General features: G+C 64.8%; 45 protein-coding genes. 29 read left to right on the top strand and 16 right to left on the bottom strand.

Annotation, left to right across the window (positions count from 1 at the left end):
• Positions 1-49 precede the first annotated feature (49 nt).
• The 3 genes from M5G11_RS23960 to M5G11_RS23950 all read right to left on the bottom strand — a co-directional run bounded on the left by M5G11_RS23960 (position 50) and on the right by M5G11_RS23950 (position 3,368).
• The gene (locus tag M5G11_RS23960; RefSeq protein WP_273913859.1) at positions 50-1,720 is read right to left on the bottom strand and encodes a ShlB/FhaC/HecB family hemolysin secretion/activation protein; all 1,671 of its coding nucleotides are present in this window, start codon (positions 1,718-1,720) and stop codon (positions 50-52) included.
• Between the two features lie 104 nt (positions 1,721-1,824).
• Positions 1,825-3,012, bottom strand: a complete 1,188-nt coding sequence (locus tag M5G11_RS23955; protein WP_273913858.1) for a collagen-like triple helix repeat-containing protein — start codon at positions 3,010-3,012, stop codon at positions 1,825-1,827.
• The gene (locus M5G11_RS23950; RefSeq protein ID WP_273913857.1) at positions 2,898-3,368 is read right to left on the bottom strand and encodes a hypothetical protein; all 471 of its coding nucleotides are present in this window, start codon (positions 3,366-3,368) and stop codon (positions 2,898-2,900) included. The genes M5G11_RS23955 and M5G11_RS23950 overlap by 115 nt, the downstream gene beginning before the upstream one ends.
• A 410-nt stretch (positions 3,369-3,778) precedes the next feature.
• On the opposite strand from M5G11_RS23950, the gene M5G11_RS23945 reads away from it, so the two are divergent.
• Positions 3,779-4,228 carry a DMT family transporter gene (locus M5G11_RS23945; RefSeq protein WP_273913856.1) on the top strand — a complete coding sequence of 150 codons (450 nt, stop codon included), beginning with the start codon at positions 3,779-3,781 and terminating at the stop codon, positions 4,226-4,228.
• A gap of 9 nt (positions 4,229-4,237) precedes the next feature.
• On the opposite strand, the gene pbpC is transcribed toward M5G11_RS23945, so the two are convergent.
• A complete protein-coding gene (gene pbpC, locus M5G11_RS23940; RefSeq protein WP_273913855.1) occupies positions 4,238-6,568 on the bottom strand; it encodes a peptidoglycan glycosyltransferase PbpC in 2,331 nt (776 codons plus the stop codon).
• A gap of 89 nt (positions 6,569-6,657) precedes the next feature.
• Here pbpC and M5G11_RS23935 point away from each other — a divergent pair, with 89 nt between their 5' ends.
• A complete protein-coding gene (locus tag M5G11_RS23935) occupies positions 6,658-6,951 on the top strand; it encodes a hypothetical protein (RefSeq protein WP_273913854.1) in 294 nt (97 codons plus the stop codon).
• An 89-nt stretch (positions 6,952-7,040) separates the two neighbouring features.
• Here M5G11_RS23935 and M5G11_RS23930 read toward each other — a convergent pair whose 3' ends face one another.
• Positions 7,041-11,936 carry an alpha-2-macroglobulin family protein gene (locus M5G11_RS23930; RefSeq protein ID WP_273913853.1) on the bottom strand — a complete coding sequence of 1,632 codons (4,896 nt, stop codon included), beginning with the start codon at positions 11,934-11,936 and terminating at the stop codon, positions 7,041-7,043.
• A 147-nt stretch (positions 11,937-12,083) separates the two neighbouring features.
• Here M5G11_RS23930 and M5G11_RS23925 point away from each other — a divergent pair, with 147 nt between their 5' ends.
• The gene (locus M5G11_RS23925; protein ID WP_273913852.1) at positions 12,084-13,421 is read left to right on the top strand and encodes an MATE family efflux transporter; all 1,338 of its coding nucleotides are present in this window, start codon (positions 12,084-12,086) and stop codon (positions 13,419-13,421) included.
• A gap of 91 nt (positions 13,422-13,512) precedes the next feature.
• Here the strand turns inward: M5G11_RS23925 and speA are convergent, their stop codons facing one another.
• The 4 genes from speA to M5G11_RS23905 all read right to left on the bottom strand — a co-directional run bounded on the left by speA (position 13,513) and on the right by M5G11_RS23905 (position 17,750).
• A complete protein-coding gene (speA, locus tag M5G11_RS23920; RefSeq protein WP_273913851.1) occupies positions 13,513-15,426 on the bottom strand; it encodes an arginine decarboxylase in 1,914 nt (637 codons plus the stop codon).
• 151 nt (positions 15,427-15,577) lie between these two features.
• The gene (locus M5G11_RS23915; RefSeq protein WP_273913850.1) at positions 15,578-15,949 is read right to left on the bottom strand and encodes a translation initiation factor Sui1; all 372 of its coding nucleotides are present in this window, start codon (positions 15,947-15,949) and stop codon (positions 15,578-15,580) included.
• A 194-nt stretch (positions 15,950-16,143) separates the two neighbouring features.
• Positions 16,144-16,680, bottom strand: a complete 537-nt coding sequence (locus tag M5G11_RS23910; RefSeq protein ID WP_273913849.1) for an NUDIX hydrolase — start codon at positions 16,678-16,680, stop codon at positions 16,144-16,146.
• A complete protein-coding gene (locus M5G11_RS23905) occupies positions 16,680-17,750 on the bottom strand; it encodes a DUF2333 family protein (protein WP_273913848.1) in 1,071 nt (356 codons plus the stop codon). Before M5G11_RS23905 ends, M5G11_RS23910 begins: the two co-directional genes overlap by 1 nt.
• A 280-nt stretch (positions 17,751-18,030) precedes the next feature.
• On the opposite strand from M5G11_RS23905, the gene M5G11_RS23900 reads away from it, so the two are divergent.
• The 14 genes from M5G11_RS23900 (at position 18,031) to M5G11_RS23835 (ending at position 36,887) form a co-directional block, all read left to right on the top strand.
• On the top strand, positions 18,031-19,647 hold the full coding sequence (locus M5G11_RS23900) for a response regulator (RefSeq protein WP_273913847.1): 1,617 nt from the start codon (positions 18,031-18,033) through the stop codon (positions 19,645-19,647).
• Positions 19,648-19,761: 114 nt separating this feature from the next.
• Entirely contained in the window at positions 19,762-21,723 is a 1,962-nt protein-coding gene (locus M5G11_RS23895) for a methyl-accepting chemotaxis protein (RefSeq protein ID WP_273913846.1), read from the top strand.
• A gap of 173 nt (positions 21,724-21,896) precedes the next feature.
• The gene (locus M5G11_RS23890; protein WP_273913845.1) at positions 21,897-23,678 is read left to right on the top strand and encodes a protein-disulfide reductase DsbD; all 1,782 of its coding nucleotides are present in this window, start codon (positions 21,897-21,899) and stop codon (positions 23,676-23,678) included.
• A gap of 173 nt (positions 23,679-23,851) precedes the next feature.
• Complete coding sequence (aroQ, locus tag M5G11_RS23885) at positions 23,852-24,304, top strand: type II 3-dehydroquinate dehydratase (protein WP_273913844.1); 453 nt, start codon at positions 23,852-23,854, stop codon at positions 24,302-24,304.
• Between the two features lie 92 nt (positions 24,305-24,396).
• A complete protein-coding gene (accB, locus tag M5G11_RS23880) occupies positions 24,397-24,852 on the top strand; it encodes an acetyl-CoA carboxylase biotin carboxyl carrier protein (protein WP_273913843.1) in 456 nt (151 codons plus the stop codon).
• 17 nt (positions 24,853-24,869) lie between these two features.
• Entirely contained in the window at positions 24,870-26,225 is a 1,356-nt protein-coding gene (accC, locus tag M5G11_RS23875; protein WP_273913842.1) for an acetyl-CoA carboxylase biotin carboxylase subunit, read from the top strand.
• Between the two features lie 196 nt (positions 26,226-26,421).
• Entirely contained in the window at positions 26,422-27,300 is an 879-nt protein-coding gene (gene prmA / locus M5G11_RS23870; protein WP_273913841.1) for a 50S ribosomal protein L11 methyltransferase, read from the top strand.
• A gap of 40 nt (positions 27,301-27,340) precedes the next feature.
• Entirely contained in the window at positions 27,341-28,684 is a 1,344-nt protein-coding gene (locus M5G11_RS23865) for a DUF3426 domain-containing protein (protein WP_273913840.1), read from the top strand.
• A gap of 174 nt (positions 28,685-28,858) precedes the next feature.
• Positions 28,859-29,872, top strand: coding sequence for a tRNA dihydrouridine synthase DusB (gene dusB / locus M5G11_RS23860; RefSeq protein ID WP_273913839.1), 1,014 nt, complete (start codon positions 28,859-28,861; stop codon positions 29,870-29,872).
• Positions 29,869-30,189 carry a DNA-binding transcriptional regulator Fis gene (gene fis, locus M5G11_RS23855; protein WP_003186237.1) on the top strand — a complete coding sequence of 107 codons (321 nt, stop codon included), beginning with the start codon at positions 29,869-29,871 and terminating at the stop codon, positions 30,187-30,189. Before dusB ends, fis begins: the two co-directional genes overlap by 4 nt.
• Positions 30,190-30,271: 82 nt before the next feature.
• Positions 30,272-31,879 carry a bifunctional phosphoribosylaminoimidazolecarboxamide formyltransferase/IMP cyclohydrolase gene (purH, locus tag M5G11_RS23850; protein ID WP_273913838.1) on the top strand — a complete coding sequence of 536 codons (1,608 nt, stop codon included), beginning with the start codon at positions 30,272-30,274 and terminating at the stop codon, positions 31,877-31,879.
• A 159-nt stretch (positions 31,880-32,038) separates the two neighbouring features.
• Positions 32,039-33,334, top strand: coding sequence for a phosphoribosylamine--glycine ligase (gene purD, locus M5G11_RS23845; protein ID WP_273913837.1), 1,296 nt, complete (start codon positions 32,039-32,041; stop codon positions 33,332-33,334).
• 135 nt (positions 33,335-33,469) lie between these two features.
• Positions 33,470-36,250: a hybrid sensor histidine kinase/response regulator gene (locus M5G11_RS23840; protein WP_273913836.1), complete on the top strand. Its 2,781-nt coding sequence runs from the start codon at positions 33,470-33,472 to the stop codon at positions 36,248-36,250.
• Positions 36,251-36,290: 40 nt separating this feature from the next.
• The gene (locus M5G11_RS23835; RefSeq protein ID WP_273913835.1) at positions 36,291-36,887 is read left to right on the top strand and encodes a MarC family protein; all 597 of its coding nucleotides are present in this window, start codon (positions 36,291-36,293) and stop codon (positions 36,885-36,887) included.
• On the opposite strand, the gene M5G11_RS23830 is transcribed toward M5G11_RS23835, so the two are convergent.
• The 7 genes from M5G11_RS23830 to cobG form a co-directional block, all read right to left on the bottom strand.
• Positions 36,884-37,507 carry a hypothetical protein gene (locus M5G11_RS23830; RefSeq protein ID WP_273913834.1) on the bottom strand — a complete coding sequence of 208 codons (624 nt, stop codon included), beginning with the start codon at positions 37,505-37,507 and terminating at the stop codon, positions 36,884-36,886. The two genes, M5G11_RS23835 and M5G11_RS23830, sit on opposite strands and share 4 nt — an antisense overlap.
• Positions 37,500-38,192 (bottom strand): hypothetical protein, encoded by a 693-nt coding sequence (locus M5G11_RS23825; RefSeq protein ID WP_273913833.1) that lies wholly within the window; start codon positions 38,190-38,192, stop codon positions 37,500-37,502. Before M5G11_RS23825 ends, M5G11_RS23830 begins: the two co-directional genes overlap by 8 nt.
• A 61-nt stretch (positions 38,193-38,253) precedes the next feature.
• Complete coding sequence (locus M5G11_RS23820) at positions 38,254-38,943, bottom strand: hypothetical protein (RefSeq protein WP_273913832.1); 690 nt, start codon at positions 38,941-38,943, stop codon at positions 38,254-38,256.
• A 95-nt stretch (positions 38,944-39,038) separates the two neighbouring features.
• Positions 39,039-40,739: a precorrin-3B C(17)-methyltransferase gene (cobJ, locus tag M5G11_RS23815; protein ID WP_273913831.1), complete on the bottom strand. Its 1,701-nt coding sequence runs from the start codon at positions 40,737-40,739 to the stop codon at positions 39,039-39,041.
• Positions 40,739-41,473 (bottom strand): precorrin-2 C(20)-methyltransferase, encoded by a 735-nt coding sequence (locus M5G11_RS23810; RefSeq protein WP_273913830.1) that lies wholly within the window; start codon positions 41,471-41,473, stop codon positions 40,739-40,741. Before M5G11_RS23810 ends, cobJ begins: the two co-directional genes overlap by 1 nt.
• The gene (locus tag M5G11_RS23805) at positions 41,470-42,096 is read right to left on the bottom strand and encodes a precorrin-8X methylmutase (protein WP_273913829.1); all 627 of its coding nucleotides are present in this window, start codon (positions 42,094-42,096) and stop codon (positions 41,470-41,472) included. The genes M5G11_RS23810 and M5G11_RS23805 overlap by 4 nt, the downstream gene beginning before the upstream one ends.
• Positions 42,093-43,412 (bottom strand): precorrin-3B synthase, encoded by a 1,320-nt coding sequence (cobG, locus tag M5G11_RS23800; protein WP_273913828.1) that lies wholly within the window; start codon positions 43,410-43,412, stop codon positions 42,093-42,095. The genes M5G11_RS23805 and cobG overlap by 4 nt, the downstream gene beginning before the upstream one ends.
• 117 nt (positions 43,413-43,529) lie before the next feature.
• Between cobG and cbiE the strand changes: the two genes are divergently transcribed.
• The 12 genes from cbiE to M5G11_RS23740 all read left to right on the top strand — a co-directional run bounded on the left by cbiE (position 43,530) and on the right by M5G11_RS23740 (position 54,037).
• The gene (gene cbiE, locus M5G11_RS23795) at positions 43,530-44,741 is read left to right on the top strand and encodes a precorrin-6y C5,15-methyltransferase (decarboxylating) subunit CbiE (RefSeq protein WP_273913827.1); all 1,212 of its coding nucleotides are present in this window, start codon (positions 43,530-43,532) and stop codon (positions 44,739-44,741) included.
• Positions 44,734-45,831: a cobalt-precorrin-5B (C(1))-methyltransferase gene (locus M5G11_RS23790; RefSeq protein WP_273913826.1), complete on the top strand. Its 1,098-nt coding sequence runs from the start codon at positions 44,734-44,736 to the stop codon at positions 45,829-45,831. Before cbiE ends, M5G11_RS23790 begins: the two co-directional genes overlap by 8 nt.
• Positions 45,828-46,547: a cobalt-precorrin-6A reductase gene (locus M5G11_RS23785; protein ID WP_273913825.1), complete on the top strand. Its 720-nt coding sequence runs from the start codon at positions 45,828-45,830 to the stop codon at positions 46,545-46,547. Before M5G11_RS23790 ends, M5G11_RS23785 begins: the two co-directional genes overlap by 4 nt.
• 410 nt (positions 46,548-46,957) lie before the next feature.
• On the top strand, positions 46,958-47,188 hold the full coding sequence (gene vapB, locus M5G11_RS23780; RefSeq protein ID WP_273913824.1) for a type II toxin-antitoxin system VapB family antitoxin: 231 nt from the start codon (positions 46,958-46,960) through the stop codon (positions 47,186-47,188).
• On the top strand, positions 47,188-47,598 hold the full coding sequence (vapC, locus tag M5G11_RS23775) for a type II toxin-antitoxin system tRNA(fMet)-specific endonuclease VapC (protein ID WP_273913823.1): 411 nt from the start codon (positions 47,188-47,190) through the stop codon (positions 47,596-47,598). Before vapB ends, vapC begins: the two co-directional genes overlap by 1 nt.
• Before the next feature lie 52 nt (positions 47,599-47,650).
• Positions 47,651-48,088: an NfeD family protein gene (locus tag M5G11_RS23770; RefSeq protein WP_273913822.1), complete on the top strand. Its 438-nt coding sequence runs from the start codon at positions 47,651-47,653 to the stop codon at positions 48,086-48,088.
• 33 nt (positions 48,089-48,121) lie between these two features.
• Positions 48,122-48,976: an SPFH domain-containing protein gene (locus M5G11_RS23765; protein WP_273913821.1), complete on the top strand. Its 855-nt coding sequence runs from the start codon at positions 48,122-48,124 to the stop codon at positions 48,974-48,976.
• Positions 48,977-49,089: 113 nt separating this feature from the next.
• Positions 49,090-49,476, top strand: a complete 387-nt coding sequence (locus M5G11_RS23760) for a DUF2946 domain-containing protein (RefSeq protein ID WP_273913820.1) — start codon at positions 49,090-49,092, stop codon at positions 49,474-49,476.
• Between the two features lie 47 nt (positions 49,477-49,523).
• Positions 49,524-49,994, top strand: coding sequence for a copper chaperone PCu(A)C (locus tag M5G11_RS23755; protein WP_273913819.1), 471 nt, complete (start codon positions 49,524-49,526; stop codon positions 49,992-49,994).
• Positions 49,995-50,013: 19 nt separating this feature from the next.
• Complete coding sequence (locus M5G11_RS23750; protein ID WP_273913818.1) at positions 50,014-50,460, top strand: DUF2946 domain-containing protein; 447 nt, start codon at positions 50,014-50,016, stop codon at positions 50,458-50,460.
• Between the two features lie 80 nt (positions 50,461-50,540).
• On the top strand, positions 50,541-52,607 hold the full coding sequence (locus M5G11_RS23745; RefSeq protein WP_273913817.1) for a TonB-dependent copper receptor: 2,067 nt from the start codon (positions 50,541-50,543) through the stop codon (positions 52,605-52,607).
• Positions 52,608-52,666: 59 nt separating this feature from the next.
• Positions 52,667-54,037, top strand: a complete 1,371-nt coding sequence (locus M5G11_RS23740; RefSeq protein ID WP_273913816.1) for a PepSY-associated TM helix domain-containing protein — start codon at positions 52,667-52,669, stop codon at positions 54,035-54,037.
• The last annotated feature ends 24 nt before the right edge of the window (positions 54,038-54,061 follow it).

Genomic DNA, 54,061 nt, shown 5'->3' with positions numbered 1-54,061 from the left:
CGGTGCGCGACAGTTGCTCCCGCAGAGTCGGTGAATTCCCACGATGCTTTCAAAGTTGATAACTGAAACTCACGGTAAACCGCGGCCGCCGGTTGAAGCTGTCCAGGGCGATGTCCGACATCGGCTTGGCCGCCTCCAGCGAGATGTTGTAATACCGCGCATCACCAAAACGCAGCCCCAACGCCAACGACGACATGCGTGAGTCACGCACCTCCAGCTCATTGAACCAGGCCCGCGCCGCATCCAGCACCGCATAAGGTTGCAGCACCTTCAACCACTGGCCATCGCGTTTGAAGCTGTAGTTCAGCTCATACGCCGCGCCCCAGCCCTTGTCGCCAGAGGCCTGGTCATCCGGGTAACCGCGGCCGAAGTTCTGCCCGCCAAACACCGCGCGCTCGCTGTCGGGCAGGTTGTCGCCACTCCAGTACGCCGCCGCCGACACCACGCCCTGCCAGCTTTCCAGGTAACGGTCGCTCTGTACGCCAGACAAGCGCAGGCGCAGGAAATCGAGGTCATAACCAACATTGGTGTTGGCCCCAAAATGGTCCAGCCCCTGGTACACCCCGCCACTGATGATGCGCAGCTGGCGCTCGGTCGACTTGCGCCAGTCCCCCTCGAACGCCAACGCACGCACATCGGTATCAGTGCTGACTTTCAACGGGAAACCCACCACCCGGTACTCGGTGCTGTCGTTCACCGCGTAGAAGCGCGCCGCCACGGTCAGCGCCTCGGTTGGCGAGGCGATCAAGGCCTGGCTCAGGCCAATCGAGTAGCGGTCGTTTTCGCGGTGCTGCTTGAGGTTGATGTCGTTGGTCAGGCGCACCAGTGCACTCGGGTTGCTGCGGTATTTGGACGCCGACAGGTTCAGTTGCGTGCCTTCGGCATCAAGGTTCTGCGAGTAGTCAAGACGGTAGTAATGCTCATCGTCATCCCCCGGCGGCACCAGCGCACTGAAGCTCAACTGCTCGGCAAACGCGGTCTGCGCGTTGCTGTTCAAGCCGATCAGCGCCTGGGTCTGCTCGCGGCTGCCATCGACCAGGTTCAGGGTGCTGGTGAACGGCTTGCGCGACGCCTGGGCGATGAGTTTCGCCGCGCCATCGGTGGTCCCCGGTGGCGGCACCTGGGCCTGCAAGGTCAGGCCCGGCACACGGCTCATCAAGGTGGTGTAGCGCTCGAAGGTCTTGCGCGTAAGCGGGCGCTCGGCCTTGAGCTTGCTGACCAGCTTGTCCAGGTACGCCGAGACGCGCCCGACATCGCCCTGCAATTCGTAATCGCGAATATAGCCCTCGACCAACACCACCCGCAGGCGCCCTTCGGCAAAGTCCTGGGGGGGCAGGAAGGCGTAGGACAGCAGGTAACCGTCCTTCTGGTAGCGCTGGGTCAGGCGACGCGTCGCATCGATCAACTCGGCCAGGGTGACCTCACGCTCCAGCAGGCCCTGGTAGTTGTCGCGCAGGTCGCTCAGGGGGTACACCGTGCCACCCTCGATGCGCACTTTGCGGATCACCACCTTGGTGCCCATCAGCAGTTGCTGGCTGGGAGCGGCGGCCGGGGTGGGCAATTGCAACTGGGGGGTGCTGGGGCGAAAGGCGTCGGCCGGGAGGTTCGGCGCCGGCAAATTACGTTCGGTTTCGTTGCTGTTGAGGTAGCTCGGCAGAGGCTCGGCATGGAGCCCGCCCACGCAGGACAGACCCAATAACGCGACGGCCATCGATCGCATAGGACACTCCCTGATCCTGAAAAGTACGAGGGAACCAAGGCGGTTCCCTCGTCAGACTCAAGCGTAGGTGTTGCCCGTAAAATCGTCTAACCAATGATGGCTTTTTACTTCTTGTTGCCCAGCAAGCCGCCTTGCAGGCCACCTTGCAGCCCGTTGAGCAGACCGCCGTTGCCACCCGCCTGGCCACCACCGGTGAGCGCGCTGCCCACCTGGTTGACCACTCCGCCCACCGCCGTCACGGCGCCGCCGACCTGATCCACTACCGGGTTGCTGGTCGCTGCCGCCACCTGCGAGCCCAGGCCGCTGACCGCGCCACCAACATTGCTGACCAGGTTGTTGACCGGTGCCGCCAGGCCAGTGGACGTGGTGATGTTCTGGGTCAGGCTGGCCACGTTGTTCACCACAGGTGTCACCGCGGTGCTGATGTTGGTCGTCAGGGCTGCCGTGGGGGCTGCTGCTGTGGCACTGGCGACACCATTGCCACCGAGTACCGGCCCGAGCGAGGCAACGGTGGTACCGACTTTGCCCACGGCCGCACCCACCGTATCCACCAGCGCATTGTTGCTGCCGCCTGCCAGGCCACTGCCAACGCCGACCACGGCGCCGCCGACGTTCTCCAACAAGCCGGCCGTTGGCTTCGTCGGCGTACCGGTGCTGGTACTGGCCAAGCCACCCGCCGTGTTGACCGCAGTGCCCACATCGCTGACCACACTGCCCACGGCAGTAGTCAGCGGGTTGCCGTTACCGGCCGCGGTGACTTTGTCACCCAGGCTCGTCACCGTGCCGCCAACCTTGTCCAGCAGCCCGTTGACCGGGCCACTCAGGCCGGTAGAGCTGCCCGCTTTGCCGGTGGTGCTTTCGACCATCGACACGATGTTCACCACCTGATTGCTCAGCTGTTGATTGAGGTTGCCCAGCGGGCCGCTGGTGCTGTTGGTGCTCAGGGTGTCACCGAGCATGGTCACGGTTTCGCCGACCTTGCCCAGCACACCGCCGACCACCGGGATCTGCTCGATGGTCGAGCTGCCGGCAAGGCCCTGCACGCCACCACCGATACTCGATACGCCCTTGCCTACACCCGCCAGCGTGGTGCCGATGGCATTGCCACCGGTGCCTATCTGGCCGACCCCGCCACTGATGCCGCCGCCGATATCGCTGACAGCGGTGCCGACCGATGTCACCAGGCCGCCTGCGCCGGTGCCGCCAATGACCGGCAGGCTGCCGACCACGGTACCGATACTGCCGACGCCAGTGCCCAGGCTGCTGACTGCATCACCGACCTGGTTAACCACTTGCCCAACGACCAGGGGCGTCGGGGTCGGGTTGGTCGTGCCGCCACCGGTGCCACCGCCGCCGGTGCCGCCGCCGGTACCTCCAGTTCCACCCGTGCCGCCTGTGCCGCCTGTTCCGCCGCCCGTACCACCTGTGCCACCCGTGCCACCGCCCGTGCCACCAGTACCACCGGTTCCGCCTGTACCACCACCGGCCAGGCCACCATCACCGCCACCCGTGCCACCGGTGCCGCCTGTTCCTCCGCCTGTTCCTCCACCAGTCCCACCTGTGCCGCCGGCAGTACCGCCATCAGTACCGCCTGTGCCACCACCGGCAGTACCACCATCAGTGCCCGCTGCCGGTGCTGCCGACTCATCGACACTGCTGTGGTGCCCGCCGCCACCGCTGCTGCACCCTGCCAGCCCCATTGCCACTACCAGGGCCAGTACCGAACTTGCTTTACACCACGCTTGAGTTTTCATTATTGGCGACTCCTTGTTGCTACCACTGCCGCTGCTCGTAGTAGGCGCAAGGCATCGGCATCGCCGGCACCTCCACGTCCGTTGCAGCCATCTCAGCGCGCGGGTGCACAGCCAACAATTCTGAGCTTGGTATTAACCCCTTCTATACTTTGGAAGCTGTCGATTTAGTGGCGTCGTTTCAATGACTTGCTCTCAACGACAAGGCGCAATGATGGCCACTGCGCCTAGGTATTAATGCCATTTGAGAGGCCATTGCCGCCCACTGCCGGTATACTCCGCGCCCCTTTTTTCCCTGGAGATGCTCATGCCTGCCCCTGCCTGGTGGCTGCTCTGCCTGCCCTTCGTCGCTGGCGCCTTCCTGCCCTTGCAGGCCGGTATCAACGGCCAGTTGGCCAAACAGGTATCCAGCGTGCTGGCCGCCGCGCTGATTTCCTTCGCGGTGGGCACCCTGGCCTTGCTGATCCTGATGTTGGTGCAGCGCGAAGTGCCGAGCCTCAACGCCCTCAAGGGCCTGACCTGGTGGCACTGGTGCGGCGGCCTGCTCGGTGCGTTTTTCATCACCGTGGCGGCCTTTGCCGGCCCGCGCATCGGCGCGCTACTGTTCATGGCGCTGGTGCTGGCCGGGCAACTGGCGATGGCCCTGACCCTCGACCATTTCGGCTGGGCAGGCTTTCGCGAAGTGCCGGCGAGCCTGGGCAAGATCGCCGGGCTGGTGCTGATTCTGGGTGGAGTGTGGATGATCCGGCGCTACTGAAGCGCCGGTTCACTCGTTGACCTGAAACTCGACCCGCGCCGTCTGCCCGCTGGCGTCCAGCACGCTGAGCTCATAGTGCCCGACCGACTCGAAACGGGTCGCCAGGCTGCCTTGGCCCTGGGTCTCGCCCACGGGCGCACCGTTGAGGAACCACCAACGCTGGCCACTCCCGCCCAGCGCCGAGACGTCCAGGCGCAGCGGCTCGTGGCTGGTGGTCGGGCGGCGCAGCTGGTCACCGCCACGGATGCCGACAATCGATAGCGGCGGCGCCGTTGCCGGCACCTGTGGCGGGCAGCTTGGCTCGATGGCCGGCAAGCGTGCCTCGCGGCGCTCGACGCGGGGTAGCCAGGGCTCCAGCGGCGCCGGCCACAAGGCGATGTCCCGGGCCTGCGCGCCCGCGCAACTGGCGTCTACCCGCCGCCCTTCACCATTCACCCAGACCTTTTCCAGCAAGCCCATGCCCAGCGGTTGATCCTGCGCAAGCAGGGTCGGCGGCGTGGTGTTGTCCAGGGTCCAGGCGAAGCGCTGGCGCCGGCAGTTCGGGTCTTGGCGGCTCATGGGCTGGCCCAGCGGCCAGCAGATCGCCGCCACCCCGACATTGGCCGGCACCGCCGGGATCGGCGTGGTGATCCCGCGCTGGCTGTCACGGTTGCTCAGCACATCGTGCACTTGCAGCATCAACGGCGCCGCCGAGGCCAGGCCGAACTGGCCGGGCACCGGGGTGCCATCGGGGCGGCCGATCCAGATGCCGATCAGGTAGCGCGGCCCCACGCCAATCGACCAGGCATCACGAAAGCCGTAGCTGGTGCCGGTCTTCCAGGCCAGTTGCGGGCGTTGCACCAGTTCGGCGTGCGGGTCACGGTCCGGGCGCGCTTGCCCGCTGAGAATGCGCCGGATGATCCACGCCGAACCCGGCGACAGCAGGCGACGCTCGAGCAACGGTGCATCGGGTTGCAGGCGGATGGTCGCGCTCATGCCTTCGCGGGCGAACGCACTGTAGCCGCTGACCAGGTCTTCCAGGCGACTGCCACCGCCACCCAGGATCAGCGACAGGTTCGGCTCGGCCAGCGCCGGCAGGCTCAAGGGCACCCCGCCGCTGCGCATCTGCGCGGCGAAACGTTTTGGCCCGTAGGCTTCCAGCAGTTGAACGGCCGGCAGGTTCAGCGACAGCGCCAGCGCTGAACTCGCCGCGACCGGCCCGCTGAAACCCTGGGAGAAATTGCCGGGGCGATAATCGCCGTAGCGCCGGGGCACGTCCTGCAACAACGACTCGGAATGGATCAGCCCTTCGTCCATCGCCATGGCATAGAGAAACGGCTTGAGTGTCGAGCCGGGCGAACGCAGCGCGCTGACCATGTCGACATGGCCGAAGCGGCGCTCATCGTTCAGGTCCACAGAACCGAGGTAGGCGCGTACCGCCATGCTCTGCGACTCGACCACCAGAATCGCTGCCGAGGTGCGTTCCGGCAGGCGCGCGCGCCAGCCCATCAACAGGTCTTCGAGGCGCCGCTGCAAGGCGGCATCGAGGGTGGTGCGAATCAGCGGCGGGCTGTCTGCCCGGTTCAGCCGGCGCGCCAGCAAGGGTGCCAGCGCTGGCTCCTGACGCGGCGCAAGCAACAGCGGCTCCTCCTGCGCTTCAGCGATCCGTTGTAACGGCCACACGGCGTATTCGCCCAGGCGTTGCAACACCTTGTCGCGCGCGGCCCGCGCACGTTGCGGGTGACGATCCGGACGCAGCCGGCTGGGAGCTTGCGGCAGCACGGCGAGCAACGCGGCTTCCGACGGCGTGAGTTGCAGGGGCGACTTGCCCAGGTACGCCCAACTGGCAGCTGCCACCCCTTGCAGGGTGCCGCCAAAGGGCGCGCGGTTGAGGTAAAGCTCGAGGATCTCGCGCTTGGACAGGTGCCATTCCAGCTGCGCCGTGCGCCACAGCTGGCGCAGCTTGCCGGGCAAGGTACGCGCGTGCGGATCGAGCAGTCGCGCCACCTGCATCGACAAGGTGCTGCCGCCGGAGAGCACGCGCCCACCGCTGAGGTTCTGCCAAGTTGCGCGCAGCAATGCCAGCGGGTTCACCCCGGGGTGCTGGTAGAACCAGCGGTCTTCATAGGTGAGCAAAGCTTCGAGGTAGTACGGCGAGACTTGCTCGACGCTGATCGGGTAGCGCCACACGCCTTCGGCATCGGCGAAGCGCCACAGTGGCGTGCCGTCTTCGGCGAGCACCACGCGGGCGAGGTCGTCGGCGGGCATCGGCAATGGCCACAGGCGGTCGGCCAGCCAGAGGATGGCGCACAGCGCCACGACGCCGAGCAACACCTTGCGCCAGCGGGCTAAGCTGAGCATCAGGCGCGGCCCGGGGAACTGAGCGGGCCCGATAATGGCCAAAGGCTGGAGTGCGGTGGGTTCACCGTGTTGATCATCAGGAAGCGACTATGCATGTAGAAGGTTTTTTCGAGTGGCTGGGCCAGGCGCTGGGCGCACTGATTCGCTTTGTGGTCGATGGCCTGAGCGGGCTGTTCAACGGGCTGACCCATGCCGGCGGCAATTTCATCGATGGCCTGGCGCGCACGTTGGGCATGGATACGTCGTTGATCAGCATCCTGATCCTGGTGATTGGCCTGATGCTGCTGTATTCGGCGATCCGCGCGTTCATGCGGGCTTCGGTGGTGCTTGGGGTCATCTGGCTGCTGCTGGGGTTGTGGGTGCTGAGTCTGGTGGTGCACTGAAGAGCATCGCGGGACCAGCCCGCTCCCACAGAACAGCATCACACTGACCTGTGGGAGCGGGCTCGCCCCGCGATGAGGCCTGAAGCCAATCAACGTCCCTTGATCACCATCTCCCCCGGTGAATCCCCCAACGCCTGCCAGTTCGGCCGGTACATCGACTCCACTTGCGGCGGCGGCACGCGGTAGGTGCCCGGTGTCACCGCCCGCGCCAGGTACAGCAGGTGCGTGGTGCCATAGCCATCCAGGTTCAACGCTGCCACATAGCGGTCATCCCTGAACTCCTGATGCACCACGTTGGCGTTCTGCATCGCCTCGCGCCATTGCTTCACAGCGCTGCTGGCGTTGTCCAGGCTGGCCGCGCTCTGCGCCAGGTTCTGGTTCTCCAGCTCCAGCCCCGCCGGCAACAGGTCAACCACCAGGGCATCCGGCACCCGCTCCTTGGCGCTCACGGCCAGGTGCACCAGCACCAGGTCACCACTGTTCAAGGCCTTCAGGTCCAGCGCCTGGCCATTCATGCCGAGGAAGTCCCGGCGAATGGTCATGTTGTTGCCCGCCGCCAGCGGCGCCTCGCGCGGGTACCCGGACAAGGTCAGTTGCTGATACAACACCTGCTCCCCGGCGTTTTGCACGGTCAGCGGCGACGCCAGCAACGGCCCCTCCAGCTTGAGCCCGGATTCGCTCGGGTTCAGCTCGCGCACTTCACCGGCACTGTCCAAACGCGCCGTCCACTGCCCTTCCTGCTGCTTGAGCAAACCGCGACCAGCGAGGAACAGCGCGTTGCGCTCCTGGGTCGACAGCCACTGGCTCGCCGCCATGCGGTCGGACAGTTCGAACAGACGGTCCTGCACCTGGTTCGCCGCCAGGTTGTTCTCTTCCAGCAAGGCCAGGATCAACGCCTGATCTCGCACCGGGCTGCCGTAGTCGGCCAGCCAGTCGTTGCTGGTGCGGGTCACCGCCAAGCCGGCCTGCAACGCCTGCTCGGAGCGCGGCTTGTCGCCCATCTTGTCCAGCGCGATGGCCAGTTGCACCAGCGGCAAGCCGGAACGTGCATCGGCACGTCGCTCGAACAGGCTGCGCAATGCACCCAACGGCGCCTGCTGACTGCGCGCCAGCACCAGCGCGGCATAAGCCTGCACGGCAAAGCGGCTGTGTTCGGCGTTCTGGCTGTAGTTCACCTCGATCAGGTTGCGCTCCTGCAGGTAGCGCAGCAGCCGCTCGCTGGCTTTCTTCAGCGCCTCGGGCGGCACCGCGTAACCTTGATCGCGGGCACGCAGCAGGAAGTCGGTGACGTAGGCGGTCAGCCAGTACTCTTCCTCGCCATCTGAACTCCACAGGCCAAAGCTGCCGTTGTAGCGCTGCATGCCCAGCAGGTGCTCGATGCCCATCTCGATCTTGCGCTGACGCACCTGGCTCGGTTCACCCTTGATGCCCAGGCGCTTGAGCGTGGCCTCGTCGGCATACAACGACGGATAGAGGCCGCTGGTGGTCTGCTCCAGGCAACCATAGGGGTAGGCTTCCAGCGCGCGGATCTGCTCGGCCAGGTTCAGTGGCGGACGGCTGGACACCGACAGCATGGCCTCAAGCCCCGCCGGTTCGAACGCCGCCAGGTCCTGCGCCGGCAGGGTCCATGGCTGGTCACGCAATGCCACGCGGTAATGCTTGAGTTGCGCCGGGTACGCCGGGCGGATGCCCAGGGTCCAGTCCCGCGCAAAGGCCATGGCCGGCTCACCGGGCAAGTCCAGCCCTTGCACCTTGACCAGCACCTTGCCCTGGCCAAAGCCGCCTTCGGCCTGCACCGGAATGCGCAAGGTCACGCGCTGGCCTTCCTTCAGGCTCACGCTTTGCTCGCTCGCGCCGGTCAGGCTCAGTTGGCCTTCGGTGCTCAGGCTGACAGCAAGTTTCTGCGCCTTGCCTGACAAGTTCGCCAGGTCCAGCGCCAGGGTCGTGCGGTCGCCACCGGCCAGGAAGCGTGGCGCCGACAGCTCGGCAATCAGCGGCGCCGCCACCACCGTCTTGCCTTCGGCGACGCCGAAGTGGTCCGCGGTCCAGGCCTGGGCCATCAGGCGCAGTTCGCCATTGAAGTCGGGGATCTCGACCGTCGCCTGGCCTTCGCCCTGCTCATCCAGGGTTACCGGTGCGCTTTGCAGGGCAACGATGGTCACGCTGGTATCCGGGCGCTTGCCGCCCTTGGCCATGCCCGCGTCACCACCAAAGGCCAGGCTGGCCAGGCGACCCTGGCCGGCTTCGATCAGTTGTCCATAGATATCCAGCTGGTCGGCGCCGTAGGCCTTGCGGCCGAACATGCCGGTGAACGGGTCCGGGGTGAGGTATTCGGTAATGTTGAGGATGCCCACATCGACCGCTGCCAGCAGCACCTGCACCTGCTTGGGCACGCTGCCGTCGGCATTGCGCGCCGAGACCTTGACCGTCAACGGCTGTTTGGGGCGCATCTTCTCCGGGGCATTCAGGGTGACCGCCAGCTTGCGCTGGGCGCGGTCCAGCGGCAGGTGCAGCACACCCACCGCGCGTTTTGGCGTGACATTGGCCTTGCGCTCACCGGGGCGAATCACCAGGGCGCTGACGTACAGGTCATGCCGCGCCCATTTCGGGTCGAGCTTGATGTCGAAGGCCTTGCCTTCGACCGGCACGTCGATTTCCTGCCACCACAGCGGGCCGTCGCCGCCCTCGATCATCAGGTAGCCCTTGCCGGCGGCCGGCGGGGTGACGGTGATGGTCGCGGTATCGCCATCGGCATAGGCCGGCTTGTTCAGCGCCAGCTTCACCTGGTCGGGACGCACGGCGCCGCCGTCGGCGTTGTCCTGGGCGCGATAGCCGGCCCAGAAACGCAGGCTGCTGATCACCCCGGTCTGCGGGTCTTCGACCTCGACGCGGTACGGGCCCCACTCCACCGGGAAGCTGAGCTTGGCAGTGCTGCCGGCCTTGACGCTGAGGGTCTGCTCGCTCTGGGTCAGGAACTTCTCGTTGAAGTTGTAGCTCCAGCCGTCGCTGGCCGAGTAGTTCCAGTAGTAGTCGCGGCGCTCCTGTACCAGGCGCACCTTGAGGTCGTCGGCCGCGAGCTTGTTGCCGTCGCGGTCGGCGACCAGGAACTCGATTTCCACCGGCCCATCGCCGTCGGTTTCTTCACCGTCGAACAGACCGCGCAGGCCCGGCAGGCGCTCGGCCGGCCAGATCGGTTGTTCCAGGCGCCGGGTGATCGGCCGCCCGCCGGACTCCTGCAAGCTTGCCTGCACAGTCAGCTCCAGCGGCGAGCGCGCTTCGGCCCATTTGCTTTCGATACTCAGGGTGGCATCGCCCTCGGCATCGAGGGTGGTTTCATCCAGTTCGAAGTCCTGGGTCAGTTCCTGCTCGGTCACCGAGCCGAACTGATACCCCGGCAAAGCCGGCACCGCTTCGCGCAGCGGACGCAGGTAAACCTGCCCGCTCAAGCGATTGCCCGCTGCCGGTGCGCCATATAAGTAGCGGCCGTTGACGCTGATTTCAGCCGTTTCATCCGGGCTCAGCGGGGCGTCGCTGCCCTTGAGTTCCAGGGCCATGCGCTCGGGCAGGAAGTCTTCGACGAGGAACTCGTGGATCTGCCGCTTGCCGCCGCCCAGGTCGAGAATCAGCTGCCAGCGTCCGGTCGGTGCTTCGCTGGCGAGTTGCAGTTGGTATTGATAGAGGCCATTGGCGTCGGCCTCCCAGACAAACTTGCGGCTGACCTGCTCGTCCGGCCGGCGCACTTCCACGGTGACCGGCTGGGCGTTCACCGGCTTGCCGTCCTGATCGCGCAGCAGGCCATTGAGCAGCACGGTTTCCCCCGGGCGATACAAGTCGCGCGGGCCGAACACGAAGAACTGCAACGGGTTGGCCTGGGGGCCGGTAATGCTGAATTCGGAGAGGTCCAGCGCCGCCGTGTTCAAGCGCAGCAAGGTGGTGTGCGGGCCTTGATGAGCGAGCAGCACATCGGCCTTGGGTGGCAGCGGCAATTGGGCGTGGCCGGCGCTGTCGGTCTTGCCCTGGGCAAGCAGCTTGCCGTTGCCGTCGAGCAGTTCTAGGTTCACCGCATCCAGGGCCTTGCCGCCTTCCAGTGCCTGGGTGAAGACATCCAGGCGGTCGCTGTAGCGGTGCGCGGAAATGCCGATGTCGCTGAGGGTGAACAGCGTCGCCGGCTGGGAATAGTTGTAGGTGCCCGAGGCACGCATCACCGCCAGGTACACCCCCGGCTCTTGCAGCGGCTTGATCCCGGCAATCGGCAGCAGCAGGGTTTCGCGGGTATTGCGCGCCGGGTTCAGGTCGAAGCGCCCGGCATACACCAGGTCAGCCATCGGCAGCAGATCGTGGGACTCGTAGTACTGCAAGGCAGTGGTACGCCCCCAATGGCCGAGGAAGGCCGGCAGCGACTCGGACTTGATCCGGAAGAATTCGACATCGACCTTGTCGACGTTCAGCGCAATCACCGGCAGGCCTTCGGCCAGGCGCGTGGGCAGCAGCGAACCGCGGCTGGCAAAGCCGATGCTCGGCTCCATGTCGCGGGTTTCCAGGCGGCTGACGTACTCGGCAGCCAGGCGCTTGCCGTTGACGCTGGTGAGGCCGGCATCCACCGTCAACACCAGTTTGCGCTGCGGCTCGAGGTGGCGCAGGCGCAGCTCCATCTGGTTGTCGGAGAGCTCCCAGGCGCCGTCCACCTTGCCCTTGGTGGTGTCAACCAGGTGCAGGCGGTCGGCAAACGGCTGCTGCGCATCGAGCGGCGCCGAGAAGCTCACCGACAGCGCGCTGGCGCCATCCACCTGGACTTCGGAAACATCCACCACGCTCAGCTCACGCCCGGCGTAACGCTGCGCCAGGGTGGCGGCATCTACCTTGGCCTTGGGCGGCGCGACGGCGGCCGTCTCGCTCGGCGCCGGGGCCGGTTTGTCCACGGACGACGAGTCGCAGGCGCTGAGCAGCGCCAGCGCGCAGGCCAGCCACAATCCTTTGTTGAGCATGGGGGTAACTCTTTTGGCAGCAGGGTCTAGGGGAAGAACTATATATCAAGCGCGGCACCTTCACCGGCCGGCGCGCCAGCGGTGAGACCCCGTTCACCGGATTTGTTGCCGCAACGGGTTACACTGCCGGCCCTCAAGGAGCCCTGCATGTCCCGACTGCTAGCCGACTGGCGTGACCGCCCGACCCACTACAAGGTCTGGGGTTTGGCCGCGCCGATGATTCTTTCCAATGTCTCCGTGCCGATGGTGGCGCTGGTCGACAGCGCAGTGATCGGCCATCTGCCGCATGCCCACCAGCTCGGCGCGGTGGCGGTGGGCGGCAGCCTGTACACCTTGCTGGTGGCGGTGCTGGGCTTCCTGCGCATGGGCTCCACCGGGTTTGCCGCACAGGCCGCCGGGCGCAGCGATGGCGCGGCGTTGCGCCAGGTGCTGGTGCAGGGCTTGCTGCTGGCGCTGCTGTTTGCCTTGTTGCTGGGCGTGCTGGCCCTGCCCTTCAGCCATCTGGCGCTGGGCCTGATGAACCCGAGCGCGGCGCTGGAGCAGAGCACCCGGGACTTCTTCCAGATCCGCCTGCTCGGTTTGCCGGCGGCGCTGGCCACCTATGCACTGGTCGGCTGGTTCCTGGGCACGCAGAACGCGCGGGCGCCGTTGATGATCCTGCTGGCCACCAATGTGCTGAACATCATCCTCAACCTGTGGTTCGTGCTGGGCCTGGACTGGGGAGTGATGGGCTCGGCACGGGCATCGGTGATTGCCGAGTGGTCAGCAGCGCTACTGGGGCTGGCGATGACCCGACCGTCATTGCGGGCGTACCCGGGCAAGATCGCCTGGGCCTTACTGGCCCAGTGGCAGAGCTGGCGGCCGTTGTTGAGCGTGAACCGCGACATCTTCATTCGCAGCCTGGCGTTGCAGGGGGTGTTCTTCCTGATCACCGTGCAGGGTGCGCGGATGGGTGAGGCGACGGTGGCGGCCAATGCACTGCTGCTCAATGGCTTGCTGCTGACCGCGTATGCGCTGGATGGCTTGGCGCATGCGGTGGAGGCGCTGTGCGGGCATGCGATTGGTGCGGGGGATCGGCAGGCGTTGCGGCGTTCGTTGACGGTGGCCTGTGGCTGGTCGTTGCTCGCCAGTGTCGGCTTTGCGTTGCTGTTCCTGCTGGGCGGGCACTGGTTTATCCAGTTGCAGACGGATATCCCGAGCGTGCGTGAGACGGCGTTCGTGTACTTGCCGTACCTGGCGCTGCTGCCGTTGATTGCGGTGTGGAGTTATCTGCTCGATGGGTTGTTCATCGGTGCGACGCGGGCGCGGGAGATGCGCAACGGGATGCTGGTGAGCGTGGCGATTGCCTTGCCGTTCGCCTGGTTGGCCAGCGGGTTGGGCAACCATGGATTGTGGTTGGCATTCCTGCTGTTCATGGCGCTGCGGGGGGTGACGCTGGGGGTGATGGGCTGGCGTTTGCAGCGGAGTGATGGGTGGTTTGCGTAGGCCTCCAGGGCCTCATCGCGGGACCAGCCCGCTCCCACAATGGAACTGTGTAGGCAGTACCTGTGGGAGCGGGCTGGCCCCGCGATAGCAATTACGAGGACAAGTACGAAGAGCGCGTCAGCCCCAGGCGCAAGGCATCCAGGTACTGCGTGCGCTCACGCGCGGTGATCTTCGCGCTGGCTACCTTGTCACGGTAGTGCGTCATCAGCTCTTCGGGCGACAAGTGCACATAACGCAGCATGTCCTCGATGGTGTCGTGGGTCTCGATCCCGGCGTGATACACCGAACCATTCGGGTTCTGGTAGATGTTCACCGAGTCGGTATCACCGAACAGGTTGTGCATGTCACCCAGGATTTCCTGGTAAGCGCCCACCAGGAAGATCCCCAGCAAGTAGTCCTCACCCTCGTTGATGCCATGCACCGGCAAGCTGGTCTCGATGCTCTGCTCGTCCACATACTGGTTGATCTTGCCGTCGGAGTCGCAGGTCAGATCCTGCAGCACCGCACGACGCATCGGCTCTTCGTCCAGGCGATGCAACGGCAGAATCGGCAGCACCTGGCCAATCGCCCAGGTGTCCGGCAGGCTCTGGAACACCGAGAAATTGCAGATGTACTTGTCGGCCAGCTTGTCGTTCAGTTCATCAAGCACCTGGCGGTGCGAACGCTGACGCGCCTTCAGCGAGTTGTGCAGGCGACGGCATACGGCAAAGTAGCACTGCTCGGCCAGGGCTTTTTCGGCCAGGGTGATCTTGCCATCGGCATACTGCGCCGCCACATCGCTCATGTAGTGCGTGGCACGCCAGTAGGTCTCGGTGACCATCTCGATATCGGTCGGGCCCAACAGGTCGGCCAGCCACTGCACGGTCTCGGGCAGGCTTTCCTTGTTCTCGATTGCCGGCACTTCGTCGTTGTGCTTCTCGACGTCAGTCACCTGCACCACCAGCATGGCGTGGTGGGCCGTCAGCGCACGACCGCTCTCGGAGAAGATGTGCGGATGCGGCAGGCCCTGCGCGTCGCAGAACTCCTTGAGCATGCCGACCACGACACCGGCGTAATCGTCCATGTCGTAGTTGATCGAGCTGGCGTTGCGCGAGTGGGTACCGTCGTAGTCCACACCCAGGCCGCCACCGACGTCGATATGGTCAACCGGCAGGCCCAGGGCGCGCAGCTCGCCGTAGTAACGGATGGCTTCCTTGAAGCCGTGCTGGTAGTCAGCCAGGTTGGCGATCTGCGAACCCATGTGGAAGTGCAGCAGGCGAATGCCCTGGTCCAGGCCGGCCGCGCGGAAGCGCTCGACCACCGAGATCAGTTGCGCCGCCGACAAGCCGAACTTGGACTTCTCGCCACCGGTGTCGGCCCACTTGCTCGATGCCAGCGACGACAGGCGCACGCGCAGGCCGATCTGAGGCTTGACCTTGAGCTCGGCGGCCTCTTCGATCACCAGCGCCACTTCCGACTCTTTCTCGATGACGATGAACACGTTGTGGCCAAGCTTCTGGCCCATCAGCGCCAGGCGGATGAACTCGCGGTCCTTGTAGCCGTTGCAGACGATGGTGCCGCCCTTCGGCGCCAACGCCAGCACCGCCAGCAGCTCGGGCTTGGAGCCGGCTTCCAGGCCGATGGAAACGTTCTGGGTGGCGATGATGTTCTCGACCACCGCTTCCTGCTGGTTGACCTTGATCGGGTACAGCGCGGTGTACACGTTCTGGTATTCCAGGCGTGCGATGTTGGCGTCGAACGCACCGGTCAGCTGACGCACGCGGTCTTGCAGGATGTCCGGGAAGCGAACCAGCAGCGGCAGCGACAGGCCGCTCTTGCGCAGCTCGTCAACCTGTTCGAACAGGTCGATCGGTGCACTGGCCGGGCCGTTCGGGCGCACTTCGACGCGCCCGGCTTCATTGATCGCGAAATAGCCCGCGCCCCAATGGCGAATCCCATAAACACTGCGGCTGTCCGCCACGGTCCATTGGCTGCCATCGTCTTTGCGTGTGCGTCGTACGGACATCTAAGTCCCCTATAAAGAATTCAAGAACACCCGGCCAAGCGGATTGGCCCAGTGTAAAAAATGAAAGTGACGATTTCCCCTTGTGAAGGCATAGACCTTTTTCTCGGGAACGAGTTTAGAAAGCACCGGGCGAAAATGCGCGGGCAGGCCATCAGCCGCCGGATTTTTTCGCCTTGAAACCCTGTTTGGTCAGTTCGCCGATCAGCAACTCGACGTGATCGCCCTGGATCTCGATGACCCCGTCTTTCAACGCGCCACCCGTACCGCAACGCTTCTTCAGCGTGGCAGCCAGATCCTTGAGCTGTTCCAGGGCCAGCGGGACACCGCTGACAGTGGTCACCGTCTTGCCGCCACGGCCTTTGCTTTCACGGCGCACACGGGCGATGCCATCCCCTTCAGGGATGAGCGTTTGCTTGCAGATGCAGGCATCGATGGGTTTGCTGCAATCCGGGCAATGCCGGCCTGCATCGGTGGAGAACACCAAGCCGCCGAGGGCGGCAAAAGATGCGGCTTTTTTGGCCACTTTTGATCCTCTACGTTGAGGACAAAAACTGGTCGACGCCCCTGGCAGGGTACCGACCGCGAAGCCCCACTCTGGCAGGGGCAGCGCACCTGCCGCAAACAAGCTGTGGCAGGGTAAAAAGGTCGCGCAGTGTAACGACAAATGCGCCGGATGCTAAGTACAAAACTGCGCCATTTTGCACAGTTTTAGCGACGTCAGGCCCGACGGTCGACGAAGCGGTTCAGCGCAGCCAGCGAGTCCGGGCAATAGGCGATGCGCAGGCTCTCCTCCAGGGCCGTTGCCAGGGGCACGAACCGGGCCTGGCTGACCTCTTCGGGTTGCAGGCGCAAAGGCCCGTCCCAGACGGCCGAGAACACCGCGCACCAGAGGCGGTTGCCGGGCTGGTCGAAGAAAAACCGCTCGTGAAAACTCAGCGGCACGCCGCTCACGCCCAGCTCTTCCTCCAGCTCGCGCGCGGCAGACTGTTCATAGCTTTCCTGCGCCGCGACCATGCCCCCGGCGGCGACATCCCAGTAACCGGGGTAGATCGCCTTGCTCAGGGTACGTTGGTGTACGCACAGCTCGCCGGCACTGTTGAACAGCAGGATGTAGGTGCCGCGCCCGATCAGGCCCTGCTCGCGCAGCTCGATCCGGGGCTTGGCCCCGAGCAGGGTGTCCTGCTCATCGACCCAGGCGATCAGTTCGGCGTCAGAGGCCGCGCGGTGCGCGACCTCGGCTTGGCTGATGAGCATCAGCCTTGCGACAGCAGCTGGCGCAGGTCGATCACTGCGGCGTTGGCGCGGGAAATATAGTTGGCCATGACCAGCGAGTGGTTGGCCCAGATGCCGAAGCCGCTGCCGTTGAGCACCATCGGGCTCCACAGGGGCTCTTGCGAGGCCTCCAGCTCACGGATGATCTGGCGCACGCTGACCGTGGCGTTCTTCTTCGCCAGCACGTCGGCAAAGTCGACCTCGATGGCGCGCAGCAGGTGCGACAGCGCCCAGGCCTGGCCACGGGCTTCGTAGAACACGTTGTCGATCTGCAGCCACGGGGTTTCGACCACTTCCTCGTCAACCTGCGGGGCCTGGCCCGGCACCACGCTTTCGGTCTTCAGGTTGCTGTTGAGCTTGACCCGGCCGACGCTCGCCGACAGGCGCTGCGACAGCGAGCCCAGGCGGGTGGCAACGTCACCCAGCCAGTTGTTGAGGTTGTCGGCCCGGGTATAGAACAGCGCACCCTGCTGTTCCGGGGAGGCCAGGCGCTTCTGGTAGCGGGTCAGCGAGTTGATGCCTTCCTGGTACTCGGACTCGCTCGACGGCAGGATCCAGCTCTTGTTGTCGAAGTTGAAACGCGGCTCGGCCTTGGCCAGATCGGCGTCTTCGGCAGACTGCGACTGCGAACGGGCAAAGTCTTTACGCAGGGCACGGCTCAGGTCACGCACCTGTACCAGCACGCCGTATTCCCAGCTGGGCATGTTGTCCATCCACAAGCCAGGCGGGAAGCGGTCGTTGGAGATATAGCCACCGGGCTTGTTGAGCAGGGTGCCGACCACGGTCTTGAGGGTTTCGACGGTGGTGTAGCCCACCACCATCTGCTGGCCATTGCGCTCGGCGGCAGCCTGGGCGTTCTGCTGGACCGGGAACAACGCCGGCTCTTCGCTCCAGTACCAACCCAGGCCGATGGTCACCACCAGGTACAGGCCGATCAGGGCACCCAGCGAACGGCTCAGCAAGCCGCCGAAGTAGCTGCGCGTGGCAGCACCACGGGTGTCGACCCGTTCGCGCGTTTCGGCTTTGCCTGTACGGTTTTTCCAGTCCAGCATGGCGTTGTCCTTTCTGTCAGGTCGTGTCCAGGGTTCGACCGCAAGCCCCGGTCATGGTGCCGGCCGATCACCCGGCATTCATGGCAGACGCGCCACGCCGGGGACGGCATGAGTGCCTGCACTATAAATCAAGCGCACAGATTCGCATAAACGACTGGCAGGTCACGAACTGAATTCGGTAGCAAAGCACTTAATTGATGCAAGACACTCGATTGCCAGGAAAGTGGTGCTAGCATAGAGCCATCACTCGAATGCCTCACCCCTAATAAGTAGTCAGGACATGACCGAGCTAGAAGACCCGAATCGTGAGCGCCTCAAGCAACACTTTGCCCAGCGGGTCATCCACCAGGCTCGGCAAATCCTCGAAATTTGGCAACGTTTGCAGCGTAGCGAGTGGTCCAACGGCGACCTCGGCGAGCTGTGCGAAGCCAATTTGCGCCTGCAACGCTATGCCGAGCGCTTCGATCAGCCTGAACACAGCCAGTTGGCCAAGGCCATCGGCCAGACCCTGGAAGCGGTCGAGGCCAACAGTGCGCGCCTGAGCAGCCAACTGATCAGCGAACTCAACCGCCTGATGCAGCGCCTGTCACGCACCGGCCTGCGCCAGGGCGACCAGCTTGAGCAGGTGCCACTGCCGCCGCTGCGCAAACCCATCTATGTCATGTTGCAGGACCACGAGCGCGCCGAGCGCCTGGCCAAGCAACTGGAGTTCTTCGGCCTGGGCGTCGAGCCGCTCTACAGCGCCGCCGAATTCGAAGCCTCGATGAGCGAGCGGTTGCCTTCGACGATTGTCATGGACGTCGACTTTGGCGGCCCGGGCCTGGGCCTGAAACTCGCCGAGCAGGCCCAGCAGGGGCTGGAGCAGCGCTTGCCGCTGCTGTTCTTCAGCCTCCACGAAACCGACACGCCAACCCGCCTTGCCGCCGTGCGCGCGGGTGGCCAGGAGTTCCTCACCGGCACCCTGGAGGCCTCGAGCCTTCTGGAGAAGGTCGAGCTGCTGACCAGCGTCACCCAGTACGAACCGTTCAAGGTGCTGATCATCGACGACTCGCGGGCCCAGGCCCTGCACACCGAGCGCCTGCTGAACAATGCCGGGATCGTCACCCGCACCCTGATCGACCCGATCCAGACCATGGCGGAGCTGGCCGACTTCCAGCCCGACCTGATCATCCTCGACATGTACATGCCGGCTTGCACCGGCACCGAGCTGGCCAAGGTGATCCGCCACAACGATCGCTATGTCAGCGTGCCGATCATCTATCTCTCGGCCGAAGACGACCTGGACAAGCAGCTCGACGCCATGAGCGAGGGCGGCGACGACTTCCTGACCAAGCCGATCCGTTCGCGGCACCTGATCACCACCGTGCGCAACCGGGCGGCGCGCGCGCGCAACCTCAAGGCGCGGATGGTCCGCGACAGCCTGACCGGGCTGTACAACCACACGCACATCCTGCAATTGCTTGAAGACTGCAGCTTCCGCGCGCGCCGCGAGGAGCGCCCGCTGAGCTTTGCCATGCTCGACATCGACCACTTCAAGAAGGTCAACGACAGCCACGGCCACCCCATGGGTGACCGGGTGATCAAGAGCCTGGCGCTGTTCCTCAAGCAGCGCCTGCGCAAGACCGACTACATTGGCCGCTATGGCGGTGAAGAGTTCGCCATTGTCATGCCGAACACCGACGTGCAATCAGCGCACAAGGTGCTCGACGAGATTCGCCGGCGCTTTGCCGAGATCCACTACCCGGCCCAGCCGCGCGACCTGTCGTGCACCTTCAGCGCCGGCGTGGTGGAGCTGAGCGACGGCCTCGACGCCCTGAGCATGGCCACCGCCGCCGACGAAGCGCTGTACCTGGCCAAGGGCGCCGGGCGCAACCGCGTGCAGCGGGTTGAGGCGTAAAAATACCGGCCATGTGCCACTTTTTTCTCCGAACGCTCGGCTCCGTCATCACCTCGTCATAAAAACGCAATAACTTCAGGCGCTTACCAAATTAGATGTCGGTAGAGCCTGCCCATGCGCCTGAAGTTGCTGACCAATCTGAACACCCTGCTACTGGTGACCGTGTGCCTCGCACTGGGGGCGACCCTGTGGTGGTCGCAGCGTGCGCTGGAACAGCCCTATCTGCTGATGGAGCGCTACCTGGCGCTGTCGCAGCAGTTTCAGAACCAGGTGGCGCGCAATATTCAGGACTACCTGAACAGCGGCGACGCCCTGCGTCATGCCACGGCGGTGCAGGCGACCGACGAGTTGCAGGGCGAGCTCAAGCAACTGCCGGAAGATTTCGCCGCGCGCCTGCGCCCGAGCCTGGACAGCCTGCAAGCCTTCACCCGCAACGAACTGCTCGCGGCCGGCAAGCTGGCCGGCGACCCGCAGGCCCTGCTGTTGCAGGCCGAGCGTGAGCTGGGGGCGAACCTGGAGCAACTGTCGCGCTACGCCAGGGACAGCGGCAATAGCGAGGCCGGGCGCTACAGCGCGATCCTGCTGGATGCTGCCGTGCACCTGGGCCGGCTGTCGCTGGCGCGCGACAAGCTGGTCAGCAGCGGGCGCAGCGAGCTGGCCGCCGAGGTCGAGCGCGAGCTGCAAGTGATCGTCGAACAGGCCAAGGCGCTGGAGGCCTTGCCGTTGCTGGGGGTGACCGCCACGGTCGAGTCCGGCGCCGACGATTTTGCCTCGCTGATGGGCCTGGAAAGCGATACCCAGGCGACTGCCGAAGACACCGGCGTGGCCCTCAAACGCGAACTGAACAGCCTGCTCAATCGCTACCCCGGCGAGTTGCAGCGCACCCGCGAGCAGATCCAGCGCCGCACCGAACTGGCCGACAGCACCCAGGCGCGCATGGCCGCCGTGCAGCAGGCGATCGCCGAACTGGAGCCCAGCGTGCGCAGCCAGCATGGCGAGATCCAGGGCGAGGTGCGGATCATCCAGGGCTTGATGATCGGCCTGATCCTGCTGATCGCCTTGTTGATCGACACCTTGCAGCGGCGCCTGGCGCGGGTGCTGACCAACCTGGCACCGGCCTTGTCGCACTGGGCTGGCGGCGACTTCAGCCAGGCCATTGCGCTGGGCCGCAGCAACCGAGAGATGCATGACATTCAGGATTCGCTGAACCGCCTGCGGGCGTACCTGGTGGAACTGGTCGGGACCATTCGCAGCAATGCCGAACAGGTGGCTGGCAGCAGCCATGCCCTGGCCGGGATGAGCAGTGCATTGCACGATGGCGCCGAGCGTCAAGCTGGTGATACCGCGCAGATTCGCGATGCCCTGGGTGAACTTGAGGCGACCATTGTTCAGGTCGCCGGTGATGCCAGCCAGGCCGCCGACGCCAGCCGCGATGCCGGGCGGGCGGTTGAGCAGGGCCAGGCGGTGATCGGCCAGAGCTTGGCCGGGTTGCGCACGCTGGTGGACGAGGTGCAGGGCAACGCGCAGATGATCGAGGGGCTGGCGCAGGAGTCGGCGACCATTGGCGGGGTGCTGACGGTGATTCGCTCGATTGCCGAGCAGACCAACTTGTTGGCGTTGAACGCGGCGATTGAAGCGGCGCGGGCCGGCGAGATGGGCCGTGGCTTTGCCGTGGTGGCGGAGGAAGTGCGCTCGCTGGCGCAGCGCACCACCGGGGCGACGGCGGAGATTCAGGCGTTGATCGAGCGCTTGCAGCTGGCGGCCCGGGAGTCGGTCGAGGGTATGCGGGCGCAGTTGGAGCATGCCGAGGCGACCGCGGATCAGGCGCAGAAGGCTGATGGTGCGCTGGATGAAATCGTCGCGGCAATCCAGACGATTGCCGACACGGCGGTGCGCATTGCCGATGTGACGGCGCAGCAGAGTGGCGCGGTGAGCGAGATTCGCGACCACAGCGAGCGGATTCATGGCCTGGGTGAAGACAACCTGCAGCGGATTGGTGAAGGTCGTGAGCAGGGTGAGCAGTTGCTGCGCCTGGGTGGTGAGTTGAATACGGCGGTGCGCGCGTTTCGGGTGTGATATCGCCTGGCAGGGCCCTATCGCCGGCAAGGCCGGCTCCCACACGTTTGTGTATCACGCCGTCCATTGTGGGAGCCGGCCTTGCCGGCGATTGGCTGCGGCGGGACCGGCGTACACGCCCCAAAGCGTCATATCCGCTATCATGCAGCCACGTTCACCCAGCGAGACTGCTCATGCGTCGCCTGCTCTGCCTCCTGCTTTTGGTCCTGGCCTGGCCCGCCGTCGGTGCCGGCCTGCTCGACAGCCGCCCCAGCGCCACCTTCGGTGCCCCCACGCTGAACAACAGCGCCGACTTCCTGCCGGTACGCGAAGCCTTCAAGCTCAACCTGATCCAGGGCAACGCCGACGGCATCAAGCTGCGCTTCGTGCCCACCGAAGGCTATTACCTCTACCGCCACCGCTTCCAGTTCCGTACCGAGCCGGCCGACATCGCCCTCGGCACCGCGCAACTGCCCGCTGGCGAAGCCAAGCACGACGAGTTCTTCGGCGATGTCCAGGTCTACCACAACATCGTCGACATAGACCTGCCACGCACCGCCGACAAGCGCCCGTTCACCCTGGTGGTCACCTACCAGGGCTGCGCCGACAAGGGCCTGTGCTACCCGCCAGAAACCGAACGCCTGAGCATCGACGGGATCGGTGCAGCGCCCGCTGACCTGCCCGCCACGCCCAGCAAGGCCTGGACCTGGAAAGAGCTGGCGCTGTTCTTCCTCGCCGGTATCGGCCTGACCTTCACCCCGTGCGTGCTGCCAATGCTGCCGATTCTTTCCGGCGTGGTCTTGCGCGGCCAGGTCGGCGGCTGGCGCGGTTTCAGCCTGTCGCTGGCCTACGTGCTGCCGATGGCCGCCTGCTTCGCCCTGCTCGGTGCGCTGATGGGCCTGTTCGGCGCCAGCCTCAACTTGCAGGCCCGCCTGCAATCGGCCTGGGTGCTGGTGCCCTTCGCGCTGTTCTTCGTGGTGTTCGCCCTGGCCATGTTCGGCCTGTTCGAGTTGAAACTGCCCCACGCCGTGAGCAACCGCCTGGACCGCATCGCCGGGCAGACCAAGGGCGGCTCGCTGCTCGGCGCCGCCGTACTGGGCGTGGTCTCAAGCCTGCTGGTCTCACCCTGCGTCTCGGCGCCACTGGCCGGTGCGCTGCTTTATATAAGCGCCAGCGGCGACGCCTTGGGCGGTGGCCTGAAACTGTTTGCCCTGGGCCTGGGCATGGGCGCCCCGCTGCTGCTGGTGGCCACCGGCGGCGCGGCCTGGCTGCCGAAAAGCGGGGCCTGGCTGAACACCGTGAAAAATGCCATCGGCGTGCTGCTGCTGGGCCTGGCCATCGGCCTGCTCAGCCGCGTGCTGCCCGGCCAGGTGACCCTGCTGCTGGTCGGCCTGCTGGCCGCTGGCGTCGCGGTGTTCCTTGGCGCATTGGAGTTCGGCGTGAAGACCAGCCGCCAGCGCCTGGCCCAGGTGCTCGGCCTGTTCCTGCTGTTCTACGCACTGACCTGCTGGTACGGCGCCTACAGCGGGCAAACCGACCCGTTCCGGCCCCTGGCTGGCACGGCTGCACCGGCTGTTAGCGGACCCGGCGCACCAAGCGCCGATCAATGGCAGACCGTCGACACCCCGGCCGCCCTCGACAGCCTGCTGGCCGAGGCCAAGGCCGCCGGCCAGCCGGTGGTTCTGGACTGGTATGCCGACTGGTGCATCAGCTGCAAGGTGATCGAGCACGAAGTGCTCAACGCCGCCCCCGTGGTCGAACAACTGCAAGCTTATCGCCTGGTACGTTTCGACATCACCCAGAGCAGCGCCGAACAACGCGCCCTGCTCGACCGCTACCAACTGTTCGGGCCCCCGGCGCTGCTGTTCTTTGCAGCGAACGGCAGCGAAAAAACCGACGCACGGGTGGTAGGCGAGACAAACGCCGGCGAATTTGCCGCGCATCTGACGCGCATTCGCCGCGAAGTCGGTCTATAACTGCTGGGGCCGCCTGAAAAGCGGCCCCGATGACCGAACTTAACAAAATAGTCATATATTTTGCGTGAATCTCGGTCATCGTGCTGGCTATTGCAGGTAACTGGACAGGGCTCGGCGCTTTGCGGCATAGTCGCCGCGCTACGTATATTGCCCGACAATCAAAGGAACCGCAGATGGCTACCCTACTGGTGCTGCATGGCCCCAACCTGAACCTGCTCGGCACCCGCGAGCCTGGTGTGTATGGCGCGGTGACCCTGGCCCAGATCAACCAGGACCTGGAGCAGCGTGCCCGTGCCGCTGGCCACCATCTGCAGTACCTGCAAAGCAATGCCGAGTACGAGCTGATCGACCGCATTCACGCCGCACGCAACGAAGGCGTGGACTTCATCCTGATCAATCCGGCGGCTTTCACGCACACAAGTGTCGCATTACGTGACGCGTTGCTGGCGGTGAGCATCCCATTCATCGAAGTGCATTTGTCCAACGTGCACAAGCGCGAGTCTTTTCGCCACCACTCCTACTTCTCCGACGTTGCAGTAGGGGTGATCTGCGGCCTGGGCGCCAGCGGTTACCGCTTGGCCCTGGAGTCTGCCCTGGAACAGCTGGCTGTGAACAGCAAGCCCTAATAACGAAGGCCTGGCCCCTTTGGCCTGGCTTGTAGAAACGTTTGAATACACGTTTATACGCCCCCTGTCCGAACCTTGGGAGTTGATGATTAATGGATATCCGTAAAGTCAAGAAACTGATCGAACTGCTGGAAGAGTCTGGCATCGACGAGCTGGAGATCAAGGAAGGCGAAGAGTCCGTACGTATCAGCCGCCACAGCAAGACCCCAGCCCAGCAATACTACGCACCAGCCCCGATGGCTGCTGCTCCGGTCGCCGCGCCTGTGGCTGCTGCCCCGGCTGCCGCAGAAGCGCCTGCTGCCCCTAAGCTGAACGGCACCGTTGCCCGTTCGCCAATGGTCGGCACCTTCTACCGCAAAGCCTCGCCAACCTCGCCAGCCTTCGCTGAAGTCGGCCAGACCGTGAAGAAAGGCGACACCCTGTGCATCGTCGAAGCCATGAAGATGATGAACCACATCGAAGCTGAAACCAGCGGTGTGATCGAGTCCATCCTGGTAGAAGACGGCCAGCCGGTTGAGTTCGACCAGCCGCTGTTCACCATCGTTTGAACCGCGGAGAGCCAACGATGTCTGCAAAGTTGGAAAAAGTCCTGATCGCCAACCGTGGCGAAATTGCCCTGCGGATCCTGCGTGCCTGTAAAGAGCTGGGCATCAAGACCGTGGCCGTGCACTCCACGGCTGACCGCGAACTGATGCACCTGGGCCTGGCCGACGAGTCGGTGTGCATTGGCCCGGCTTCGGCGAGCCAATCCTACCTGCACATCCCGGCGATCATCGCTGCGGCCGAAGTGACTGGCGCCACCGCCATTCACCCAGGCTATGGCTTCCTCGCAGAGAACGCTGATTTCGCCGAACAGGTAGAGAACTCCGGCTTCGCCTTCATTGGCCCGAAAGCCGACACCATTCGCCTGATGGGCGACAAGGTATCGGCCAAGGACGCGATGATCAAAGCCGGCGTGCCGACTGTTCCAGGTTCCGACGGCCCGCTGCCGGAAGACGAGACAGAAGCCCTGCGCATCGGCCGTGAAGTCGGCTACCCGGTGATCATCAAGGCCGCTGGCGGCGGCGGTGGTCGCGGCATGCGCGTGGTGCACAAGGAAGAAGACCTGATCGCTTCCGCGATCCTGACCCGTAGCGAAGCGGGCGCCGCTTTCGGCAACCCGATGGTCTACCTGGAGAAGTTCCTGACCAACCCACGTCACGTGGAAGTCCAGGTGCTGTCCGACGGCCAGGGCAACGCCATTCACCTGGGTGACCGCGACTGCTCGCTGCAGCGCCGCCACCAGAAGGTACTGGAAGAAGCCCCGGCCCCGGGCATCGACGAGAAAGCCCGCCAGGAAGTCTTCGCCCGTTGCGTCAAGGCGTGCGTTGACATCGGCTACCGTGGCGCCGGAACCTTCGAGTTCCTCTACGAGAATGGCGCGTTCTACTTCATCGAGATGAACACGCGCGTGCAGGTAGAGCACCCGGTTTCGGAGATGGTCACTGGTATCGACATCGTCAAGGAGATGCTCAGCATCGCCGCTGGCAACAAGCTGTCGTACACCCAGGACGACGTGGTTATCCGTGGTCACTCGCTAGAGTGCCGGATCAACGCCGAAGACCCGAAGAAGTTCATTCCAAGCCCAGGCACGGTCAAGCACTTCCACGCCCCAGGCGGCAACGGCGTTCGCGTCGACTCGCACCTGTACAGTGGCTATGCCGTTCCACCGAACTACGATTCGTTGATCGGCAAGCTGATCACCTACGGCAAAGACCGTGACGAAGCGATGGCGCGCATGCGCAATGCCCTGGACGAGATCGTCGTCGACGGCATCAAGACCAACATCCCGCTGCACCGCGACCTGGTGCGTGATGAAGGTTTCTGCAAAGGCGGCGTCAACATTCACTACCTGGAACACAAGCTCGCTGAGCAGAACTGATTTCAGAGTGATGTGAAAGAGACCCCGGTCGTGACGACCGGGGTCTTTTTTTTGCGTCCACATTACTGTGGGGGCTGGCCTTGCCAGCGATGGGCAGCCCGCAACACACCAGACAAACCCGGCACACTCAAGTAAACTGGCGGGCTTCTTCGCAGCCTGTAGCGCTGCCTCAGTGAATTACCCAAAGGTGCCCGCCATGCCCTGGCTGCAAGTACGTCTGGCTATCAGCCCGGAACAAGCCGAAACCTACGAAGACGCCCTGCTGGAAGTTGGCGCCGTCTCCGTGACCTTCATGGACGCCGAAGACCAGCCAATCTTCGAGCCGGACCTCAACACCACCCCGCTGTGGTCGCACACCCACCTGCTCGCGCTGTTCGAAGCCGACGCCGAGCCTGCTGCGGTGTTCGCCCACCTGCAACTGATGACCGGCGCCGAGCTGCCGGAACACCAGGCCGAGGTCATCGAAGACCAGGACTGGGAACGCAGCTGGATGGACAACTTCCAGCCGATGCGCTTCGGTCAGCGCCTGTGGATCGTGCCAAGCTGGCACGCCGCGCCGGAACCCGAGGCGGTCAACCTGCTGCTCGACCCGGGCCTGGCCTTCGGCACCGGCACCCACCCGACCACCGCACTGTGCCTGGAATGGCTCGACGGCCAGGACCTCAAGGGCACTGACGTACTCGACTTCGGCTGCGGCTCGGGCATCCTCGCCATCGCCGCCCTGCTGCTCGGCGCACGCCGCGCCGTGGGCACCGACATCGACGTGCAAGCCCTGGAAGCCTCCCGCGACAACGCCGGGCGCAACGGCATCGACGCGGCGAACTTCCCGCTGTACCTGCCCGAAGACATGCCGGCCATGCAGGCTGACGTGCTGGTCGCCAACATCCTCGCCGGCCCGCTGGTATCGCTGGCGCCGCAACTCTCTGGCCTGGTGCGCCCTGGTGGCCTGCTGGCCCTTTCGGGGATCCTCGCCGAACAGGGCGAAGACGTCGCCACCGCTTACGCCAAAGACTTCGACCTGGACCCGATCGCCGTGCGCGACGGCTGGGTACGCATCAGTGGTCGGCGCCGCTGAGTGCGCCTAGAATAGACCTTCGCCTACCCCGGACCGCCGCATGACCGACAGTTTCGTCACCCAGTGCCCGCATTGCCAGACCAGCTTTCGCGTCAGCCATACTCAGCTGAGCGTGGCTCGCGGCGTGGTCCGTTGCGGCAATTGCCTGCAGGTGTTCAACGCCGCCAAGCAATTGCTCGAGCAAAGCGAGGCGAGCAGCGCCGTGGTCGTGAGCGAGCAACCCGTCGCCCCGCCAGCCAGCAGCCCGACGCCAGCCGCGCCCCCACCTGCCCCGCTGGTCGAGCCGCCAGCGCCTGAAGCGCCGCCAGCAGCCAGCCAGGCGCAGTGGTCATCCACCGAAGTCGACCTGGACCAGCTCGACCTGGACCAGGAGCTGGCTCGCCTGGAGCAGCGCGAGATCCAGCCAAGCCTTGATTTCAAGGCTTCGCCGCCCCGCGAAGACAGCCTCAGCGCCCGTCGCGACGGCCCGGACAGCGACGATACGCACTTCCCGGACAGCCTGTTCAGCACCCCTGCCGACGAGCGCGAAAGCCCCCTGGTCGAGCCTGAAGTGCCGGACGAACCGTCACCACCCTTGATCGAGCAGCCGGCAGCGAGCGAGCCGCACCAGCCCGGCGAGCGCACTGAACCGACCATGTCGCTGGACCTTGGCGACCTGGACGACGAGCCGCCTGTCAGCGCGCCCGAAGCACACCCGCACCACCCCGAGCATGACCAGGCCCACGAGCCGGTGCTGGAGCAACGTCTATCGGCCCGCGATGACGCCGACATCGATGCAGTCGAGGCGCCAAACAACCGCCACGAGCCGGACCTGGGCGTACTGCCCGCGCGCCCGCGCAAGGAAGCCCTGGTCGACCTGGTCGACGACCCGCTGCAGCTGGAGTGGCAAAAGCCGCGCTCCAACTGGGGCCGCCGCCTGCTCTGGAGCCTGCTGATCCTGCTGGCATCGGCTGCCCTGGCAGGCCAGTACATCGCCTACCATTTTGATGAACTGGCCCGTCAGGACCAGTACCGCCCGTGGTTCCAGCAGCTGTGCCCGAGCCTGGGCTGCAAGGTGCCATCGAAGGTCGATATCTCGCGCATCAAGAGCAGCAACCTGGTGGTGCGCAGCCACCCGGACTTCAGCGGCGCCTTGATTGTGGACGCGATCATCTACAATCGTGCGCCGTTCTCGCAGCCATTCCCCTTGCTTGAGCTGCGTTTCGCCGACCTCAACGGCCAGCTGATCGCCAGCCGTCGCTTCAAGCCTGGCGAGTACCTGAGTGGCGAACTGGCCGGCAGCGGCGAGATGCCCAGCCAGACCCCGATCCACATCGCCCTGGACATCCTCGATCCGGGCCCGAAAGCGGTGAACTACAGCCTCAGTTTCCGCTCCCCGGAGTAAAACCCGGGCCTGGCGCCTGATTCACGGCGCCAGCGGCGCGTCTCAAACTCCCGGGCATAACGCCGCAGTTGTTCAGATTTTATCCAAATCGACCTTTATCCGGTCACCGAGAGCGGGTATCATGCCCACCCTTTTTCGAACTCTAATGATCCGGCCCCACAACAGGGAACTCCTATGTCGGCGGTACGCATCGGCCCATACACACTGCAGAACAACCTGATCCTCGCCCCCATGGCCGGGGTCACGGACCAGCCTTTCCGTCAGCTCTGCCGACGGATGGGTGCAGGCCTGGTGGTGTCGGAGATGGTCAGCAGCGACATGAGCTTGTGGAACACCCACAAGTCGCGTCTGCGCATGATCCACGAAGGTGATCCCGAGCCACGCTCGGTACAGATCGCCGGTGGCGACGCGCAGATGCTCGCGGCGGCGGCCCGGGCCAACGTCGAGATGGGCGCGCAGATCATCGACATCAACATGGGCTGCCCGGCAAAAAAAGTCTGCAACAAAGCTGCAGGCTCTGCTTTATTGAAAGATGAAGCACTGGTCAGCGAGATCGTCCATGCGGTGGTAGCCGCCGTGGACGTGCCGGTGACCCTGAAGATCCGTACCGGCTGGGACCGGTCGAACAAAAATGGCCTGATCGTCGCGAAAATTGCCGAGCAGGCCGGCATCCAGGCGCTGGCCGTCCACGGCCGCACACGCGCCGACCTGTACACCGGCGAAGCCGAGTACGACACCATCGCTGCGATCAAGCAGGCGGTGTCCATCCCGGTTTTTGCCAATGGCGACATCACCTCGCCAGAAAAGGCCCGACAGGTACTTGCTGCCACCGGTGCCGACGGTCTGCTGATTGGCCGGGCTGCCCAAGGGCGGCCGTGGATATTCCGCGAGACCGAGCATTACCTGCGCACCGGTGAACTACTGCCGGCGCCAGGCCTGGAAGAAGTGCAACGCATCCTGCTGGAGCACCTGGCGGCGCTGCACGCCTTCTATGGCGATGTGATGGGCGTACGTATTGCCCGCAAGCATGTTGGCTGGTACCTGGCAACACTACCGGGCGCAAAGGAGTTCCGAGCCCGGTTCAATCGTTTGGAAGAGACACACGCGCAATGCGCCGACATTCGCAGCTACTTGCAAGAATGTGAACAGAGCCTTGAGACAGAGGACGGACAAGGGGTGGCTGCATGACGATGATGACCGAGACATTAGTGAGTGGAACAACGCCCGTGAGCGACAACGTCAACCTGAAACAGCACCTGAATACCCCCAGCGAAGAGGGACAGACCCTTCGCGGAAGTGTGGAAAAGGCGCTGCACAACTACTTCGCGCACCTCGAGGGTGCGGCTGTCACGGACGTGTACAACCTGGTCCTCTCCGAAGTCGAAGCCCCCTTGCTCGAAAGCGTGATGAATTACGTGAAGGGCAACCAGACCAAGGCCAGCGAACTCCTTGGGCTCAATCGGGGCACCTTGCGCAAGAAACTCAAGCAGTACGACTTGCTCTAAGCACGAATCCAAACCAGAAAAGGCGGCTCCCAGATAATGAGGTCGCCTTTTTTGCTGACTCCACCGCGTTATGGAATCTGAAATGACCGACCAGACTACCCGCCTGCCGATCCGCCGTGCCTTGATCAGTGTCTCCGACAAGACCGGGATCCTCGAATTCGCCCGTGAACTGCAACAGCTCGGGGTGGAGATCCTGTCGACCGGCGGTACGTTCAAGCTGCTTCAGGACAACGGCGTTGCCGCGGTCGAAGTTGCCGACTACACCGGCTTCGCGGAAATGATGGACGGCCGGGTCAAGACCCTGCACCCGAAAATCCACGGCGGTATCCTCGGCCGTCGCGGCACCGATGACGCGATCATGGAGCAGCACGGGATCAAGCCGATCGATCTGGTCGCCGTCAACCTGTACCCGTTCGAAGCGACCATCTCCAAGCCAGGTTGCGACCTGCCGAGCGCTATCGAGAACATCGACATCGGCGGCCCGACCATGGTCCGTTCCGCGGCCAAGAACCACAAAGACGTCGCCATCGTGGTCAACGCCAGCGACTACAGCCAGGTGCTGGAAAGCCTCAAGGCCGGTGGCCTGACTTACGCCCAGCGCTTCGACCTGATGCTCAAGGCGTTCGAGCACACCGCCGCCTACGACGGCATGATCGCCAACTACATGGGCACGGTTGACCAGGGCGCCGAGACCCTGAGCACGGAAGGCCGCAGCGACTTCCCGCGCACCTTCAACAGCCAGTTCGTCAAGGCCCAGGAAATGCGCTACGGCGAGAACCCGCACCAGAGCGCGGCGTTCTACGTTGAAGCCAAGCCGGCCGAAGCCGGGATCGCCACGGCCGTTCAACTGCAGGGCAAAGAGCTGTCGTACAACAACGTGGCCGACACCGACGCTGCGCTGGAATGCGTGAAAAGCTTCGTCAAGCCGGCCTGCGTCATCGTCAAGCACGCCAACCCGTGCGGCGTGGCGGTCAGCCCTGACGCCGAAGGCGGTATCCGCCAGGCCTACGAGCTGGCCTACGCCACCGACACCGAGTCGGCGTTCGGCGGCATCATCGCCTTCAACCGCGAGCTGGATGGCGAAACCGCCAAGGCCATCGTCGAGCGTCAGTTCGTCGAAGTGATCATTGCCCCGAGCATCAGCGAAGAAGCCCGTGCCGTGGTTGCTGCCAAGGCCAATGTGCGCCTGCTGGCCTGTGGCGAGTGGTCCGCCGAGCGTGCCGCTGCCTGGGACTTCAAGCGTGTGACCGGCGGCCTGCTGGTACAGAGCCGAGACATCGGCATGATCACCGAAGGTGACCTGAAGGTGGTGACCAAGCGTGCACCGACCGAGCAGGAAATCCACGACCTGATCTTCGCCTGGAAAGTCGCCAAGTACGTCAAGTCCAACGCCATCGTCTACGCCAAGGGTCGTCAGACCATCGGCGTTGGCGCGGGCCAGATGAGCCGGGTGAACTCCGCGCGCATTGCCGCGATCAAAGCCGAACACGCCGGCCTGCAGGTGCAGGGTGCGGTCATGGCCTCGGATGCATTCTTCCCGTTCCGTGACGGCATCGACAACGCGGCCAAGGTCGGTATCACTGCGGTGATCCAGCCAGGCGGTTCGATGCGTGATGCCGAGGTGATTGCAGCGGCCGACGAAGCCGGCATCGCCATGGTCTTCACCGGTATGCGTCACTTCCGCCACTAAGTGATGTAGCGACGCTCTCTGTGGGAGCCGGCCTTGCCGGCGATGGTATCGGTGCCGTGTCAGCCAACTGCGCGCTGCCCGCATCGCTGGCAAGGCCAGCTCCCACAGAAGCCAGCAGCCACATGCACTTCCCTGAATTTGCGTCATCGAGGTTTTGACATGAAAGTTTTGATCATCGGTAGCGGCGGTCGTGAACACGCCCTGGCCTGGAAAGTCGCCCAGGACCCACGCGTCGAAAAAGTCTTCGTCGCCCCGGGCAACGCCGGCACGGCCACTGAAGCCAAGTGCGAAAACGTCGCCATCGACGTCAGCGCCCTGGAGCAACTGGCCGACTTCGCTGAAAAGAACGTCCAGCTGACCATCGTCGGCCCCGAAGGCCCGCTGGTTGCCGGCGTCGTCGACCTGTTCCGCAGCCGCAAACTGGATTGCTTCGGCCCAACCAAGGGCGCCGCCCAGCTGGAAGGCTCCAAGGCTTTCACCAAGGACTTCCTGGCACGTCACCAGATTCCAACCGCTGACTACCAGAACTTCACCGAGATCGAGCCGGCCCTGGCCTACCTGCGCGAAAAAGGCGCACCGATCGTGATCAAGGCCGACGGCCTGGCCGCCGGCAAAGGCGTGATCGTCGCCATGACCCTGGGCGAAGCCGAAGACGCCGTGCGCGACATGCTCGCCGGCAATGCCTTCGGTGAAGCCGGTTCGCGCGTGGTCATCGAGGAGTTCCTCGACGGCGAAGAAGCCAGCTTCATCGTCATGGTCGACGGCAAGAACGTCCTGCCAATGGCCACCAGCCAGGACCACAAACGCGTCGGCGACGCCGACACCGGCCCGAACACCGGTGGCATGGGCGCCTACTCGCCAGCCCCGGTGGTCACCGCCGAGGTGCACCAGCGCGTGATGGACCAGGTGATCTGGCCGACCGTCAATGGCATGGCCGCCGAAGGCAACGTCTACACCGGCTTCCTGTATGCCGGGCTGATGATCGACAAGGCCGGCAACCCGAAAGTCATCGAGTTCAACTGCCGCTTCGGCGACCCGGAGACCCAGCCGGTCATGCTGCGCCTGGAGTCGAGCCTGGTGCTGTTGATCGAAGCGGCCTTCGCCAAGGCGCTGGACAAGGTCGAAGCACAATGGGACCCGCGCCCAAGCCTGGGCATCGTCCTGGCCGCTGGCGGCTACCCGGGCGACTACGCCAAGGGTGCCGCGATCAACGGCCTGGACGCCGCTGCCAAGCTGGAAGGCAAGGTGTTCCATGCGGGCACCGCGCTGAAGGATGGCCAGGTGGTCACCGCCGGTGGCCGTGTGCTGTGCGCCACCGCCATGGGCAGCTCGGTCGAGTCCGCCCAGCAGCAAGCCTACAAGCTGGCCGCTGAAGTCTCCTGGGACGGCAGCTTCTACCGCAGCGACATTGGCTACCGCGCCATTGCCCGCGAGCGTGGTAAGCATCAGGAATAATGGTGTGCCCCGGGGCAGCGTGGCGCTAGCCGCCCTGCTCCCGGATCGTCGACAAGGCCCCGCTGGGGCCTTGCCTTCGCCTTGGCCCGCCGCGCATAGTTGTACACCGGCTTTCTGCTAGGAAAGGATATCGTCTTGCGTTGGCTCAGGATTGCCATTGGACTCACCGTCAGCCTGCTGACCCTGCTCTGCCTGTACCCGGCCATGGCCGAATCCGGCAGCGGTTGGGCGGTATTGCTTGACGATCAGGCCAGCCTGCAGCTCAGCGACGTGCGTTCCGAACGCTACCGCAATCAATTCAGCCCCATCGAACTCTCCCAGCTCAATGCCGCCGAACCCGGCCAGGCGTTGTGGCTGCACTATCGCCTGGACCCCGGCCATCACGAACAGATCGTGCGGGTATTCGCCCCCGACCTGTCGAACCTGGACCTGTTTGTCCTGGACGGCGACACACTGCTGCAACAGACCCACAACGGGCGCAAGAGCGACACTGGCCTGCTCGGCCTGGGCAACAGCGACAACCTGCTCTCCCTGCCGGCCAGCCACAGCACGCTGGACGTCTACCTGCGCCTGGTCAGCGAACACCAACTGCGCCCCGGCATCAGCCTGCAACCGGCCGTGGAAGCTGCCGGTGATCAACGCCGACCGATGCTCTTCGGCCTGCTGTTCGGCTGCCTGGGCATGCTGGTGCTGCACAACCTGATCCGCTTCACCTATTCGCGCTCGACCACCAGCCTGTGGCTGGCGGCCTACCACAGCCTGATGCTGCTCAGCGCGCTGATCCTGCTCAACCTCAGCGGGCCGTGGAGCCTGTGGCATGCCGCGCAAACCCCGGCCGCCTATCTGATCGTGCTGCTGGCTACGCTGTGCGGGCTGGTGTTCACCCAGCGCTTCTTCCTGCCGCGATCTCAGTCGCGCCTGAGCCGCCTGCTGATCGGCGAAATGCTGCTGGTGTCGTCCTGTGGCTTGCTGCTGTTGTTCATCGACACCCTGCCGCTGAACCTGATGACCTACGCGCTGGTGGCACTGGGCAGCATGAGCATGCTGCTGATCGCCTCCTACCACTGGTACAAGGGTTTTGCCCCGGCACGGCTGTTCAGCCTGGCCATGCTGGTGTTCAACGTCGGCTGCCTGGTGCTGCTGCCGGCACTGCTCGGGCTGACCCGCGTACCGGCGCAATGGCTGTTGTTCATCCTCCTGGGGCTGACCGCCTTCAGTGGCCTGCTGCTCAACCTGGCGGTCAGCGAACGCCTGCGCAACATCAGCGAAGAGCGTTTCAGCGCCAGCCGCGAACTGGCCGCCAGCGACGCCGAGGTCAATGCCAAGGCCGAGTTCCTGGCCAAGATCAGCCACGAGATCCGCACCCCCATGAACGGCGTGCTGGGCATGACCGAGCTGCTGCTGGGCACGCCGCTGTCGGTCAAGCAGCGCGACTACGTGCAAACCATCCACAGCGCCGGCAACGAGCTGCTGACGCTGATCAACGAGATCCTCGACATCTCCAAGCTGGAGTCCGGGCAGATCGAGCTGGACGATGTGCAGTTCGACCTCAATGCGTTGATCGAAGACTGCCTGAGCATCTTCAGGGCCAAGGCCGAACAGCAGAACGTCGAACTCATCAGCTTCACCCAGCCGCAAGTGCCACGGGTCATCAGCGGCGATCCGACGCGCCTGCGCCAGGCCCTGTTGAGCCTGCTGGAAAACGCCCTGAAGAAGACCGACCAGGGCGAGATCCTGCTGGTGGTCGCCCTCGACCAACGCGGTACCGCGCCGCGCCTGCGCCTGGCAGTCCAGGACAGCGGCGAACCGATGCCCGCAGCCGAGCGCGATGCGCTGCTGCAGGCTGAACTGCACAGCAAGCATTTCCTCTCCAGCAACAAGCTCGGCGGCCACCTCGGGCTGGTGATCGCCAAGCAACTGATCGCACTGATGCAGGGCGAGTTCGGCATCAAGACCAGCCACAGCCAGGGCAACACCCTGTGGATGACCCTGCCGCTCGACCCGTACCGCCTGGAGCAGCCGCCCGCCGACCTCGACGGCCCGCTGCGCGGTGCGCGGGTACTGGTGGTGGACGACAACGACACTTGCCGCAAGGTCCTGGTGCAGCAGTGCAGCGCCTGGGGCATGAATGTCAGCGCGGTACCCTCGGGCAAGGAGGCACTGGCCCTGCTGCGCACCAAGGCGCACCTGCGCGACTACTTCGATGCAGTGCTGCTCGACCAGAACATGCCGGGCATGACCGGCATGCAGTTGGCAGCGAAAATCAAGGAAGACCCGAGCCTGAACCACGACATCCTGTTGGTGATGCTCACGGGCATCAGCAACGCGCCGAGCAAGGTGATTGCGCGCAATGCCGGGGTCAAGCGCATACTCGCCAAGCCGGTGGCCGGCTACACGCTCAAGACCACCCTGGCCGAAGAGCTGGCCCAGCGCAGCCAAGGTCAGCCGCTCGGCATGCCGCCGGCCAAGCACATCCGCGAACTGGATGTGCCAAGTGACTTCCGCATCCTGGTGGCCGAGGACAACAGCATTTCGACCAAGGTCATCCGTGGCATGCTCGGCAAGCTCAACCTGGAACCGGACACCGCCAGCAACGGCGAAGAGGCCTTGCAGGCCATGATGTCCCGGCAGTACGACCTGGTGCTGATGGACTGCGAGATGCCGGTGCTCGATGGCTTCTCCGCCACCCAGCAACTGCGTGCCTGGGAAGCCGAGACCGAACGCCGGCGCACCCCGGTGGTGGCGCTGACCGCGCATATCCTCGCCGAACACAAGGAACGCGCCCGCCTGGCCGGCATGGACGGCCACATGGCCAAGCCGGTGGAACTGTCGCAACTGCGTGAGCTGATCGAACACTGGGTCGCGCGCCGTGAGCAGCCGGCCACGCCGCCCGCCACACTTCCCGTATCGCACTGACTACACTTGCCCAACGCCCCACTAGCCACGAGCCCACACCATGCTCCATGAGTTGTTCAGCGTTTACTTGAAGATGCTCGTGCTCTACAGCCCGTTTTTCGTCCTGTCCTGCTTCATCAGCCTGACCCGTGGCCACTCCAGCAAGGAGCGCAAGCAACTGGCCTGGAAGGTCGCCATCGCGGTGCTGGTGTCCAGCGTGTTGCTGTACCTGTTCGGGCGGGTGATCTTCGGCGTGTTCGGGATTACCCCGGATGCCTTCCGCATCGGCGCCGGCAGCGTGCTGTTCATTTCGGCATTGGGCATGGCCCAGGGCAAGTCGGCGGTGCAGGCCGACAACGTGCAGCAGGACGTGACCATCGTCCCGCTGACCATCCCGCTGACCGTCGGCCCGGGCACCATCGGTGCCTTGCTGGTGATGGGCGTGAGCCAGCCGCACTGGGACGACAAGCTGCTGGCGATCGTCAGTATCGCCCTGGCCAGTTTCACCGTTGGCCTGGTGCTGTACCTCTCGCACCGGATCGAGCGGATCCTCGGTGACCAGGGCCTGCAGATCGTCAGCCGGCTGATGGGGCTGTTCGTCTGCGCCCTGGCGGCGCAGATCATCTTCACCGGGATCAAGGGTTACCTGCTGACCTAGCGGCTCAGTTCCAGGATCTCCTTCAGCGCAACCTTCTCAAGGCTGCGCTGCACCTTGCTCTTGTGCTGCTGGTCAAACAGTCGCGTATTGAAACGCACCAGCTCCGCGCGCACCGAGAGCTGGCTGCGCTCACGAAACGCAAAACCCGTGCTGAACACCGACTTCTGCCCCGACTCGTGGTACACCAGCATGTCCACGTACCCACCTTTGGCCGGGCCGCAGGGCAACAGCTGGAAAATCCCCTGGGACTGGCAACGCTGCTCAAGCTGGAGTGTGACCGAGAGATCGGCCTGCAGCCCTTCCAGCGCCAATCTGGTCACGCTTGCAAAGTGTTCGCCTGCGGTTGCGTCGATCCTGCGCAGCGCCTGGTCGACCAGTTCCGGGCGCTCGCGACCGGGCCAATGGGCCTCTTCGGCTGGCACCGCGTCCCAGCCCAGGTACTTCAGCTGGTTGCGGTAGTAGCCGTACCAGTCCTGGACATGCCCTTGATCGTAACCACTGCGGGTCACCCGCTCGGCCATCAGTGCGGCCAGTTGCACCGAGTCTCTTTGCGCGGGGGTTACACCGGGCAGGAAGGACATCACGCTGAAGCCGACTACGGCGGCTTGTGGGTTAGTCATGCTGGGCTCCTTCGAGCAAGGTCCCGAACGTGGATTGATAGCTGCGCGTTTGCTGCTTCTTCTCAATGAGCGCGCGCAGGTTGACGGCATGCGTGGCGAAGCGGGCCATGTCGAGGAAGGCCGAGAATCCCCGGACCTGAAGGTCACCCGAGAGCATCTCGCCCAGCGGCTTGTCGAATTCGATGTGCGCCAAGGCCAGCGAGCTGCCGACGCTCACGCTGCACACATGGATCATCGGCCCCGGCAACACCAGGCCGACCTCCAGCGTCACCTGGGTCCCGCTCTCGCCTGCCGCGCAGGCAAAGCTGCGCAAACTGGCACTGGCCTCGGCGTTCTGCTGCAAGCGTTCCAGCCCCTTCGCCAGCAACGTGTCGGCATTCGCCAGGCGAGTCGCCAACCACAATTGCAGGGGTTGTGCCGGTACCAGCAAGGCGCAGTCCCGGGCCGGCCGGTTATCGTGAAAAAACTGCGTCAGGGTCCAGCCGAACCGGGGGAGCATTTGACGGTAGTCGCCATACCACTCCTTGAACTGGGTAAAGCGCGAGCCCTGCTGCTTGTCCGCCACCAGCTGTGCGTAAAGCAGGCTGTCGAGCACCGCCTGGCGTTGTTCAGCGGGTACGGCGTCGGCAACCAGCAACAGCGAGCCGCCGTCGAGCCACAACGCATAAGCATCCTGTTTCATCATGCTGTCCGTCCTTGCGTCGAAAAAACGAGACGGCCCGCCTTGCGGGCCCTCCCGCCCGCGATCAGATGTCGTAATCCAGAACCTTGGTTTTGGTGCGCTCGCCCAGCTTGCTTTCAACCGTGCTGCGCACGTAGTCATAGAGGGTTTTGTTGAACACCAGCATTGCCATGCCGGCGTAGTATTCACGCGAGGTGCTCTTCCACTCGAACACCACCACATCCAGGTCGTGTTGCGCAGAGCCGGTGGTGAGCGCGCTCATGCCCAGCACCATTTCGCCAGAGCTGGTTTCAATGCACGATGCCAGGCCTACGACGGCGCTGCTCTTGGTGCTGACGTTGCGTTTGAACACGTCCTGGGCTTCGGTGACCATGCCCAGTTTTTCCAGCGCACCCTGCGCCAGCGAGTTCAACGCTGCGCCCAATGGGCCACCGACCAAAAGCGTGCCCATCCCCTTGAAGACCTTGAAGGCAACGGCGCCCAGGGTGAGCTGTTGCGAGGACGCGGTCTCACGCTCATATTTGCGCTGGGCGGTACCCCAGCCGCAGTCGCCCATGACCTTCAGGAACTCATCGAACCAGGCTTCGCTTTCGCTTTCTTCGTTGTACTTTTTACTGGCGACCAGCGATGCGAACTGGAAGGTGTTCTTGGCATCGGTACGGCTCTGGTACGACATGCCGGCGCCGAACGCCATCAGCGATTGCTCGACGACAGCGGCGGTGTTGGTGCTGAGGATTTGTTGATTGTCAGCCATCTTGGATAGTCCTTTCATGAAGCCCCGTGAGGTCGGGGGCTTCACACTATCCAAGCGCTTCGGGCCTGAGCGGCCCGAAAGCGTTCCCTCTGGGTTCAGCCTGCCGTCGGGTACCAGCGCGGGGTGTAGACCCACTCGCCGCCGTCGGCACGGGCAAAGGTGCAGGTGGTAGAGGAGCCGACCAACACCATGGTGCGCATGTCGACCTGCTCCGGGGTCAGATCGCCCAGGCGGATGACACGCAGCGTCTGCCCCGGACGACCAATGTCGCGCCCAAGGACTACAGGGGTTTGCGGCGTGCGGTGCTGGCGGACGATTTCCAGGGCCCGGCCCAGCTGCCAGGGGCGCGAGCGCGAGATCGGGTTGTAGAAGGCCAATGCCAGGTCCGCTTGCGCGGCCAGGTCCAGGCGCTTCTCGATGATCGCCCAGGGCTTGAGGTTGTCCGACAACGACAACACGCAGAAGTCATGCCCCAACGGTGCCCCCGCCTGCGCCGCCGTGGCGAGCGATGCGGAAACGCCAGGCAGCATCTGCAACTCGACGCGGTGCCAGGCCGGCTCGCTGGATTCGTGCAGGGCTTCGAGCACCGCAGCCGCCATGGCGAACACGCCTGGGTCACCTGACGACACCACCACCACCGAACGACCTTGTGCCGCCAGTTCGAAGGCGTGACGGGCACGCTGCATCTCTTCGCGGTTGTCGGTGCAATGCAGCACCTGGTCGGCGCGGAACGGGCCGGCCATGCGCACGTAGGTTTCGTACCCCAGCACATCGTTGGCGCGCGCCAGCTCGGCTTTCACCGCCGGCACCATCAGGTCGGCCGCGCCAGGGCCAAGGCCGATCACCGCCAGGCGACCACGGCCACGGCCAATCTGTTGCGGGTCGATGGGCTGGCTGGCCACGGCAATCGCCAGGCCTTCGCCAACACTGTGCGGCGCGAGCAATTGGGGCAGCGCGCGGGCCGCCAGCTCGCTGACCGACGCGGCCTCGGCGGCAAAGCGCAACGGCACGCCCAGCTCGGCAGCGGCGGCATGCAGCGCCGGTTCGGCCATCTCGGTTTCGCTGGCCAGCAGGCAGGCCAGCGCCGGCTCGGCGATTTTCGCGCCGTGCAGGGCATCACGTACGGCACGCGCCAGTTCCGGCACGCCGGCACTGACGGCCACCAGCACGCAACGCGGATAGATCACCAGCTCATTGGCGCTGGCTTCGCGGGCATCGCAACCCACATGAATGGCCAACTGCGCCTGTTCACTTTGCGGCAGTTGCGCCTGCTCCAGCCATGGCGCCGCACCGTCGATGCGCACGCTTTCCCCTGCGAGCAGGTCTGAGACGAAACGCTTGCCCAGTTCCAGGTCCGCCAGGGCATAGCCGCTGGGCGGGTTGAGCAGGCAGGTGCCAAAACGCAGCTCACCGCTGGTGGTGATGGCTGCTGCCACGCCCAGCCCGGCGGCGATTTCACGGGCCAGCAGGTTGACCCCGGCAAGCCCGCCGAGCAGCGGTACAACAGCGCTGCCGTCTTCGGCCACGGCGAGCACCGGCGGCTCTGCGCCCTTCTCCAGCAGCACGCTGGCCAGGCTGCGAATAACGATGCCGGCCGCGCACAGGGCGATGATCGGCGTGTCCTGTTGATAGAGCTGGCGCAGGGTGGCGCCGAACTCCTGATAGCTGCGGTCGACACCTTCGACACGGCCGGCCAGGCCGTGGATCAACGCATCGGGGTACAACTGCTGGAGCCTGCGCGCGGTGGCCAGGCTGCCCTTGCCGAGAATGACAATGGCCGGTGCTTGTACGCTCATCAGCCTTGCCACCTTTCGCCGGGAACAATGATCAGGGAGAAGTACGGCGACGACTGCGGATCGACTTCGTCGAGCGCGACGATCTTCTGGTTGGCCATGGTCGCGCGCTCCACATACAGCGCCCGCTCGGCCAGGCCCAGCTCAGCCAGCACGTCGCGCACCTTGGGGAAGTTGCGCCCCAGCTTCATGATCACTGCGGCGTCGGCATCGGCCAGGCGACGCTTGAGTTCGTCTGCCGGCAGCACGCCGGAGAGCACCGACAGGCTCTGGTTGCGGTACACCAGCGGCGCACCCAGCACCGAAGCACCGCCCAGCATCGAGCACACACCGGGGATCACTTCGGCCTCATAGCGCTCGGCAAGGCGGTCGTGCAGGTACATGTAGGAGCCGTAGAAGAACGGGTCACCCTCACAGATCACCGCGACGTCACGACCGGCATCCAGGTGCGCGGCCACTTCGAGGCTGGCGTTGTCGTAGAAGTCGCTGATTACCTGTTCATAGGACAGCGGCGCCGGCAGTACCTCGGTGGTCACCGGGTACACCAGCGGCAGCAGGGTCTGTTCGGCCTGCAGGTGGCCCTCGATGATGCCGAAGGCATTGCCGCGCTTGCCCTTGGCGACGAAGTACGCCACCACGGGCGACTCGCGCAGCAGGCGCAGGGCCTTGACGGTAATCAGTTCCGGGTCGCCCGGGCCCACGCCCAGGCCGAGCAAACGTCCTCGTGCCGACATCATTCGACCTCCGTGGCCAGTGCGTTGACCGCCGCAGCGGCCATCGCGCTGCCGCCCAGACGGCCTTCGACGATCACGAACGGCACGCCACGGCTGTCGGCCGCGAGCATCGCCTTGGATTCTGCCGCGCCGACAAAGCCGACCGGGAAGCCGAGGATCAACGCCGGTTTCGGCGCGCCAGCATCGATCATTTCCAGCAGGTAGAACAGCGCGGTCGGCGCGTTGCCGATCACTACCACGCTGCCTTCCAGATGGGGCCGCCACAGTTCCAGGGCGACCGCCGAGCGGGTGTTGCCCAGTCCCTTGGCCAGCTCCGGGACGCTTTCGTCACGCAGCGTGCAGATCACCTCGTTGTTCGCCGGCAGGCGCGCGCGGGTGATGCCTTCGGCGACCATGCGCGCGTCGCACAGGATCGGCGCACCAGCGGCCAGGGCATCGCGCCCGGCCTTGCCGGCACCCTCGGAGAAGCGCAGCGCGTCAACCACCCCGACCATGCCGCAGGCGTGAATCACCCGCACTGCGAGCTTTTCCAGGTCGGCCGGGATCCGCTCCAGGCGGGCCTCCTGGCGGATGATGGCGAAGGAGTTGCGATAAATCTCCTGGCCGTCGCGGATGTAATCAATCATCGAGGTGTGCTCCGTGGACGGGCGTCTAGTTCGGCGCCCGCCTCTTCCAATGTCAGGTTCTGCCCAACGGGCATACCCAGGCCAGGTTGGCCAGGGCGAGAAATAAACAGGTCGTAACGACCGGGCCCGACGGCCATCAAGGTCGCCGGCGCCGTGTGGGCCAGCGCGCAGGAGCGCGCACAGCCACTGAGATGAATGCCGGCAACCGGGCCTTGGCGCCGTAGCAGGCCGGCCAGTTGCACGGCGTCGGCCTTGGTGTCGGCCTGGGCCTTGGCGCAACCGGCAGAGCCGGTGCAGGCGACCATTTGCGCCAGCGATGCCGCCGGGTCGCACAACAGGCCCAGGGCGTTCAACGCCGCCAGTGCGGCATCGGCCTGCGCAGCCGGGATGTTCGGGATCAGCAGGCTTTGCCATGGGGTCATGCGCAGGCTGGCGTCACCCAGGGTGCTTGCCAGCGTTGCGGCGCCGCGCAATTGTGCGGCGCTCAGCCGGCCGAGCGGTGCAGCCGCGCCCACGCACACGCGATCCTGTTGGCGCTGTGGGTAGACTCCCAAGTGCAGCGCGAGGTCACGCCCCGTGCGTCGCCAGCCCAATACCGCAGCATCGCGACGCAAGGTCAGCGGCAGGCCGTGAAGGAATGTCTCGACATCAACCACGGCCAATAGCTGACGCATTCGTGATTGCTCGGCACTCGCCAGATCGAGGAAGCGCTGCAACACCGCCAGTACCAGCGCATGCCCATCGGCCAACGGCACGGCGGCCAAGGGCGCGCCAGGACACCCGGCCAGGCCAAAGCCCAGCCAGACATCCCCTTCCAGCATCAGCGGGGACAGCCAAAGGTCATGGGCGTGATCAAGCATCGCAAGGTCTTCGCCACCGTCCAGCTGGACTGCAAACTTGGCTGACAGCTGATGCAGGCGCTCGACGGTTTGCAACGATTCGAGAATCTGTGCTGCCAGCGCCCGGCTGTCGAACAGCATCGCCCTGTCCAGGCCCGCGCTGGGGCTGAGCATCAGGTTGCGCACATCGTCGCCGGCCGCCTCGCGGGGCCCCAGCCCGGCGTCGAGCAGGTGCCCGATCAACCCGGCATGGTCGGCGCCAATGCCGCGAATCTGCAGGTTGCTGCGGTTGGTCACCTCGATCACGCCACCGGCATAGCGCTCGGCGGCTTCAGCCACCGCCATGGCCTGCGCCGCGCTCAGCCGGCCACCGTCGAGCTTGATCCGCGAAATGCCGCCGTCCAGCGCCTGGACGATGCGCCACAACCCCGGGCAGGCCGAGGGGCGAAGGGCAGAAGGCGGCGACGCGTGGTTCAAATGATCACCCGGTAATCGTCAAAAGACGCTGGCGGCAGGAAGGCGCGGTATTATGCCTGCTTTGTCCGCTGGCAGGCTAAGCCAGCCGGTCGGATTGCCCTGTGAAAGAGGAACGGCATGGCGCCCTGGTTGACCATAGTAGGAATCGGCGAAGACGGCTTCAACGGCCTCGGCAAGCAGGCCCGACGGGCCTTGTTGCAGGCCGGCAAGGTGTTTGGCGGGCCACGCCAGCTGGACCTGCTGCCACACTGCATCCGCGCCGAGCGCCTGAGCTGGCCAAGCCCGTTCTCGCTCGCGCCGGTGTTGGCGTTGCGTGGTGAGCCGGTGTGCGTGCTGGCCAGCGGCGACCCGATGCTCTACGGCGTCGGTGCCAGCCTCGCGCGGCAGGTCGACAGCAGCGAGCTGCGCGTACTCTCCTCGCCTTCGTCCTACTCACTGGCCGCCGCCCGCCTCGGCTGGCCGCTGCAGGACGTGGTCACGCTGTCGGTGGTCGCCCGCCCATTGGCCGCGGTTGCCGCGCACCTGTACAGCGGCCAGCGCCTGCTGGTGTTGAGCAACGACGGTGACAGCCCGGCGGCGCTTGCCGAACTGCTGCGCGCGCGCGGTTTCGCACCGAGCCGGATCAGCGTGCTGGAACACCTGGGCGGTGCGGCCGAGCGGCGTATCGACGGCGAGGCCAGTGACTGGAACCCCGGCGCGATTGCTGCCCTCAATTTGGTCGCCATTGAATGCCGTGCGGCGGCCGATGCACCGCGCCTGTCGCCATTGGCCGGGCTGCCAGATTCGGCGTTCCGCCATGACGGCCAGATCACCAAACGCGACGTGCGCGCCATCACCCTTGCGCGCCTGGCACCGCAGCCGGGCGAACTGCTCTGGGATGTCGGCGCCGGCAGCGGCTCGATCGGTATCGAATGGATGCGCGCGCACCCCAGCTGCCGCGCGCTGGCCATTGAAGCCGACGAAGGCCGCCAGCAACTGATCGAACACAACCGCGATGCCCTCGGTGTGCCTGGCCTGCAATTGGTGTGCGGACGCGCGCCACAAGCGCTGGAGGGGCTGGAGCGACCCGACGCGATCTTCATCGGTGGCGGCGTGACCCGCGAAGGCGTGCTCGACACCTGCTGGGCGCAACTGCGCCCGGGTGGCCGGCTGGTAGCCAATGCCGTGACCCTGCAAAGTGAAACCCTGTTGATGAGCTGGCGTGCGCAACATGGCGGCGAGCTGACGCGCATTCATATTGCGCAAGCGCAGCCGCTGGGCGAATTCGACACCTGGCGCCAGGCGCTGCCGATCACCCTGCTCGACGTGGTCAAACCCCTCGATGCGTGACGAGACCGCCGAACAACCCACGCCGTTGCGCAGCGGCCTGACCACTGGCAGCTGCGCCACCGCCACCAGCCTGGCCGCCGCGCGGCTGCTGCTGACCGGCCAGGATAATGACGCCGTGCAGATCACCCTGCCCAAGGGCAAGCAGGTGCAGATGCGCCTGGAATTCTGCCGGCTGTTCGACGGCGGCGCCGAGGCCGGCACGCTGAAGGATGCCGGCGACGACCCGGATGTCACCCATGGCGCGCTGCTGTATAGCAGCGTGCGGCTGGTTGCTGAGCCGGGCGTAGGTTTTGTCGCCGGCCAAGGTGTCGGCACCGTGACCCGCCCAGGCCTGGTGCTGGCGGTCGGTGAGCCGGCGATCAACCCGGTGCCACGCCGGATGATGACCGAGCATCTGCAGGCGCTGGCTGCCAGTTGCAACTATGGCGGCGGCTTCGAAGTGACGGTGAACGTGCGCGATGGCGAAAGCCTGGCGTTGAAGACCATGAACCCGCGCCTGGGGATTCTCGGCGGGCTGTCGATTCTGGGTACCAGTGGGATTGTCCGGCCGTTTTCCTGCTCGGCCTATATCGCCTCGATCCACCAGGGTATCGATGTGGCCAAGACCAATGGCTACGAACACATCGCCGCGTGCACCGGCAACGCCAGCGAAGACACCATGCGCCAGGTCTACAACCTGCCGGAGATCGCCCTGATCGAGATGGGCGATTTTGTCGGTGCGGTGCTCAAGCACCTGCGCAAGGTGCCGGTGGGCAAGCTGAGCATTTGCGGCGGTTTCGGCAAGATCAGCAAGTTGGCGGCCGGGCACATGGACCTGCACAGCCGGCATTCGAGCATCGACCTGCCGCAGTTGGCCGAATGGGCTGCCGCGGTCGGTGCGGATGACGCGTTGCAGGCCGCGATCATCGCGGCCAATACCAGCCAGCAGGCGTTGGCGCTGGCCCATGCGGCCGGCGTGAAGCTGGGTGATGCGGTGTGTGCGCATGCCTTGGCGTTTGCCAGCAGCGTGGTGCCGGCGCAGGTGCAAGTGGAAGTCTTCGCCATCGACCGCCAGGGCGGCATCGTCGGCCGGGCGGGGGTGCAGCAATGAGCCGACGGATCCTGTTGCTGGGAGGGGTGACCGAGGCGTTGGCGCTGGCCCGGCGCCTGGGCCCGGAGCACGTCTACAGCCTGGCCGGCATCGGCCGCGTGCCGCAGGACCTGCACTGTCAGGTGCGGGTGGGTGGCTATGGCGGGGCTGAAGGGTTGGCGGCGTACCTTCGCGCCGAGGGGATTGGCCTGGTGATTGATGCCACGCACCCGTATGCCGCGCAGATCAGTGCCAATGCGGCGCAGGCGGCATTGCTGGCCGGGATCCCCTGCTGGGCCTTGCGCCGGCCGGCGTGGCAGGCGCAGCCGGGGGATGACTGGCGCGAGGTGGCGGGCTGGGCGCAATTGATCGCAGCGCTCAAGGCGTTTCGCCGGCCGTTGTTCACCCTGGGGCGTGAGCCATTGCAGCATTTGGGGGAAATCCCGCCGGAGCAGTTCTGGACCTTGCGCGCGCTGGAAGCTTGCCCGGGCAATGAGCGCTGCGAGGTGATCGGCGCGCGTGGGCCGTTTCTGCTGGAGGATGAGCGGGCGCTGTTCCAGCGTCGGCAGATTGATGTGCTGATCAGCAAGAACAGCGGCAGCAGCGCGACCGAGCCCAAGCTTGAGGTGGCCCGGGAGCTGGGAGTGCCGGTGTTGATTCTGCAGCGGCCGCAGCTTGCCGAGGTGACGCGGGAGTTTGGGACGGTGGAGGCGGTGCTTGAGGCGCTGGGGTTGTAGGGACTATCTATTTGATTTGTTGCCTTTGCTGGCCGATTCCGCCCTTACCGCCCATTTAGCGACACCTCCGTTCAGCCTCAGGAACATGGCGCACTCAGATCAAAATCAAGATCAACCGCACAATTCGCTTCGCTCTTGCTTTGCACGTCGCCTACAGAGCAAAGCCGAACACTGTGAGAATGACTGTCTTGCACAACCTGTTGTAGCCGCTGCCGGCAGGCTGCGCTGGAGCCCGTGAGGGCTCCCAAAGGCGGCGCCTGCGTTGCAGGCGAGCGCAGCCTGACGGCAGCGGCTACACGGTCGCTGGAAATTCTTATTTCGGAGCCTCACGGCCCGCGTATATCCCATTGACAGATACCAGCCGCCACTTAAACTTGGTCATACTTTTTGACTGTCCAAAGGAGTCAATCATGGAGCAAGGTGCCGTATTCAAAAGCAACCGAAGCCAGGCCATCCGCCTGCCAAAGTCTGTAGCCATGCCCGAGGATGTCACCCGAGTGGATGTCGTAGCCGTGGGAAGAACCCGCATCATTTCGCCCGCAGGCGAATCCTGGGACAGCTGGTTCGAGGGTGACGACGTCAGCCCCGACTTCATGGCTTCCAGGGAACAGCCTGCCGATCAAGAGCGCGAAGGATTCTGATGCTCAAGTACATGCTGGATACCAACATCTGCATTTTCACCATCAAGAACAAGCCGCAGGAAGTCCGCGATGCCTTCAATCGCCATGGCAACCAACTGTGCATCAGCACGATTACCTTGATGGAGCTGATGTACGGCGCGGAGAAGTCCGCAACCCCCGAGCGCAACCTAGCGATTGTCGAAGGTTTTGCCGCCCGCCTCGAAGTGCTGGACTACAACACGCAGGCCGCAGCTCACAGTGGGCAATTGCGTGCCGAACTGGCAATGGCCGGCACCCCCATTGGCCCCTACGACCAGATGATTGCCGGGCACGCTCGCGCTTGCGGGCTGATCCTGGTCACCCACAATGCGCGCGAGTTCACCCACGTCCCTGGGCTGAGGGTCGAAGACTGGATTAGCGCCTCACGGTAACCCGCCGTCCATTACACTCCCCCTCTCACCGTCCCCCTCACAAGGCCTCGAAATGGATATTCAATGGTGGATCTGGCTGGTACTGGGCATCGGCCTGATCGTCCTCGAAATGCTGCTGCCGACCTTCTTCATTCTCTGGTTCGGCATCGGTGCCGTGGTCGTCGCCCTGGTCGCCTGGCTCGCCCCGGCCCTGCAACTGGACATGCAGGTGCTGCTCTGGGTAGTGCTCTCCTCGGTCACCGCCGCGCTCTGGTTCAAAGTGTTCAAACGCAAAAAGCCCGACGTACGCTGGACCGCCGACACCGCCCTTGGTGAAGTCGGACTGCTGACCCAGACAGTCTCGGAATTCAACAAAGGCCGCGTACGCTTCCAGAAACCCATCCTCGGCAACGAAGAATGGATCTGCGTCGCAAGCGCCGAAATTCCCGCCGGCGAGCGGGTGCGCATCCTCGCCATCGAAGGCAATACCGTACGGGTCGGGCGCGCCTGACACCTGTATTCACATCAAAGGAAGATCGATTCAATGACCAGTCTGATTGTCACCGGCGCCATAGCCCTGTTCGTCCTCATCACCCTGTTCAAGGGCGTACGCATCGTGCCCCAGGGTGAAGAGTGGATCGTCGAGCGCCTGGGCCGTTACCACACCACCCTCAAGCCCGGCCTGAACTTCGTCATCCCGTACATGGACGTGGTCGCCTACCGCCTGCCCACCAAGGACATCATCCTCGATGTGCAACAACAGGAAATCATCACCCGCGACAACGCGGTGATCGTCGCCAACGCCCTGTGCTTCGCCAAGGTCATCGACCCGCAAAAAGCCTCCTACGGCGTGCAGGACTACGCCTTCGCCGTCACCAGCCTGACCATGACCTCGCTGCGCGCCATCGTCGGCGCCATGGACCTGGACGAAGCACTCTCCGGCCGTGAACAGATCAAGGCCCGCCTGCGCGAAGTGATGTCGGAACAGACCGAAGACTGGGGCGTGACCGTGCGCTCGGTAGAGATCCAGGACATCCGCCCGTCCGCGAACATGCAGTCGGCCATGGAACGCCAGGCCGCCGCCGAGCGTGAACGTAAAGCCGATGTCACCCGCGCCGAAGGCGCCAAGCAGGCGGCGATCCTCGAAGCCGAGGCCCGCCAGCAATCGGCCAAGCTGGACGCCGAAGCCCAGATCAACCTGGCTGAAGCCTCGGCACGCGCGATCACCCTGGTCAAGGATGCCGTCGGCACCGAGATCACCCCGGCCATGTACCTGCTGGGCGAACGCTACATCAGTGCCATGGAAAACCTGGCCCAGAGCAGCAACAGCAAAATCGTGGTGCTGCCGGCCGACCTGCAGGAAACCGTGCGCGGCCTGATGGGCCGCAACAAAGGCTGATCCCGCACTGCCCGCCGGGGGCCCTGCGGCACTTGATCGCACCCCCGGCTTTTTTACATCTACGTGCAACTCTGGCTAAATAGCCACCACTCGATTCCTGACCGGATCTTTCCATGCCCCGACACCGGCTTGCCCCCGCCTGGATCGCCTGCCTCGCAGTGCTGTTCAATCTGCTGGTCATGCCGTTGTCGTCTGCTGCCCCGAAAAGTTCTGGTGACCAGGTGCTCTGGAGCCTGTTCTGCTCCGCCGGTGGCAGCAAGATGGTCGCCATCTCCCTGGGCCCGCAAGACGGCACCCAGCAGAACGACGACCACTCGACCATGCAGCACTGCTGGTGCTGCTCTGGTGCAGCGCCGCTGCTGGCATTGCCCGGGCACCCGCTGCAACTGGTCCACCCCAACGCAGACCTGCGCGCACCCGCTGTGCGCCTGGCCGTCCGTTCAGCCACACCGCGCCAGCAATGGCCGTCGCTCAACCCTCGCGCTTCCCCTTCAGTCTGAATTCGCTACGCTCACTGCTGTGACCCCGAATGGACTGGAGAATCACCATGCTCAAGAACGCCCTGCTGCTGGCCGCACTGTTGCTGCCCGCCACCTTTGCCAACGCCCACGAATACACCAAGGGTGACCTGCACATCGCCCACCCGTGGTCGCAGGAACTGCCGCCCAACGCGCCCAACGTTGCCGCCTATTTCATCGTGCACAACAACGGCAAGGCGGACGACCGCCTGCTCAGCGTCGACAGCCCGATCACCGACCGCGCCGAACTGCACGAGCATGTGCACAAGGACGGCCTGATGAAAATGCAGCAGGTCGCCAACGTGGTCGTTCCGGCCGGCAAGGACCTGGTCTTCGCCCCCGGCGCCTACCACGTCATGCTGCTGCAACCCAAGGACCGCAGCCTGCTCAGCGATGGCAAGCGCTTCCCGCTGACCCTGCATTTCGAGAAGGCCGGTGATGTAACCGTGGAAGTCGCGGTACAGAAACAGGCCCCCGAAGGCGAAGCCCACACGCACTGATCGCTGAACGCGGCTCGCCATGAGCACCGCCCGCCACAGACTCACCCGCAAGCGCAGCCCTGACACCAGGACGCTGCGCGGCAGTTGGTTGAGCCTGTTCGCCATGTTGATGATCTTTATCGGCCCACTGGTCTCCCAGTCGATGCCGATGGATCACCGTGCCGCCATGCCTGGCATGAGCATGGCCAGCAGCATGGACATGGGCAGCGCTGCCGAGTGCCATGGCGACAGCCATGCCAGTGGCAGCCAGGGCGGCGACCCGTCGCTGCATGTGATCTGGGAGAAATGCGGCTACTGCAGCCTGTTCTTCCACTGCCCGGCACTGCCACAACCGCTGAGCCTGCTGACCACCACGGCCACACCGCCGCTGCGGCTCATGGCCTTCCACACGCGCCAGGGCCATGCCCGCCAAACGGTCTTCCCCGGCGCCCGATCGCGCGCGCCGCCGGCCTTCATCGTCGTCTGAAACCACAACCTGCGCGCCTCAGGTCCGGCTATAGCCGATGACTGCGCGCACCTTCATGACTGATCGATGTTGGAATCCCTATGTCCGGCTGCACCCCTGTTTTTCGTCTGTCCCTGCGCGGGACCATCGCGCTGTTCTGCGGCACCTTGCTAAGCCCCTTGGCCCTGGCCGCAGAGGCCAGCCACGACGGCCATAACCACGACCTGGCCGAGCTGTCCCCCACCGTGATCACCGCCGTGGCACCGAGCTCGCCATTGACCATCGTCACCAACCCCAAGGACCCGCGCCAGCCCGTCCCGGCCAGTGACGGCGCCGACTACCTGAAGACCATCCCCGGCTTCTCGGCCATCCGTGCCGGCGGCACCAACGGCGACCCAGTGCTGCGCGGCATGTTCGGCTCGCGGCTGAACATCCTCACCAACGGCGGCATGATGCTCGGCGCCTGCCCCAACCGCATGGACGCACCCACCTCATACATCTCGCCAGAAACCTACGACCGCCTGACCGTGATCAAGGGTCCGCAAAGCGTGCAATGGGGCCCCGGTGGCTCGGCCGGGACCATCCTGTTTGACCGCGAACCGGAGAAGTTCGGCGAGCTGGGTACGCGAGTCAACGCCAGCCTGCTGGCCGGCTCCAACGGGCGCTTCGACAAGGTGCTCGACAGCGCCGCCGGCAATGCCCTGGGCTACGTGCGCTTCGTCGGCAACCAGTCGCGCTCGGACGACTATGAAGACGGCAACGGCGACAGCGTGCCGTCACGCTGGGACAAGTGGAACGGCGACCTCGCCGTGGGCTGGACCCCGGACGCCGACACCCTGCTCGAACTCACCGCTGGCAAGGGCGATGGCGAAGCGCGCTATGCCGGGCGAGGCATGGACGGCTCGCAGTTCAAGCGCGAAAGCCTGGGCCTGCGTTTTGAGAAGTCCAACCTCGGCGAGGTGCTCGACAAGGTCGAGGCGCAGGTCTACTACAACTACGCCGACCACGTGATGGACAACTACAGCCTGCGCCGCTCGCCCACCAGCGGCATGATGGCCGGGCCGATGGTCAGCAACGTCGACCGCCGCACCCTGGGTGCACGGATCAAGGCGACCTGGCGTTGGGCCGACGTGTCGCTGGTCAGCGGTATCGATGCGCAAACCAATGAACACCGCCAACGCGGCGGCATGGGCATCGATGCGCACAAGGGCAAGCCCTGGACCAAGGACGCCGATTTCCACAACTATGGCGTGTTCGGCGAGCTGACCTGGGAAACCAGCAATCAGGATCGCCTGATCACCGGCGCGCGCCTGGACCGCGCCTCGGCCAAGGACTACCGCCAGGTCAGCCCGACCAGCGGCGACACCCGCGCCGACACCTTGCCCAGCGGCTTCGTGCGCTTCGAGCATGACCTGGCCGACATCCCCGCCACCACCTACATCGGCCTGGGCCACACCCAGCGCTTCCCCGACTACTGGGAGCTGTTCTCGCCCAAGAGCGGCCCGAACGGTTCGCGCAACGCCTTCGACGGGCTCAAGCCGGAGAAAACCACCCAGCTGGACTTCGGCATCCAGTACAAGACCGAACGCCTGGACGCCTGGGCCTCGGGCTATATCGGCCAGGTGCGTGACTACATCCTGTTCGACTACACGCCGGGGATGATGGGCATGCTCAACTCCCAGGCCGAGAACATCGATGCGCGGATCATGGGCGGTGAGTTGGGTGCAGCCTATCAACTGACCTCGAATTGGAAAGCCGACGCGACCCTGGCCTACGCTTGGGGCAAGAACAGCAGCGATGGCAAGGCGCTGCCGCAAATGCCGCCACTGGAAAGCCGCCTGGGCCTGACCTACAGCCAGGACAACTGGAGCACCGGCGCACTGTGGCGGTTGGTCTCGGCGCAGAACCGCATTGACCAGAATGCCGGCAACGTGGTCGGCAAGGACTACGAAAAAAGTGCCGGCTTCGGCGTGTTCTCGCTCAATGGCGCGTACCGCGTCAGCAAGAACCTCAAGCTCAGTGCTGGCGTCGACAACCTGTTCGACAAGGCCTATGCCGAGCACCTGAACCTGGCCGGCAACGCCGGGTTCGGTTACCCGGCCAGTGACCCGCAAGCGATCAGCGAGCCGGGGCGGACCTTCTGGACCAAGGTCGACCTGAGTTTCTGACAACAATAAAAAGGCGCGGTCGATGACCGCGCCCAACCCGGTCAACAGGGGAGCGTGCCATGAGTAAACCGTCGATATCCTTCTACAACCTGGCCTGGCGTTGGCATTTCTATGCCGGGCTGTTCGTTGCGCCATTCATGATCCTGCTGGCGATCACCGGGATCATCTACCTGTTCAAGCCGCAGCTCGACCCGCTGCTGTATCGACCGCTGATGGTGGTCGAGGCCGGGCATCATCGGCAGACTGCCGACCGCTTGCTGCAGCAGGTGCAGGCGGCTTATCCGGCAGGCCAGGTCAGCCGGTACCTGCCAGCGCCTGCGCCCGAGCGCAGCGCACAATTCGTGGTGAATGCGGGCGGCCGTGAGCTGAATGTGTTCATCAACCCCTACACCGGCGCCGTGCTCGGCGAGCAGGACGCCAAGCAGAACCTGCAAGCCATTGCCCGCGCGCTGCATGGCGAACTGATGATCGGTACCGTCGGTGACCGGCTGGTGGAACTGGCGGCGGGCTGGGGGATTGTCCTGGTGGTGTCCGGCCTGTACCTCTGGTGGCCGCGCGGCAAGGCGTCGGCCGGGGTGCTCTGGCCGCGCCTGAATGCCCGGGGGCGCCTGCTGTGGCGCGACCTGCATGCGGTGACCGGGTTCTGGGGCTCGGCGCTGTTGTTGCTGATGCTGCTGAGCGGCATGACCTGGACCGGGTTCTGGGGCAAGCAGTACGCCGACCTGTGGAACCGTTTTCCGGCAGCGATGTGGAACGATGTGCCCAAGTCCGACCAGCAGGCGCGCGAGCTGAACAGCGCTGCGCGCCAGACCGTGCCGTGGGCGCTGGAGAACACGCCGATGCCGGTGTCTGGCGCACATGCCGAGCATGCCGGCCACGGCGACATGGCCAGCGGCCCGGCGGCGCCGCAAGTGAGCCTGCAACAGGTGCAGGACCTGGCTGGGGCACGTGGGGTCGAAGCGGGTTACAGCATCACCCTGCCAACCAGCGCCAGCGGGGTGTTCACCGTGGCGGTGTTTGCCGATGACCCGCGCAATGATGCAACCCTGCATGTTGATCAATACACCGGCAAGGTCTTGGTGGATGTGCGTTGGGCCGATTACAGCCCGGTGGCGCGGGCCACGGAAATGGGGGTGATGTTGCATGAGGGCAAGCTGTTCGGGCGCTTCAACCAGCTGGTGATACTGCTGGTGTGCCTGATGATTCTGCTGGGGGCGGTGAGCGGGCTGGTGATGTGGTGGAAGCGTCGGCCGCAGGGCGGCCTGGGTGTGCCGCCGCTGCGCCATGACCTGCCGCGCTGGAAGGGCGCGACGGCGATCATGCTGGTGCTGGGGGTGGCGTTTCCGCTGGTGGGGGTGTCGATGCTGGTGGTGTGGTTGCTCGACAGCGTTTTCGCTCGACGCCCAGGCCTGAGAAGCATCGCGGATTGATACCGCCTGTAGATACCGTCTTGC

This window comes from Pseudomonas fontis (assembly GCF_028656955.1).
GTDB lineage: Bacteria > Pseudomonadota > Gammaproteobacteria > Pseudomonadales > Pseudomonadaceae > Aquipseudomonas > Aquipseudomonas fontis.
This window is presented reverse-complemented; position numbering and strand designations above follow the sequence as displayed.

What these genes read in the sequence shown, in the direction of transcription:
- M5G11_RS23790 (WP_273913826.1), top strand. Translation starts at nt 44,734, where the DNA reads ATGCGTGACGAGACCGCCGAACAACCCACGCCGTTGCGCAGCGGCCTG.
- M5G11_RS23755 (WP_273913819.1), top strand. Translation starts at nt 49,524, where the DNA reads ATGCTCAAGAACGCCCTGCTGCTGGCCGCACTGTTGCTGCCCGCCACC.
- M5G11_RS23810 (WP_273913830.1), bottom strand. Translation starts at nt 41,473, where the DNA reads ATGATGTCGGCACGAGGACGTTTGCTCGGCCTGGGCGTGGGCCCGGGC.
- M5G11_RS23740 (WP_273913816.1), top strand. Translation starts at nt 52,667, where the DNA reads ATGAGTAAACCGTCGATATCCTTCTACAACCTGGCCTGGCGTTGGCAT.
- M5G11_RS23765 (WP_273913821.1), top strand. Translation starts at nt 48,122, where the DNA reads ATGACCAGTCTGATTGTCACCGGCGCCATAGCCCTGTTCGTCCTCATC.
- prmA (WP_273913841.1), top strand. Translation starts at nt 26,422, where the DNA reads ATGCCCTGGCTGCAAGTACGTCTGGCTATCAGCCCGGAACAAGCCGAA.
- M5G11_RS23830 (WP_273913834.1), bottom strand. Translation starts at nt 37,507, where the DNA reads ATGACTAACCCACAAGCCGCCGTAGTCGGCTTCAGCGTGATGTCCTTC.
- M5G11_RS23835 (WP_273913835.1), top strand. Translation starts at nt 36,291, where the DNA reads ATGCTCCATGAGTTGTTCAGCGTTTACTTGAAGATGCTCGTGCTCTAC.
- M5G11_RS23865 (WP_273913840.1), top strand. Translation starts at nt 27,341, where the DNA reads ATGACCGACAGTTTCGTCACCCAGTGCCCGCATTGCCAGACCAGCTTT.
- M5G11_RS23925 (WP_273913852.1), top strand. Translation starts at nt 12,084, where the DNA reads ATGTCCCGACTGCTAGCCGACTGGCGTGACCGCCCGACCCACTACAAG.
- M5G11_RS23950 (WP_273913857.1), bottom strand. Translation starts at nt 3,368, where the DNA reads ATGAGTCGGCAGCACCGGCAGCGGGCACTGATGGTGGTACTGCCGGTG.
- purH (WP_273913838.1), top strand. Translation starts at nt 30,272, where the DNA reads ATGACCGACCAGACTACCCGCCTGCCGATCCGCCGTGCCTTGATCAGT.
- M5G11_RS23935 (WP_273913854.1), top strand. Translation starts at nt 6,658, where the DNA reads ATGCATGTAGAAGGTTTTTTCGAGTGGCTGGGCCAGGCGCTGGGCGCA.
- M5G11_RS23895 (WP_273913846.1), top strand. Translation starts at nt 19,762, where the DNA reads ATGCGCCTGAAGTTGCTGACCAATCTGAACACCCTGCTACTGGTGACC.
- M5G11_RS23900 (WP_273913847.1), top strand. Translation starts at nt 18,031, where the DNA reads ATGACCGAGCTAGAAGACCCGAATCGTGAGCGCCTCAAGCAACACTTT.
- cbiE (WP_273913827.1), top strand. Translation starts at nt 43,530, where the DNA reads ATGGCGCCCTGGTTGACCATAGTAGGAATCGGCGAAGACGGCTTCAAC.
- vapC (WP_273913823.1), top strand. Translation starts at nt 47,188, where the DNA reads ATGCTCAAGTACATGCTGGATACCAACATCTGCATTTTCACCATCAAG.
- M5G11_RS23910 (WP_273913849.1), bottom strand. Translation starts at nt 16,680, where the DNA reads ATGCTCATCAGCCAAGCCGAGGTCGCGCACCGCGCGGCCTCTGACGCC.
- M5G11_RS23760 (WP_273913820.1), top strand. Translation starts at nt 49,090, where the DNA reads ATGCCCCGACACCGGCTTGCCCCCGCCTGGATCGCCTGCCTCGCAGTG.
- M5G11_RS23750 (WP_273913818.1), top strand. Translation starts at nt 50,014, where the DNA reads ATGAGCACCGCCCGCCACAGACTCACCCGCAAGCGCAGCCCTGACACC.
- accC (WP_273913842.1), top strand. Translation starts at nt 24,870, where the DNA reads ATGTCTGCAAAGTTGGAAAAAGTCCTGATCGCCAACCGTGGCGAAATT.
- accB (WP_273913843.1), top strand. Translation starts at nt 24,397, where the DNA reads ATGGATATCCGTAAAGTCAAGAAACTGATCGAACTGCTGGAAGAGTCT.
- fis (WP_003186237.1), top strand. Translation starts at nt 29,869, where the DNA reads ATGACGATGATGACCGAGACATTAGTGAGTGGAACAACGCCCGTGAGC.
- cobJ (WP_273913831.1), bottom strand. Translation starts at nt 40,739, where the DNA reads ATGAGCGTACAAGCACCGGCCATTGTCATTCTCGGCAAGGGCAGCCTG.
- pbpC (WP_273913855.1), bottom strand. Translation starts at nt 6,568, where the DNA reads ATGCTCAGCTTAGCCCGCTGGCGCAAGGTGTTGCTCGGCGTCGTGGCG.
- M5G11_RS23930 (WP_273913853.1), bottom strand. Translation starts at nt 11,936, where the DNA reads ATGCTCAACAAAGGATTGTGGCTGGCCTGCGCGCTGGCGCTGCTCAGC.
- M5G11_RS23960 (WP_273913859.1), bottom strand. Translation starts at nt 1,720, where the DNA reads ATGCGATCGATGGCCGTCGCGTTATTGGGTCTGTCCTGCGTGGGCGGG.
- M5G11_RS23785 (WP_273913825.1), top strand. Translation starts at nt 45,828, where the DNA reads ATGAGCCGACGGATCCTGTTGCTGGGAGGGGTGACCGAGGCGTTGGCG.
- M5G11_RS23745 (WP_273913817.1), top strand. Translation starts at nt 50,541, where the DNA reads ATGTCCGGCTGCACCCCTGTTTTTCGTCTGTCCCTGCGCGGGACCATC.
- vapB (WP_273913824.1), top strand. Translation starts at nt 46,958, where the DNA reads ATGGAGCAAGGTGCCGTATTCAAAAGCAACCGAAGCCAGGCCATCCGC.
- dusB (WP_273913839.1), top strand. Translation starts at nt 28,859, where the DNA reads ATGTCGGCGGTACGCATCGGCCCATACACACTGCAGAACAACCTGATC.
- speA (WP_273913851.1), bottom strand. Translation starts at nt 15,426, where the DNA reads ATGTCCGTACGACGCACACGCAAAGACGATGGCAGCCAATGGACCGTG.
- aroQ (WP_273913844.1), top strand. Translation starts at nt 23,852, where the DNA reads ATGGCTACCCTACTGGTGCTGCATGGCCCCAACCTGAACCTGCTCGGC.
- purD (WP_273913837.1), top strand. Translation starts at nt 32,039, where the DNA reads ATGAAAGTTTTGATCATCGGTAGCGGCGGTCGTGAACACGCCCTGGCC.
- M5G11_RS23825 (WP_273913833.1), bottom strand. Translation starts at nt 38,192, where the DNA reads ATGATGAAACAGGATGCTTATGCGTTGTGGCTCGACGGCGGCTCGCTG.
- M5G11_RS23945 (WP_273913856.1), top strand. Translation starts at nt 3,779, where the DNA reads ATGCCTGCCCCTGCCTGGTGGCTGCTCTGCCTGCCCTTCGTCGCTGGC.
- M5G11_RS23820 (WP_273913832.1), bottom strand. Translation starts at nt 38,943, where the DNA reads ATGGCTGACAATCAACAAATCCTCAGCACCAACACCGCCGCTGTCGTC.
- M5G11_RS23890 (WP_273913845.1), top strand. Translation starts at nt 21,897, where the DNA reads ATGCGTCGCCTGCTCTGCCTCCTGCTTTTGGTCCTGGCCTGGCCCGCC.
- M5G11_RS23905 (WP_273913848.1), bottom strand. Translation starts at nt 17,750, where the DNA reads ATGCTGGACTGGAAAAACCGTACAGGCAAAGCCGAAACGCGCGAACGG.
- M5G11_RS23770 (WP_273913822.1), top strand. Translation starts at nt 47,651, where the DNA reads ATGGATATTCAATGGTGGATCTGGCTGGTACTGGGCATCGGCCTGATC.
- M5G11_RS23805 (WP_273913829.1), bottom strand. Translation starts at nt 42,096, where the DNA reads ATGATTGATTACATCCGCGACGGCCAGGAGATTTATCGCAACTCCTTC.